Here is a 57,012-nt window from a genome sequence, read left to right on the forward strand (position 1 = left end):
GGTACGCGTGTACGTCGACGAGCACGGCGAGGCCGGATACGTCGACATGGCCCTGTCCCCGCGCCCCTTCGGGGCGCTGTTTTCAGGGGCGCGGGGAACTGCGCGACGCGCCCCCACGCACCCGCAGCCGCCCGACGGCCGGTCGCGGCGCTCCCCCGTGGGCGTCAGCCCCACCGACCCCGACTCTCCGGCCCCCCGAAGGCCACCACCGGCCCCCCGTCCCCCTCCTCACCCAGCAGCACACCCCCGAGCACCACCCCCGCGACCCCGCTTCCATGCGCATGCGAGGCCTCCCCGGCGAACGGATTCCCGTGCGCCCGCACATCCCGTTCCGCCAGCTCCCGCGCCCGCCGGGCCAGCCGGTCGGCGTCCGCGGGCGCGGCCCGCCCCGCAGCCGCCAGGAGCGCCCGCGCCTCCGCCCCCACCGCCGCCCGATGCGTCCCCACGAAGTCGTCCGCCGCCCCCACCGCACTGCGCGCCACCAGCTCCGCCCCCGCCGCGATCACCCCGGACCGCCCGCCCCCCGTGCCCTCCACCGCCCGCACGACCCGGCGCAGGGCGTCCACGGCGTCGTACGGCCCGCCGGTCACCTCCCCCCGTACACCGGCCAGCACGGCGTCCGCGTGCGCCAGCCGCGGCGGCAACGCCGTCCCCCGCAGCGCGGCCAGCTCCGCCTCGGCGCCCGTGAGGGCGGCCGGTACCAGTCCCGCCGCCGTCCGCAGTTCCTCCGTCAGCCGTTCCACCCCGCCCAGCAGCACCCCGGCCTGCGCCACGGCTCCCTCGGCGGCCCGCACCCCCCGCCGGAACCCGTCGCCGTCGCCCGAATCGGCGGCCTGGCGGGCCTGGTTGAGCCGTGCGGTCGCGAACACCAGCCGGTCCTTGGCCTGTTCGACGTAGCCGACGACGGAGGCGACCGCGGCCGTGCCGTACCGCCCACCCGCCCCGGCCAGCGCCGCCGCCACCCCGCCGGTCCGCCCGGCCAGCTGCCGGAACCGCCCCTCGGCCGCGGCCAGCGCGTCCCCCGCGTCCCACTCGGCGTCGAACCCCGGCGCCGCCGCGTCCAGTTGCCGTCCCGCCTCCGAGCACCGCCCGACCACGCCCACCAGCGCCTGACGCCGGCCGGCGTCGCCCTCCGGCACCCCTTCCTCGTACCGCCGCCATATCGCGAACGCGGCCGTCAGCTCGGTCTCGGCCGCCCGCAGGGCCCGCTCGGCGGAGGCGGCGCCGTCGACGTACCCGAGGGCCTCCCGGCTGGTGCGGACGCAGTCGTCGGCGAGGACCAGCGAGGCACGGGCCTGCCGCTCGGCGTCGGCGGGCCCCGCCGGCGCCGGCGGGGCGGGGGAGAGGAGTCCCGGTGTGGTGCGCGAGCGGGCCCGCCGGGTCCGGCGTACGTAGCCGTAGCCGCCCAGCGCGCCGGCCGCGACCACGGCGACGAGCGGCAGGACGTAGTCGGTCGCGGACGCCCCGTCCGCCGCCTGGGCCGCGGAGACCGTTCGGCCGCCCGTCGCGGGAACCGGATCTTGAGTGACGCTCGTCATCACCGGCAACACCAGCCAGACCGCCCCGGCCATCCCGCCCAGCACCGCATGCCCCACCCGCACGGCTATGTGCCCCGTGGCATGCCTCGGCCGACCCCGGATCAAGGATGACGTCACATTTCGGAGCGTATGGGCACCCAGTCGGCTCCGCGACCGGGACGGAGACAGCCGGGGGACGACGACAAAGGGGAAGCAGACCATGAAACGGAGCCAGAACCAGGAGAACACCCCGAACCCCACCCCCACCCCCACCCCCACCCCCACCCCGAACCCCGCACCCCCACCCACCACCGCTCCGAACTCCCCGTCGACATCCCCCGCCCCCACCGACGCCCAGGCCTCCGCACCGGTCTCACCCGCCCCACCCGGCGCCCCGGCCTCCGCGCCGGTCTCACCCGCCCCCACCGACGCCCCGGCCCCCGTGCCGGCCCCACCCGCCCCCGCCCCCGCTGACGGCCCCGCCCCCGCCTCGGTGCCAGCCGCACCCGCCGGCGCGCCCGCACCCCCACAGGGGCCACCCGCACCCGGCGACGAGAGCCGCACGGGTCGGGCGGGTGGGAAAAGGAAAGTCGGCAGATGGACGCTACGCGTCCTCCTCGTGCTGCTGCTCCCCCTCCTCATCGCCGAGACCGCCCTCCGCATCAACTACGCCGGCGACCCGAAGGCCGGTACCCACAGCCGGAACCGGGACGCCCTCTGGCTCGGCCACGCATGGGTCGACGGTCGTAGGACCGACGCCGACGTCACCGCCCTGGCCGCCCGCCTCGCGGACACCGGCATTCGCGACCTCTACGTCCATGCCGGACCACTGGAACACAACGGCACGCTGCCCAAATCGGCCTATCCCAAGGCCCGTTGGCTGATAACAGCCGTGCATCGAAAAATCCCCGGCGTCCGGGTGCAGGCCTGGCTCGGGGACGAGGTCGCGCCCGAGAAGCCGTACGCCATGCACCTGGAGAAGAAGGCGACGCGGGCCGCCGTCGTCGAGTCGACGCGGGAGATCGTCGCCGCCGGGTTCGACGGGGTCCACTTCGACCTGGAGCCCCTGCACTCCGGGGACCGGAACTACCTCGCCCTGCTCGACGCCCTGCGCCCCGCGACCCCGCTGCTCTCGGTCGCCGCACACCAGATCGATCCGCTCCCGGCCTTTCACTCCTTCTGGGGTACTGTCACCGGTCATCCCAAATGGTGGTCGCAGGACTATTTCGGGCAGGTCGCCCGCAGGGTGGACCAGATCGCGGTGATGTCGTACGACACCATGCAGCCGTTGCAGAGCCTGTACGGCGGGTACGTCGCGCAGCAGACCAGCCTCGCGCTGGAGGTCACACCGGCGGGCACCGATCTCCTCATGGGGCTGCCCTTCTACCACGAGAACCGGTTCGGGCACTGGGCGCACGCCGAGACCGTGCCGGCGGCCGTGCGCGGGGTTCGGCTGGGACTGTCACGGACGGACCCGGATCGCGCTACCTTCGGCGTCGCCCTGTACGTCGACTTCGCCGCCACCGAGGATGACTGGACCTCTTATCGGAAGGACTGGGTTCGTACGTCATGACAACCGCTCGTGCCCACCTCACCCGTGACGACCTCGCGTCGCTCTCCCGCGAGGCCCTCGGCCGTGCTCCCGCAGCCGTCACCCGGTTGCGCGGAGGGAGCAAGAAAGGCGTCTACCGGCTCGCCCTCGACAACGGCCGGAGCGCGATCGCGTACGTCTGGTCCCCGGAGGAGGACTACTGGGGGCCCGTCGACGCCGACATCCGCGACCCCTTCGCGCACGCCTCGGGCCTCGGCCTGTTCCTGTCCGCCCACGACCTGCTGACCGAACTCGGCGTGCGCACCCCGCGCCTGCTCTTCGCCGACGAGGAAGCCGAACACCTGCCCGCCTACGCCGCGGTCGTCGAGGACGTCCGTGGCGGCAGCCTGGAGGTGCTGCTGCGCAGCGACCCGGGCGCCGCCCGGGTGCCGCTGGCCCGGCTGGCGGGGACCCTCGGCGTGCTCCGCGAGCACGTCTCCGCCGGGTACGGGAAGGCCGCCCTGGTGGAGGAGGGAGGCAAACCGCTCGGCAGCTCCTGCGAACAGGTCGTCGCGGACCGCGCGATGCGCGACATCGCGGAGGTGGCCGAGCGGGACCCCCGGCTGCGCGAGGTGCGGCAGGCGCTGACCGAGCGCGTGCACGGTCTCTACGACGCGGTCGAACCGCGCGACCACGCCTCCCTCGTGCACGGCGAACTCGGCCCGGACCACGTCCTGGTGACCGAGGAGGGCGATCCCGCGCTCATCGACATCGAAGGCCTGATGTACTTCGACGCCGAATGGGAGCACGTCTTCCTGCAACTCCGCTTCGGGCCCGCCTACGACGTGCTGCGCACCGCCGACCTCGACGAGGACCGGATGGCCCTGTACCGGCTCGCGATGCACCTGAACCTCGTGGCCGGGCCGCTCAGGCTGCTGGACGGCGACTTCCCGGAGCGCGAAACGATGCGGGAGATCGCCGAGTCCAACCTGCGGCGGGTGCTCAGCCTCCTGCGGGGCGCCTCCTGATCTTCGAGCCGAGCCACACCAGCGGGTCGTACTTGCGGTCCACGGCCCGCTCCTTCAGGGGGATCAGCGCGTTGTCGGTGATGTGGATGCCCTCCGGGCAGACCTCCGTGCAGCACTTGGTGATGTTGCAGTAGCCGAGGCCGTGTTCGTCCTGGGCCGTGCGCTTGCGGTCCAGGCCGGAGGCGTCCGCCGCGTCCAGCGGGTGCATGTCCAGTTCGGCGACCCGCATGAGGAAACGCGGCCCGGCGAAGGCCGTCTTGTTCTCCTCGTGGTCGCGTACGACGTGACAGGTGTCCTGGCACAGGAAGCACTCGATGCACTTGCGGAACTCCTGCGAGCGGTCCACGTCCTCCTGGAACATCCGGTACTCGCCGGGGGCGACCCCGGCGGGCGGCACGAAGGACGGGACCTCCCTGGCCTTCTGGTAGTTGAAGCCGACATCGGTGACCAGGTCGCGGATGACCGGGAAGGCGCGCAGCGGGGTGACCGTGATGGTCTCGTCCGGCTCGAAGACGGACATGCGGGTCATGCACATCAGGCGCGGGCGGCCGTTGATCTCCGCCGAGCACGAACCGCACTTGCCCGCCTTGCAGTTCCAGCGGACGGCCAGGTCGGCGGCCTGGGTGGCCTGGATGCGGTGGATGATGTCGAGGACCACCTCGCCGTCGTTCACCTCGACCTTGAAGTCCTCCAGGCCGCCGCCCTCGACGTCGCCCCGCCACACCCGGAAGTGGGCCGTGTAGCCGCTCATTCGTACAGCTCCTCTTCGGCGAGGTACTTGACCAGCTCCTCCTTCTCGAAGAGGGCGAGCAGGTCGGCTCGGATGGGGTCGGTGTTCTCACGGGTGAGGTCGATCTGGCCGCGCTCCGGGTCGGTGGCGGCGAGCCCGCCGGTGGGGTCCGCGAGCCGGCAGAGCAGGTTGACGGGGCGCCAGCGGCGGTCCATCGTCGGGTGGTCCTCGCGGGTGTGCCCGCCGCGCGACTCGGTGCGCTCGAGCGCCGCCCGGGCCACGCACTCGCTGACCAGCAGCATGTTCCTGAGGTCCAGGGCGAGGTGCCAGCCGGGATTGAACTGGCGGTGCCCCTCCACCCCGGCCCGGCGCGCCCGCACCCGCAGCTCGGCGAGCCTCTCCAGGGCCTGCTCCATCTCGCCCTCCCGGCGGATGATGCCGACCAGGTCGTTCATGGACTGCTGGAGCGCCTGGTGGAGGGTGTACGGGTTCTCCGGCGGGCCGGAGTCGGGTTCCTGGCCCTCGGCGGAGAAGGGCCGCAGCGCCTCGGCCGCCGCCGCGTCGATCTGCTCGTCGTCCACCGCCGGCCGCTCGGCGAGGTCCGCCGCGTGGTCGGCCGCGTGCCAGCCCGCCCGGCGCCCGAACACCAGCAGGTCGGAGAGCGAGTTGCCGCCGAGCCGGTTGGAGCCGTGCATGCCGCCGGCCACCTCGCCGGCCGCGAACAGCCCCGGTACGCCGCGGGCGGCGGCGGTGTCGGAGTCGACCGCGACCCCGCCCATCACGTAGTGGCAGGTCGGTCCGACCTCCATCGCCTCCGCGGTGATGTCGACGTCCGCCAGCTCCTTGAACTGGTGGTACATGGACGGCAGGCGGCGCCGGATCACCTCGGCCGGCATCCGCGTCGACACGTCCAGGAAGACCCCGCCGTGCGGGGAGCCGCGGCCCGCCTTGACCTCGGAGTTGATGGCGCGGGCGACCTCGTCGCGGGGGAGCAGTTCCGGGGGACGCCGGTTGTGGTCCGGGTCCTCGTACCAGCGGTCGCCCTCCTCCTCGGACTCGGCGTACTTCTCCTTGAAGACGTCCGGGACGTAGTCGAACATGAACCGCTTGCCCTCGGAGTTGCGCAGCACCCCGCCGTCGCCGCGCACCGACTCGGTGACCAGGATCCCCTTCACCGACGGCGGCCAGACCATGCCGGTCGGGTGGAACTGCACGAACTCCATGTTGAGCAGCGGCGCCCCGGCCAGCAGGGCGAGCGCGTGCCCGTCGCCGGTGTACTCCCAGGAGTTCGACGTCACCTTGAAGGACTTGCCGATGCCCCCGGTCGCGACGACCACGGAGGGCGCTTCGAGGACGAAGAAACGCCCGGTCTCCCGCTCGTACGCGAAGACCCCGGAGACCCGTGTGCCGTCCTTCAGGATCCGGGTGACCGTGCACTCCTGGAAGACCTTGAGCCGGGACTCGTAGTCACCGGTCTCCTTCTTGTCCTCCTGCTGGAGCGAGACGATCTTCTGCTGGAGGGTCCGGATCAGCTCGAGGCCGGTGCGGTCGCCGACGTGGGCGAGGCGCGGGTACTCGTGGCCGCCGAAGTTGCGCTGGGAGATCTTCCCGTCCTTCGTGCGGTCGAAGAGGGCGCCCCAGGTCTCCAGCTCCCAGACCCGGTCCGGGGCCTCCTTGGCGTGCAGTTCGGCCATCCGCCACTGGTTGAGGAACTTGCCGCCGCGCAGGGTGTCGCGGAAGTGCACCTGCCAGTTGTCGTGCTCGTTGACGTTGGCCATGGCCGCCGCGATGCCGCCCTCGGCCATCACCGTGTGCGCCTTGCCGAACAGCGACTTGCAGATCACCGCCGTACGGGCGCCCCGCTCGCGCGCCTCGATCGCGGCGCGCAGTCCGGCCCCGCCGGCGCCGACGACCACGACGTCCCACTGCTGCCGCTCCACCGCTGCCATCAGAAGCCCCAGTCCCTAAAAGAATCGCGGATCGTCGAAGACACCGGACGCGAGCAGGTAGACGTAGAAGTCGGCGAGCGCCACGCTCACCAACGACGCCCAGGCGAGCTGCATGTGCCGGTTGTTGAGCCGGCCGACGAACTGCCACGCCTTGTAGCGCACGGGGTGTTTGGAGAAGTGCTTGAGCTTGCCGCCGACGATGTGCCGGCAGGAGTGGCAGGACAGCGTGTAGGCCCAGATCAGCACGATGTTGACCAGGAAGACCAGGGTGCCGAGGCCCATGTGGCCCCAGTGCTCGTCCGTGTCCCGGAACGAGAGCACCGTGTCGTAGGTCAGCACGCAGGCGACCAGCAGGGCGAAGTAGAAGAAGTACCGGTGGACGTTCTGCAGGATCAGCGGGAAGCGGGTCTCACCGGTGTACTTCGCGTGCGGCTCGGCCACCGCGCAGGCGGGCGGGGACGCCCAGAAGCTGCGGTAGTACGCCTTGCGGTAGTAGTAGCAGGTCAGGCGGAAGCCCAGCGGGAAGATCAGGATGATGATCGCCGGGGAGATCGCCCACCAGCTGCCGAAGAGGTCGGCGTTCGGGCCGGACGGCATGGTCTTGCAGTTCTCCGCCAGGCAGGGCGAGTAGAACGGCGAGACGTACGGCGCCGAGTAGTAGTGCGCGTTCGAGAAGGCCCGCCACGTCGAGTAGACGACGAACGCGAACAGACCGGCCGCGGTGACGGCGGGCGCCAGCCACCAGCGGTCGGTCCGCAGGTGCGGGGCGGAGATCGCGGCGCGCGTACCGGTGCGTACGCCGCCGCTGTTCGGATGTGGTTCCGTACCAGTGGCCAAGGGGATGACTCCGGTCGGTTCGGGTGTCGGGACCTGCGGGCGGGCGCTCCTAGGGGGCGCGCCGGTCGCGGGCGCCGAGACCCTCGTCGTCCGTGTCCGTCCACAGGTTGATGTCGTACGGGTCGTCGGAGATGGTGACGAGCTCGGGGCGCTTGCTCGGGACGCCGGAGTTGGCCGTCTCCCGCAGCAGTGCCACGCTCTCGCGCAGGTGATCGGCGTCGGCGCGGACGCGGCGCATCTCCAGTCCGCCGCTCCCGAGCTGCTGCTCCAGGCGGCCGACGGACCGGTTCAGGTCCTCTAGGCAACGCTGGACTGACGTCAGGTCGTCGTGCACGGACATGACGTGACCTCACTTCCGCGGACTTCGTGGTCCAAGGCGGCAACGTTCATGCGCCTGCGAGTGTTGCGCGTCACACCTGCCGATGTGAAGCCATGTGCAGCGATTGGCGGATTGCGTGCCTCCGTCGCACGCCCGCACGCGCTCTGTTCACGCCGGGATTGCGCCGCACGGGTGGGGTTTGACGGCCCCCGCCGCCGTGTCGTCCCCGGCCGACGGACCCCGTCCATTTCAGTGGGGTCCGTACTTCTGAGTACATGTGATCAACTCCAAAATACCCCCAAATGTGAACAGACCGCACCCGAGTCACGGGGCCTCCGGAGGTAACGCAGAGATGTCTCACCACGGCGTCGGCCATAGCGCCCCTTCAGGGGCGCGGGGCTCCGTTGAATCTGCGGCTGCCGCCGCGTGGGCGCGATCAGCCACAACGGCGCCGCAGCCGAACGACGGCGGCACCTCCCGGCGCCACCAGCGGACCGCCACCCATGCCGTCGCCCTTCTCGCCGCAGGCGCGCTGGCCGTGCCCCTCCTGGCCGGCTGCGGCTCCGACGACGAGGCCAGCAAGCCACTGGCCGGCCAGGACATCGTGCCGGTCGCCAGGGACGCGGTCGCCGAGGGCGGCACCCTGAAGATGGCCGTGGACGCCGTACCGGAGACCTTCAACACCTTCCAGGCCGACGCCGACGCCGGCACCACCCGGGTCGCCCAGGCCGTCCTGCCGTCGATGTTCACCATCGACGCCACCGGGAAGCCGGTCCGCAACCCGGACTACCTGGAGTCCGCGAAGGTCATCGAGACCGAGCCCCGCCAGGTCGTCCTCTACAAGCTCGACCAGCAGGCCGTCTGGAGCGACGGCCGAGAGATCGGCGCCGCCGACTTCGCCGCCCAGTGGCGCGCCCTGTCCGGCAAGGACTCCGCCTACTGGACCGCCCGCAACGCCGGCTACGACCGCATCGCCCAGATCGAGCGCGGCGCCAACGACCTGGAGGTCCGGGTCACCTTCGACCGGCCGTACGCCGACTGGCGCTCGCTGTTCTCGCCGCTGTACCCGAAGGACGTCATGGGCACCCCGGACGCCTTCAACGACGGCGCCCGCCGCAAGCTCACGGTCACCGCCGGCCCCTTCCGGGTCGACAAGGTCGACACCGCCAAGAAGGACGTGGTCCTCACCCGCAACCCGCGCTGGTGGGGACGTCCGGCCAAGCTCGACGAGATCGACCTGCACGCCGTGGACCGCACGAAGCGGGCCGCCGCCCTCGCCGACGGCACCGTCGACGTCGCCGACATCGACGCCGCCGACGCCGACCGGATCACCGTCGCCGGCCGCGAGAAGGGCACCGGCCTGCCGTTGCAGGGCGCCGGGAAGACCTCCGCCAAGAAGCTGCGGTCCTGGGCGCTGACCCTCGGCATGAACGAGGAGAAGCTGCCGAAGGGGCCGAAGAAGCTCCGCAGGAGCATCGCCAAGTGGCTGGAGCAGCAGCACGAGCTGCGCGACTTCGGCGTCCGCAAGTCGCTGGAGCCCGCCTACACCCAGCTCGCCCTCAACGGCTCCGAGGGCCCGCTCGCCGACGAGCGGGTCCGCCGCGCCGTCGCCCGCGCCCTCGACCGCCAGGCGCTCGCCAAGGTGGTCCTCACCCCGCTGGGGCTGCCCGCGGTGCCGGTCGGCAGCCATGTCGCCCTGTCCGGGCAGGCCGCCTACACCGACGGCAGCGGGGCGCTCGGCGGCCTCGACACCCACGAGGCGCAGGCGCTGCTCGCCGACGCGGGCTGGGTGGCCGGCGGACCGGTCAAGGCCGGCGGCAAGGCGGCCGGCGCCGAGGACGAGAAGAAGGGCGACAAGCAGAAGGACGGCGGCGAGCAGGGCGACGAGTCGGACGGCGGGCACGACGGGCAGTACATCGTCGGCGAGGACGACAAGGCCTACGACAAGGACACCCGCGACCACCAGAAGGACCACGCCCACGGCGCGCCGGGGGCGTACGCGCCGAAGGGCACGGCGGCACCCAGGGGCGGGGCGCCGGCCGGGCCGCTGGCCAAGGACGGCAAGGCGCTCTCCCTGCGGTTCGTGCTGCCCTCGGGGCCGGGCTCGGAGACCCTCCAGGCGGTCGCCGCCCAGATCTCCCAGATGCTGGACAGGGTGGGCATCGCGACCGAGATCCAGAAGGTGTCGGACGACAGCTACTTCAAGGACCACATCGCGGCCGGGCAGTACGACCTCGCGCTGTACTCGTGGCCGTCGTCCGCGTTCCCGGCGACCGACGCCCGGCCGATCTACGCGAAGCCGGTGGTGGCGGCCGACGGCTCGCTGAACGTCGAGCAGAACTACACGCGCGTCGGCACCGACCAGGTGGACCAGCTCTTCGACCAGGCGCTGGGCACGCTGGACGAGGACGAGGCGGACGGGCTGCTGCGCAAGGCGGACTCCAGGATCTGGGCGGCGGCGGGGTCCCTGCCGCTGTACCAGCGCCCCCAGCTGGTGGGCGCGCGGAAGGACCTGGTCAACGTGGGCGCCTTCGGCTTCCAGACGCCGGTGTACCAGGACATGGGGTTCCTGAAGAAGGGCGCGAAGACGTCGCCGAGCCCCAGCAAGGGGTAGGGGGCACGGTTTCGTGGTCGGGCGCGGGTGGATCGTGGCTGGTCGCGCCGCGTGGCGGAGCCGCACATCGATACCGCCCGCGCCCCTTCGGGTCGGCCCGGCGAGCCTCAGTTACAAAGGCCACGTAACATGGGGTGAGGCCGTGGCGTGTCAAGCCCGGCAGGCCCGCGTCACACGGACGTACGCACAGGGCCTTCTCAATACCCCGGGAGTACGCCGCACCATGGCCGTGTCTGCAACACGTCACGACATCCGCAACGTCGCCATCGTCGCCCACGTCGACCACGGCAAGACGACCCTCGTCGACGCCATGCTGAAGCAGGCCGGTGCCTTCGCGGCGCACGCCGCCGAGTCGCTCGACGACCGCATGATGGACTCGAACGACCTGGAGCGTGAGAAGGGCATCACGATCCTGGCCAAGAACACGGCCGTGAAGTACCACCCGAAGGATGGCGGCGACGTCATCACCATCAACATCATCGACACCCCGGGCCACGCCGACTTCGGTGGCGAGGTCGAGCGCGGTCTGTCGATGGTGGACGCGGTGGTCCTGCTGGTCGACGCCTCCGAGGGCCCGCTGCCGCAGACCCGCTTCGTGCTGCGCAAGGCCCTCCAGCAGCGCCTGCCCGTCATCCTGTGCATCAACAAGACGGACCGCCCGGACTCCCGGATCGACGAGGTCGTCAACGAGACCTACGACCTCTTCCTCGACCTGGACGCCGACGAGGACCAGATCGAGTTCCCGATCGTCTACGCGTGTGCGCGTGACGGCGTGGCCTCGCTGACCAAGCCGGAGGACGGCACCGTCCCGGCCGACAGCGACAGCCTGGAGCCGTTCTTCTCCACGATCCTGGCCCACGTCCCGGCTCCGGAGTACGACGCGGAGGCCCCCCTCCAGGCGCACGTCACCAACCTGGACGCCGACAACTTCCTCGGCCGTATCGCCCTGCTCCGTGTCGAGCAGGGCGAGCTGCGCAAGGGCCAGACCGTCACGTGGATCAAGCGCGACGGCACGATGTCCAACGTGCGCATCACCGAGCTGCTGATGACCGAGGCGCTCACCCGCAAGCCCGCCGAGATGGCGGGACCGGGTGACATCTGCGCCGTCGCCGGTATCGCGGACATCATGATCGGCGAGACCCTCGCCGACACCGAGAACCCGATCCCGCTGCCGCTGATCACGGTCGACGAGCCGGCGATCTCGATGACCATCGGCACCAACACCTCGCCGCTGGTCGGCCGCGGTGGCACCGGCAAGGGCGCCGACAACAAGGCGGCGGTCAAGGACCGCAAGGTCACCGCCCGCCAGGTCAAGGACCGCCTGGACCGCGAGCTGATCGGTAACGTCTCCCTCCGCGTGCTCGACACCGAGCGCCCGGACGCCTGGGAGGTCCAGGGCCGTGGTGAGCTGGCGCTCGCCATCCTGGTCGAGCAGATGCGCCGCGAGGGCTTCGAGCTGACCATCGGCAAGCCGCAGGTCGTCACCAAGCAGGTCGACGGCAAGACCTACGAGCCGGTCGAGCGCATGACGATCGACGTGCCCGAGGAGCACATGGGCGCGGTCACGCAGCTCATGGGCGTCCGCAAGGGCCGGATGGACAACATGTCCAACCACGGTTCCGGCTGGGTCCGCATGGAGTTCGTGGTGCCGTCCCGCGGTCTCATCGGCTTCCGTACCGAGTTCCTGACGCAGACCCGCGGCACGGGTATCGGGCACTCCATCCACGAGGGCCACGAGCCCTGGTTCGGCACCCTGCAGACCCGTAACAACGGCTCGCTCGTCGCCGACCGCTCCGGTGCCGTCACCGCGTTCGCGATGACGAACCTCCAGGAGCGCGGTGTGCTGTTCACCGACCCGGGCACCGAGGTGTACGAGGGCATGATCGTCGGCGAGAACTCGCGCTCCGACGACATGGACGTCAACATCACCAAGGAGAAGAAGCTCACGAACATGCGGTCGTCCTCGGCCGACTCGTTCGAGGCGATCGTCCCGCCGCGCAAGCTGTCGCTGGAGCAGTCGCTGGAGTTCTGCCGTGACGACGAGTGCGTCGAGGTGACCCCGGAGGCCGTCCGCATCCGCAAGGTGAACCTGGACGCCCGCGAGCGGGCCCGCGCCGCGAGCCGCGCCAAGCACGGCTGATCGCGCCTGATCGACGGACACCTGAGCCCGGGTCCCTCCCAGCAGGAGGGAGCCCGGGCTCTCCGCGATCCGCGCCGCAGGGGAAGGGTCAGGCAGGCCGGGCGACCGTGATGATCTCGGGACTGCCGGCGGTGACCGGCCCCCGGGCCCAGTCGCCGTACTGCTCGACCACGGTGAGACCGGCGTCGGTGAGGAAGCCGGCGAGGCGCTCGGGCCCGAGGAAGCGCAGGGTCGCCCTGCTGACCCGGGGCAGGTCCCAGGAGGGACCCTCGAAGGTCTCCGTGAAGGTGACCCGGTCGCCGGCGGGAGGGCCGAGCACCTCGCACCGGACGCGTACCGCCGAGCCGTCGACGCCGGGCACCTCGTGCGTCCGGTCGGGGGTCCAGCCCTCCCAGGCCCGGGCGGCGGGGTTCCGGGTCTCGAACACGAACCGGCCGGTGGCCCGCAGAGCGGCGCGTACGGCGGTCAGTGCCGCCCGCAACTCCTCGTCCCCGAGAAGGACTTGGAAGGTGTGACCGGTCATCAGGACGAGGTCGAAGTCGTTGCCGTGCCAGAGGCGGCTGCGCAGATCGCCGAGCACCCACTCGACGCCGGGGCCGCCCCGCCGGGCCTGCACCAGCATCGCGGCGGCCGGATCGAGCCCCATGAGGCGCCCGCCGTGGCCGTCCCCGCGGGCCCGCCGGAGCAACTGCCCCGTACCGCAGCCGACATCCAGCACCGATCCGGCGGACATCACCAGGTCCAGGTAGAAGTCGTCACCCGGCCCCCACGGGTTGAGGCTGTCGTAGAGCGCGGCGAGTGAGAGATCCGCGTACGAATGATCGACCACCGCGGCAGTGTGTCACACGATCTTGAACGGACGGTCAGGAACGGCCCACTTCATGAACTCCTTTCAACTTCGCGGGGATTGGCGGGCCCGTACGGACAACCCGGTTGGTCCGGGGCGGCCGGCCTGTGACCATCCCTACATGCTCATGCTCAACGATGACCTCGGACACCTTTCCTACGACATCGCCGGCGACGGCCCGCCCGTCGTGCTCGTGCACGCGGGTGTCGCCGATCACCACATGTGGGACGCGGTCGTGCCGGCTCTCGCCGAACGGCACACCGTGATCCGGTACGACCTGCGCGGTTTCGGCGAGTCCGCACCGCCGACCGGCGCCTTCCGGGAGACCGACGACCTCCGTGGCCTCCTGGACCACCTCGGCCGCGAACGGGTCCGGCTCGTCGGTTCCTCCTGGGGCGGGCGGGTGGCTCTGGACTTCACGCTCACCCACCCGGACCGGGTGCACTCCCTCGCGATGTTCTCCGCACCCTGGCCGCGATACCCCTGGTCCGCGGAGATGATCGCCTACGACGAGGCCGAGACGGCGGCCCTGGAGGCGGGCGACCTGGACGACGCCGTACGCATCAACCTGGACATGTGGCTGCGCGGGCCGGCGCGCGGCTGGGACGACGTGGCCGACGGGCTGGCCGAGCGGCTCCGCGGTCCGATGCGTACAGCTCTCGCAAATCAGGCGATCACAGGGCAATATTCCCAAGGGCCCGCGGCCGGCGCCCTCGCCGCCGTCTCCGTCCCCACCCTGGTGGGCGTCGGTGCGCTCGACGTCGCCGACTTCCGGGACATCGCCCGCCGGTACGCCGCGGAGATCCCGGACGCCGCCTTCGTGGAGTTCGCCACCGCGGCCCACCTCGTCCCCGTGGACGCATCCGCCGCACTCGCGGCGGCGCTCCATCCGTTCCTCGCCCGCTAGGGCGTATACCGGGGCGGGTACCGGGACGCGTGCCGGCCGGGATCGTAGGGGCGGGGTAGGGAAAACCCTACGTCTCGTCGTGGATCCGTGAAGGCGGGCCGTCCGGCACTACGCTGCTGGTCATGTAGGTCCCGTCTGTCCCCGTGTGCACTCGCCGGGATTTCGCAAGTGGATTTTCATCCGACGCGCGTTCGGTATACGGACATGCAAGCCCGATAGGTGTGTAACAAGTCCGTTTCGCAGGGATCTTTCTGCTAACCCTTTGTCCGGATTTTGGAAGATGTTCGCGCGATGTGTGATCGAACCGAGACCTTATGAGTGTGGTTCGGTCATGGCGCATGGCAGATAGTTAGGCGCGTAGAGCTCGGATCTACGGGTCATGCGCTGGGTGGCGCTGACCTGCGGGCACGGGAAGTACACCTCACGGTTTCAGGCGCCGGTGACGGCGAAGTGTCGTGTGCTTCCCTCTGCGGTGAATCAATGGACTCATGAGGAGGAGCCCCATGCGTGGTGCCAAGAGCGCCAAGTGGGTTGCGATAGCCGCCGTTGTGGCGCTGGGTGCGACGGCCTGTGGTGGCGGGGGGAGCGACGACACCTCGGGCAAGGGCAAGGGCAATGGCGTCGTGTCGGTGGAGATCGGCGAACCGCAGAACAGCCTGGTTCCCACCAACACGTACGAGACCGAGGGTGGCCAGGTCATCAACGCCCTCTTCACGGGTCTGACCAAGCTGGACGCCGACAACAAGGTCGTCGACGCCATGGCGGAGTCGATCGAGTCCAAGGACAACAAGGTCTGGACGATCAAGCTCAAGTCGGGCTACACGTTCCACAACGGCGAGAAGGTCACGGCTCAGTCCTTCGCCGACGCCTGGAACTACGGCGCCAACCAGACCAACGCGCAGCAGACCAACCCGCTGTTCAGCCACATCGAGGGCTACAGCGACCTGAACCCGGGTGAGGGCAAGACGCCCAAGACCGACAAGCTGTCCGGTCTGAAGGTGGTCGACGACAGCACCCTCCAGGTCACCCTGAACGGCGCGTTCTCGGCGTTCCCGTCGCAGCTGTCCTTCACCGCGTTCGTGCCGCTTCCCAAGGCGTTCTTCAAGGACCCGAAGGGCTTCGGCGAGGCTCCGATCGGCAACGGCCCCTTCGAGATGAAGGGCAAGTTCAAGCACAACGAAGAGATCGACGTCACGAAGTACGCCAAGTACCCGGACGCTTCGAAGATCGAGGTCAAGGGCGTCAACTTCAAGATCTACTCGAACCTTGACACCGCCTACAAGGACCTCGTCGCCGGCAACCTCGACAGCCTGCTGACGATCCCCACCTCGGGTCTGCCGACGTACCACAAGGACCTGCCGGGCCGCTACATCGACGAGGCCGACTCGGCCGTCGGTTACATCGGGTTCCCGATCAAGTACAACAAGGCCTTCCAGAACGCGGACCTGCGCAAGGCCATCTCCATGTCGATCGACCGCAAGACGATCGCGGACAAGATCTTCCTCGGTGCCCGTACGCCCGCGGACGACTACATCAGCCCGATCATCGACGGCTACCGCAAGGGCGCCTGCGGCGAGGCCTGCACGTACAACCCGAGCGGGGCCAAGGCGCTCTACAAGAAGAGCGGCGGCCTGCCCGGCAACACGCTGGAGATCGGCTACAACGCGGACGGCGGCCACAAGGAGTGGGTCGAGGCCGTGGCCAACCAGATCCAGCAGGCCCTCGGCATCAAGGTGACGGCCAAGCCGTTCGAGCAGTTCCAGACCATCCTGAACGACCTGGACGCCAAGAAGTACCAGGGCGCGTTCCGCATGGGCTGGAGCATGGACTACCCGGACATGGAGGACTACCTCCGTCCGATCTTCTCGAAGGACGCCATCACCAACGGCTCCAACTACGCCGGTTACGTCAACGAGGACTTCGAGAAGCTCCTCGTCGAGGGCGACCAGGCCGCGACGCACGAGGACGCGGTGAAGAAGTACCAGGAGGCGGACGACGTCCTGCTCAAGGACATGCCGTACATCCCGGTGTACTTCTACACGATGAACGCCGGCTTCAGCGACAAGATCAAGTCGATGAAGGTCGCCGGTCACCAGATCCTCTGGGACACGGTCAAGCTGAGCTGACCGGGTTCTGAGCAGTTCTGAAACAGAGCGGTACGGGGTGAGCAGGGGGAGGAGGGCCTTCCCCTGCTCACTCCTGCTGCCGTCTCCCGTCCGACCGTGCCGATCCCCTCCGGTCATGGTCGGGATGAAAACCCCCCTCTGGAGTACCCATGGGCCGATACGTCGTGCGCCGCCTCCTGCAGGTGATCCCTGTGGTGATAGGCGTCACGTTCATCATCTTCTGCCTGGTCTTCGCTCTGCCCGGCGACCCGATCCAGGCACTGGCCGGCGACAAGCGGGCCGACCCCAACATCGCCGCGATCCTTCGCGCGCACTACCACCTCAACGAGCCGCTGTACCAGCAGTACTGGCACTACATCAGCGGCGTCTTCACCGGTGACCTCGGCGAGACGTACAACGGACGTGCCATCTCGGACATCGTCTCCGAGCGGTTCCCCGTGACCCTGAAGCTGGGACTGACGGCGTTCGCCATCGAGGCCGTCATCGGCATCGTCGCGGGCATCTTCTCCGCCCTGAAAAAGGGCAAGTTCATCGACAACCTGGTGCTGATCTCGACGCTCGTCCTGATCTCCATCCCGGTCTTCGTGCTCGGTAGCGTGCTGCAGCTCGAGTTCGGTGTGAAGCTCAAGATCACCCCGGTCGCCGGCATCGAGCGGGGCTGGCCGCAGAGCTACATCCTGCCGGCCATCGTGCTCGCCTCGACCTCGATGGCCTACATCGCCCGCTTGGTGCGGACGAGCATGACGGAGTCGGTCCGCGCGGACTACGTCCGTACGGCGATCGCCAAGGGTCTGCCGACGCGGCGGGTCATCGGTGTGCACGCGCTGCGCAACTCCCTGATTCCGGTGGTGACCTTCCTGGGCTTCGACCTCGGCGCTCTCATGGGTGGTGCGATCATCACCGAGCGCGTGTTCAACATGCCCGGCATCGGCGGCCAGCTCGCCCAGTCCGTCTACCTGCGTGAGCGGCCGGTCGTCGTCGGTCTGGTGACCCTGCTGGTGCTGATCTACCTGGTCGCCAACCTCGTCGTAGACCTGTTGTACGCCGTGCTCGACCCGAGGATCCGTTATGAGTGAGAAGACGATAGAGAGGCCCACCACCGACGAGGCCGCCATCGCCAAGGAGATCGAGGCCGAGGAGAAGGCCGCGGCCCGTCAGGCGAGCCTCCTCAAGGACGGCTGGGCGGATCTTCGCAAGCGGCCCATGTTCATCGTGACGGCCCTCACCATCGTGTGCCTGCTTGCCCTGGCGATCGCGCCCAGCCTGTTCACGGGCCGCTCGCCGTTCTCGGACGGCTTCTGCCAGCTGCAGAACTCCATGAACGGCCCGTCGTCCGGGCACCTGTTCGGCTATGACGTCCAGGGTTGCGACATCTACACGCGGACCGTGTACGGCACCCGCAACTCGATCGTCGTCGGTGTGGTGACGACCGTGGTCACCACTCTGATCGGCGGCCTGCTGGGCATGCTGGCCGGCCTGGTCGGCGGCTGGATCGACGCGCTCCTGTCCCGCATCACCGAGGTCTTCTCGGCACTGCCGCTCATCATCGGCGGTTTGCTGATCATGTCGATCTGGGGCGGCGGCGACGTCTGGTCGGTGTCGTTCATCATGGCGATCCTCGGCTGGCCGCAGGTCTTCCGGATCATGCGCGGCGAGGTCATCGGCAACAAGTACAACGACTACGTGATGGCCGCCCGGGCGCTGGGCGCCGACTCGTGGCGCATCGCGTTCCGGCACATCCTGCCGAACACGCTCGCTCCGGTCATCGTCATCACCACGATGAACCTGGGCGTCTACATCGCTGCCGAGGCCGCCCTGTCCTACCTGGGCATCGGCATCCAGTACCCGAACATCTCCTGGGGTGTCATGATCAGCGACGCCCAGGACCGGTTCCTGACCAACCCGCACGCGCTGCTGTTCCCGGCAGGTGCGCTCAGCATCACCGTGCTGGCGTTCATCGTGCTCGGCGACGTGGTCCGCGACGCCTTCGACCCCAAGATGCGCTGAGGGAGGCGTACGTGACCATCATCGACCCGACGGACGCCGTCCCGGCTCCGCGCCCCGGCGACCCCGAGCGAACCGGTCCGCTGCTCGAAGTGCGTGACCTGCACGTCGAGTTCCAGACCCGCGAGGGGATCGTCCGCGCCGTCAACGGCGTGAACTACTCCGTGAACTCCGGAGAGACCCTCGCCGTCCTCGGCGAATCGGGCTCCGGCAAGTCCGTGACCGCGCAGGCGATCATGGGCATCCTCGACATGCCGCCCGCCCGCATTCCCAAGGGCGAGATCCGCTTCTACGGCCAGGACATGCTCACCATGTCCGCCGAGGAGCGGCGCAAGCTGCGCGGCGCCCGGATCGCGATGATCTTCCAGGACGCGCTCTCCGCGCTCAACCCCGTGCTCAGCGTGGGGTACCAGCTCGGCGAGATGTTCCGCGTCCACCAGGGCATGTCCCGCAAGGACGCCAAGGCCAAGGCCGTCGAGCTGATGGACCGGGTGAAGATCCCGGCCGCCGCGGCCCGGGTGAACGACTACCCGCACCAGTTCTCCGGCGGTATGCGCCAGCGCATCATGATCGCCATGGCGCTCGCCCTGGAGCCCGACCTGATCATCGCCGACGAGCCGACCACGGCCCTCGACGTGACCGTCCAGGCCCAGGTGATGGACCTGCTCGCGGAACTGCAGCGCGAGTACCAGATGGGCCTGATCCTCATCACCCACGACCTCGGTGTCGTGGCGGACGTCGCCGACAAGATCGCCGTGATGTACGCGGGCCGGATCGTGGAGACCGCGCCGGTGCACGAGTTGTACAAGCGGCCCGCGCACCCCTACACCCGTGGCCTGCTCGACTCCATCCCGCGCCTGGACCAGAAGGGCCAGGAGCTCTACGCGATCAAGGGCCTGCCGCCCAACCTGCTGAAGGTGCCGAACGGCTGTGCCTTCAACCCGCGGTGCGAGAAGGCGCAGGACATCTGCCGTACCGACCGTCCGCTGCTGGTCCCGGTGACCGAGTCCGACGGCACGGAACTGCCGGGCCGCGCCAGCGCGTGCCACTTCTGGAAGGAGACGATCCATGGCTGAGCCGACCAAGACCGACGGGCCGGCGGACGCGACGCCGAACGTCTCCGACGTGGAAGTCGCTGACGTGCACACCGAGGACGAGGCGGTCGCCGTCCTGGAGAAGCCGGTGGACCGGGGCGAACCCATCCTGCAGGTGCGCAACCTCGTCAAGCACTTCCCGCTGACGCAGGGCATCGTCTTCAAGCGGCAGATCGGCGCGGTGAAGGCCGTCGACGGCGTCTCCTTCGACCTGTACCAGGGCGAGACGCTCGGCGTCGTGGGCGAGTCCGGCTGCGGCAAGTCGACGGTGGCCAAGCTCCTGATGAACCTGGAGCGGGCCACGGCCGGCGAGATCTTCTACAAGGGCCAGGACATCACCAGGCTCTCCGGCAAGGCCCTCAAGGCCGTCCGCCGGAACATCCAGATGATCTTCCAGGACCCGTACACCTCGCTCAACCCCCGGATGACGGTCGGCGACATCATCGGCGAGCCCTTCGACATCCACCCCGAGGTGGCTCCCAAGGGCGACCGTCGCAAGCGGGTCCAGGAACTGCTGGACGTCGTGGGTCTCAACCCCGAGTACATCAACCGGTACCCGCACCAGTTCTCCGGCGGCCAGCGCCAGCGCATCGGCATCGCGCGCGGCCTGGCGCTCAACCCGGAGGTCATCATCTGCGACGAGCCGGTCTCGGCCCTGGACGTCTCCGTCCAGGCCCAGGTCATCAACCTGATGGAGGGCCTGCAGGACGAGTTCAACCTCTCCTACATCTTCATCGCCCACGACCTGTCGATCGTCCGGCACATCTCGGACCGGGTCGGGGTCATGTACCTCGGCAGGCTCGCCGAGATCGGCACCGACGAGCAGATCTACGAGCACCCGACGCACCCCTACACCCAGGCGCTGCTGTCCGCTGTGCCGGTGCCCGACCCGCAGGACCGCGAGCGGCGCGAGCGGATCATCCTGACCGGCGACGTGCCCTCCCCGGCCAACCCGCCGTCCGGCTGCCGGTTCCGCACCCGCTGCTGGAAAGCCGAGGAGAGGTGCTCCCAGGAGGAGCCGCTGCTTGCGATCCCCGAGCGGTTCAAGGGCGCGGACACCCCGGCGGCCCACGAGTCGGCCTGTCACTTCGCCGAGGAGAAGGACATCGTCCACGCGGCGTGACCCCCTGACCGACAGGACCATGGTTCCCGGCACTTCCGACAGGGTGCCGGGAACCGGTGTGCCGGGCCGCCGTCTCACGCCGTGATGCGGGCGTGCGCCCAGTGGCAGGCCACCTGCCGTCCGCCGGCCCCGCCCAGTACCTCCAGGTCCTGGCCGCGGCACCGGTCCGCCACCCCCGCCCGCTCCGCCGACCCGTCCGCCAGCACCTGGCAGCGGGCGTGGAAGCGGCAGCCGGCCGGGATGCGGGAGGGGTCGGGGGGCTCGCCGGCCAGCACCACGGGCTCGCCCGGTGCCTCGGGCAGCACCGACAGCAGCGCCCGGGTGTACGGGTGCCGGGGAGCCGTCAGGACCTGCTCGACCTCACCCGTCTCCACGATCCGGCCCAGGTACATCACCGCGACCCGGTCGGCGATGTTCCACGCCAGGCCCAGATCGTGCGTGACCACCAGGGCGGAAAGGCCCAGTTCGGCGCGCAGGCGCAGCAGCAGCGCGAGGATCTCGCCGCGCACGGAGGCGTCGAGGGAGGCCACCGGCTCGTCGGCGACGAGGAGTTCGGGCTCCAGCACCAACGCGCCCGCGATGACGACCCGTTGCCGCTGGCCCCCGGACAACTCGTGCGGATAGCGCAGGAAGAACCGCTCCGCCGGCCGCAGCCCCGCATGCGTGAGCGCCTCGGCGACCGCCGCCCGTTCGTCCCGGGTACCGCCGTGGATCCGCAGCCCCTCGGCCACCGCGTCGTAGACCGTGTGCCGCGGATTGAGCGAGCCCGTCGGATCCTGCAGTACCAACTGGACCCGCCTGCGATACGCCTTCAGCGCCCGGGAGGAGTACTCCAACGGCCGTCCCGCGAAGGAGACCCGGCCCGCGCTCGGGGTGACCAGACCGAGCAGGGAGCGGGCCAGCGTCGTCTTGCCGCACCCCGACTCGCCGACCAGTGCCACGATCTCGCCGGCCAGGATGTCGAGATCGACACCGTCCACGGCACGGGCCACGGGCGCGCCGTGCCGGCCGGGGAAGGTCACCTGGAGGCCCTGGGCGCTGAGCAGCGGAGCCCCGGTCGTCGTCATGTCGTGCTCCTCACGTCCCGCTCCGGACCGGCCGGCGGCGGCACCGCGGCCCCCACGTGCACGCAGGCCGCCCGTCGCCCCGGCCCCGCCGCCCGCAACGGCTGGTCCTCGACCGCGCACACGTCCAGGGCGACCGGGCAGCGCGGGTGGAAGGCGCAGCCGGCGGGCAGCGCGGCCGGGTCGGGCGGGTCGCCGGCCAGGCCGCGCGGGGCGAACCGGGAGGCCGGGTCGCCGATGCGCGGGAACGCCGCCGACAGCGCCTGCGCGTACGGGTGCAGCGCGCCCTCGTAGACCTCCCGGGCGGCCCCCTCCTCGACCACCCGCCCCGCGTACATCACCGCGAGCCGGTCGCAGGTGTCGGCGAGGACCGCGAGGTCGTGACTGATCATGATCAGGGCCAGGTCCTGCTCGCTGACGAGTTGCCCGATCAACCGGAGGATCTGCGCCTGGATCATCACGTCCAGGGCGGTGGTCGGCTCGTCGGCGATGACGAGCCGGGGGGCGCAGGCCAACGCCATGGCGATCATGACGCGCTGGCGCTGGCCGCCGGACAGCTCGTGCGGATACGCCCGGGCCCGCGCGGCCGGCAGCCCCACCTGCTCCAGCAGTTCGCCGGTGCGTCTCCTCGCGGCAGCCGCCGTCGCCCGGCCGTGCAGCAGGACCGGCTCGGCGATCTGGTCGCCGACGCGGTGCACGGGGTTGAGGGAGTGCATGGCTCCCTGGAAGACGATCGAGGCACCCGCCCAGCGCACCGCGCGCACCCGCCCCCAGCGCATGGTGAGCACGTCCTCCCCGTCGAGCAGAATCTCCCCGCCGACCCGGGTGCCGGCCGGCAGCAGCCGCAGCAGTGACAGCGCCAGTGTCGACTTGCCGCAGCCGGACTCGCCCGCGACACCGAGCTTGCGGCCGGCCTCCAGCGACAGGTCCACACCGCGTACCGCCGCGACCCCGCCCGGATACGTCACCGTCAGGCCCCGGACCTCCAGCAGCGTCAACGATCCACCCCCAGTCTGGGATCGAGCACGGACTCGACGGCTCGTCCGCACAGCGTGAACGCGAGCGCCACCAGGGCGATCGCGATGCCCGGCGGCGCCAGATACCACCAGTCCCCGGCGCTGACCGCGCCCGCCTCACGCGCGTCCTGCAGCAGACCGCCCCACGAGATCACCGTCGGATCGCCGAGGCCGAGAAAGGCCAGCGTCGCCTCGGCCAGCACCGAGGAGGAGATCATCAGGGTGGTCTGGGCGAGGACCAGCGGCAGCACGTTGGGCAGCACGTGCCGGGTCATGACGTGCCAGTGCCCGCCACCGAGCGCCCTGGCCCGCTCGATGTACGGCCGTGACTCCACCGCCAGCGTCTGGGCGCGCACCAGCCGGGCCGTGGTCGGCCAGGAGGTGACGCCGATGGCGAGGATCACCGTGCCCAGGGAGCGGGACATCACGGTGGCCAGCGCGATCGCCAGCACCAGCGTGGGCATCACGAGGAACCAGTCCGTGATCCGCATCAGCACGGTCGCGTACGCGCCCTTGAAGTGCCCGGCGGTGATGCCCACGACCGCGCCGATCGCCACCGACAGCACGGCGGCGAGCAGCCCGACGAGCAGCGAGACGCGTGAGCCCCACACCACCAGGCCCAGCAGATCGCGCCCGAAGCGGTCGGTGCCCAGCGGGAACTCACCGCTCGGCGCCGCCAGCGGACTGCCCGGGGCGTCGGTCACGCCGGTCACCCCGGAGCCGACGGTCAGCGGTGCGGTGAGCGCGGCCAGGGCGAACAGGACGAGCGCGGCCAGGCCGACCAGTCCGGCGCGCCGGGTGCGGTAGTGCTGCCAGAACCGCAGGGCGGAGCGGCGGCGGCGCTGCCAGGCCAGCGCGCGCGGGCCGGGGGCGGGCGGACCGGGGGCGGGCGCGGGCGGACCGGGCGTGGGCGCGGTGCCGGCGGTCATCGGCTCACCCGGGGGTCCAGCAGCGGATACAGCAGGTCCGCCAGGGTGTTCATGACGATCACCGCCGAGGCGAAGAAGAGGAACAGCCCCTGCACCAGGGGCAGGTCGGGCACGCTCAGGGCCTGGTAGAAGAGTCCGCCGAGGCCCGGCCAGGAGAAGACCGTCTCGACCAGGATGACGCCCGCGACGGTCCGGCCGAGGTTGACGAAGACGAGGGTGACCGTGGGCAGCAGCGCGTTGGGCACCGCGTGCCGTCGGCGGACCAGGTCGTCCCTGAGGCCCTTGGCACGGGCGGTCGTCAGATAGTCGCTGCCCATCTCGGCGAGCAGCGCCGAGCGGGTGACCAGCAGTGTCTGGCCGTATTCGACCGCGACCAGGGTGATCACCGGCAGCACGAGATGGTGGGCCACGTCGACGGCGTACGCGAGGCCCTCCTTGCCGCCCGACTCCATGCCGCCCGTCGGGAACAGCCCCGGGACCGGGCCGAGGCCCACGCCGAAGACGATGATGAGCAGCAGGCCGAGCCAGAACGACGGTACGGAGTACAGGGTCAGCGCCAGACCGGTGTTCAGCCGGTCGCCGAGCCGGCCGTGGCGCCAGGCCGAGCGGGTGCCGAGGAACATGCCGAGCGCGGTGTAGAGCACGAAGGCGGTGCCCGTCAGCAGCAGGGTGTTCGGCAGCGCCTCGGTGATCTTGTCGATGACCGGGGTGCGGAACTGGTACGAGGTGCCCAGGTCACCGGTGAGCGCCTTGCCGCAGTAGTCGGTGAACTGTTCCCACATCGGCAGGTCGAGCCCGAACTCCCTGCGGTACTCGGCAAGCTGGGCGGCCGAGACCTGGCGACCGCCCGTCATGGTCTTGACCGGGTCGCCCGGGATCAGCCGGAACAGGAAGAACCCGGTGACGAGGACGGCCAGCAGCGAGACCAGGGCACCGCCCACCTTGCCGGCCACGTAGCGCAGGTAGGCGGTGTCGGTGCCGGGCCGTCTCGTCCTGGCGACCGGTGCGGACACGGCGTCGGAGACCATCGGCGGACCGCCTACTCGCGGTCGTCGGCGCCGGCGCGCCGGCGGACGGCGACGAACACGGCGGCCCCGGCGAGGACCACGACACCCGCGACGATCCCGGCGACCACCCCGGTCGAGGAGCCCCCCGAGGAGCCGCCCCCGTCGGCCGGGACCGCCGACCACCAGCTCCAGTAGCCGTCCTGACCGTAGATGTTGCCGGCGGCCCTGGGCATCGTCTCGATCGACTTGATCTGGTCGGTGCGGTACGCCTCGACGGCGTTCGGGTACGCCATGACGTTCATGTACCCCAGGTCGTACAGGCGTGACTCCAGCTGTTTGACGAGCGTCGCCCGTCTGGCCGAGTCGTACTCGGTGAGCTGCTGGGCGTACAGGTCGTCGTACGTCCTGTCGCAGACGAAGTTGTCGGTCGCGCCGGTGTCCTTCGGGGTGGCGGGCAGGGCCGCACAGGTGTGGATGGACAGGACGAAGTCCGGGTCGGGGTTGACCGACCAGCCGTCGAAGGCAAGGTCGTACTTGCCGGCCAGCCAGGGGTCGGTGACGTTGTCCAGGCAGTCCAGCGTCATGCCGATGCCGAGCTTGCCCCACCATTCCTTGAGGTACTGGCCGACGGCCTTGTCGTTCGGGTCGGTGGCGTGGCACAGGACGCGGTAGTTCAGCGGCCTGCCGTCCTTGCCGGTCCGCTTGCCGTCGCCGTTCTTCCGGTAGCCGGCCTGGTCGAGGAGCTGGGCGGCCTTGGCGGGGTCGTAGGCGAGCTCCTGGCTCGCGGACGGCTTCCAGAAGTACGTCGAGAAGCGCGGCGGGATGTAGCCCTGGCCCTCGACGGCCTGGCCCTGGAAGACCTTGTCGACGAGGGTCTTGCGGTCCACGGCCATGAACAGCGCGTGCCGCACCCGCTCGTCGAGCAGGGAGGGGTCGCCGTCGCCGAACTTCTGGCCGTTCCTCGCCCTGGCGCCCGGGTTGGTGGCGAGGGCGTAGAAGCGGCGGCCGGGGCCTTCGTTGACGTGGATGTCCTTCTCGCCCTTGAGGGAGGCGGCCTGGGCCGGTGTCAGGGCCGGCTGGCCGGCGACGAAGGAGACCTCGCCCTTGCGCAGGGCGGCCACGGCGGCGTCCTGGTCCTTGTAGTACTTGAAGACCAGCTCGTCGAACTTGGGCGCCCCGCGCCAGAAGCCCTTGTTGGCCTTCAGCCGCACATAGCTGTCCGCCTTGTAGTCGGTGAGGACGAACGGTCCGTCGCCGACGATGGGGAAGGTCCTGTCGTTGGTGAACTTCGAGAAGTCCGTGACGTTCTTCCAGATGTGCTCGGGCACGATCGGTACGTCCAGGGCGGTCATCGTCGCCTGCGGCTTCTTCAGCCGGATGACCAGCCGGGTGGCGCTCGGGGCCGTGACCTCGCGGAAGTTGGTGACGAAGCTGCCGTTCGCGGTGGCGGCCTCCTGGTCGGTCATCAGCTTGCGGAAGGTCCAGGCCGCGTCCTGGGCGGTCACCTGCTGCCCGTCCGACCACTTCGCGTCGGACCGGATCGTGTACGTCCAGGTGAGCTTGTCGGCGGAGGGCTTCCAGCTGGTGGCGAGGCCCGGGACCGGGTGCGCGTCCGCGGGGTCGTAGTCGGTGAGGTACTCGTACGTCAGCCGCAGGATGCTGGTGCTGACCAGCCGCACCGCCAGGAAGGGGCTCAGCGAGTCGACGCTCTGGGCGACCGCGACGGTGAGGGTCTTCTCCCCCTGGGCCGCCTCGGCCTGTCGCGGCGCCGGGTCGAGCGGGGTCGCGAGGCCGGCCGAGAGGAGCAGAGCGGCGGCGCCGGCGGTCGCCACGAGCCGGGGTGCGCGGGATCGCGGGGTTCTCGGAGGTAAACGCCTGGTGCCGTGCTGGCCTTCAGTGCTCATGGTGGTGACCTCGCGTCATCGCTCGCACAGGGACGGCTTGTCAGGGCTTCGGGGCCGGGTCCTGCCTGGCGAAGCCGGCGGGGTGATGAGTGTGTCTATCAGCGGTTCTCCCCGCCCGTCAACGGCGCGTGAATCAAGCGTGGCCTGCGGAAACGGCGCGTTGACGAGCTTGCGGCAGCCATTGGTCGAGACCTCTGAAGCGCTCCTGGTAGAGCCCTGAAGCGGTGGGCTGCCCCGCAAACGGATGTACCGAATGAGCGCTATGTCGTATATATCCGGATAGTGTGCGGTGACGGACGGGCATTCCTGAGGAGGCACTCCATGCGCGGAGCCACGCACGCCGGACAGGCCGCTTGCGCGGTTGCCGTAGCACTCGCCGCCACGGCCTGCGGGGGCGGTGGCGGCAGCGGGGGCGGCGGGGGCGAGAGCGGTGTGCTCAGCTCATCCTGGGGTGACCCGCAGAACCCCCTGGAGCCGGCCAACACCAACGAGGTCCAGGGCGGCAAGGTCCTGGACATGATCTTCCGGGGTCTGAAGAAGTACGACCCGAAGACCGGCAAGGCCGAGGACATGCTCGCCCAGAAGATCGACACGAGCGACTCGCAGAACTTCACGGTCACGCTGAAGGACGGCTGGACGTTCAGCAACGGCGAGAAGGTCACCGCCAAGTCGTTCGTCGACGCGTGGAACTACGGGGCGAGCCTCAAGAACAACCAGAAGAACGCCTACTTCTTCGGCTACATCCAGGGTTACGACAAGGTCCACCCGGACACCGGCTCCCAGACCGCCGACACCTTGAGCGGACTCAAGGTCGTCGACGACAAGACCTTCACCGTCGCGCTCAACCAGAAGTTCTCCAGCTTCCCCGACACCCTCGGCTACGCGGCCTTCGCGCCGCTGCCGCAGTCCTTCTTCACCGACCACGCCGGCTGGCTGGCGCAGCCGGTCGGCGACGGGCCGTACCGCATCGGGTCCTACACCAAGGGCTCGCAGATGTCCCTGAAGAAGTGGGACGGCTATCCCGGCGCCGACAAGGCGCAGAACGACGGAGTGGTCCTCAAGGTCTACACGGACAGCGACACCGCCTACACCGACCTCATCGCCGGCAACCTCGACCTCGTCGACGACGTTCCCGCGTCGCAGCTGAAGAACGTCAAGAACGATCTCGGCAGCCGCTACATCAACACCCCGGCCGGCATCATCCAGACGCTCGCCTTCCCCTACTACGACAGCGCCTGGAGCAGGAGCGGAGCGGAGAAGGTCCGCACCGGCCTGTCCATGGCGATCAACCGGAAGCAGATCACCGACACCATCTTCCAGAACACGCGCACCCCGGCCACCGACTGGACCTCGCCGGTGCTCGGTGCGGAGGGCGGCTTCAAGGAAGGGCTGTGCGGGAGCGCCTGCGACTACGACCCCGCCCAGGCCAAGAAGCTCGTCCAGGAGGGCGGGGGGCTGCCCGGCGGCCAGCTCAAGATCACGTACAACGCCGACACCGGCTCGCACAGGATGTGGGTGGACGCCGTGTGCAACTCCATCAACAACGCACTCGGCAACGACAAGGCGTGCGTCGGGAATCCGGTGGGCACTTTCGCCGACTTCCGCAACCAGATCGGGCAGCACAAGATGACCGGGCCGTTCCGCGCGGGCTGGCAGATGGACTACCCGCTCATCCAGAACTTCCTCCAGCCGCTCTACTACACCAACGCCTCCTCCAACGACGGCAAGTGGTCCAACAAGGACTTCGACAAGCTCGTCGACCAGGCCAACGCCGAGACCGACACCGCCAAGGCCGTGTCCACCTTCCAGCAGGCCGAGGGGGTCGTCCGCGACAACATGGCCGCCATTCCGCTCTGGTACCAGAACGGCAGCGCCGGCTACTCCGAGCGGCTGTCGAACGTCGCCCTCAACCCGTTCAGCGTCCCCGTCTACAACGAGATCAAGGTCAGCTGAACCGGCATGGGGCGCTATGTCGTCCGGCGGCTGCTCCAGATGATCCCGGTGTTCGTCGGGGCCACGCTGCTGATCTTCCTCATGGTCAACGTGATGGGCGATCCGATCGCCGGGCTGTGCGGTGAGCGCGCCTGCGACCCGGCGACCGCCGCCCAGCTGAAGAAGGAGTTCGGACTCGACAAGCCGGTGTGGCAGCAATACCTCACCTACATGGGGAACGTCTTCACCGGCGACTTCGGTACGGCGTTCAACGGGCAGCCGGTCACCGAGCTGATGTCCACCGCGTTCCCCGTCACCATCCGGCTGACGATCGTGGCGATCGTCCTCGAAATCGTCATCGGCATCACGCTGGGTGTGGTGACCGGACTGCGGCGCGGACGCCCCGTCGACACCGGAGTGCTGCTGGCCACCCTGGTCGTCATCTCCGTACCGACCTTCGTCACCGGTCTGCTGCTCCAGCTGCTGCTGGGCGTGGAGTGGGGATGGATCAAACCCTCCGTCTCCCCGGAGGCCACCTTCGGCGAGCTGATCGTGCCGGGACTGGTGCTCGCCTCGGTGTCGCTCGCCTATGTCACCCGGCTGACCCGGACCTCCATCGCCGAGAACAAGCGGAGCGACTACGTCCGTACGGCTGTCGCCAAGGGCCTGCCCCGCCGCCGGGTCGTCACCAGGCACCTGCTGCGCAACTCGCTCATCCCCGTCGTCACCTTCATCGGCACCGACATCGGCGCGCTGATGGGCGGCGCGATCGTCACCGAGCGGATCTTCAACATCCACGGCGTCGGCTACCAGCTCTACCAGGGCATCCTGCGGCAGAACACCCAGACGGTCGTGGGGTTCGTGACCGTGCTGGTCCTGGTGTTCCTGGTGGCCAACCTCCTGGTGGACCTGCTCTACGCCGTACTCGACCCGAGGATCCGCTATGCCTGAGCAGCCGTTCGATCAGGACCGGGCCATCGCGGGGACCGGTGCGGGCGGGGCGATGGACCTGGCGGCGAGCGAGGCGCAGACGCTGGAACGGACGCCGGGGGGACCGCTCGGCACCGGCCCGGCGGGCAGGCCGCGCTCCCTGTGGTCCGACGCCTGGCGGGACCTGCGGCGCAACCCGGTCTTCCTCGTCTCCGCCCTCGTCATCGTCTTCCTCGTCGTCATCTCCCTGTGGCCGTCCCTGATCGCCTCCGGCTCCCCCCTCAAGTGCGACCTCGCCAAGGCCCAGGAGGGCTCCCAGCCGGGCGCCCCCTTCGGCTACGACGGGCAGGGCTGCAACGTCTACACGCGGACCGTCTACGGCGCCCGTACGTCCGTCACGGTGGGCGTCTGCGCCACGCTCGGGGTCGCGCTGCTCGGGTCGGTGCTCGGCGGGCTCGCCGGGTTCTTCGGCGGGGTCTGGGACTCGGTGCTGTCCCGGATCACCGACGTCTTCTTCGCGATCCCGGTCGTCCTCGGCGGTCTCGTCCTCCTCTCGGTGGTGACCAGCAACACGGTCTGGCCGGTCATCGGGTTCATGGTGCTGCTCGGCTGGCCCCAGATCTCCCGGATCGCCCGCGGCTCGGTGATCACCGCCAAACAGAACGACTACGTCCAGGCCGCCCGCGCCCTCGGCGCCTCCAACTCCCGGATCCTGCTGCGGCACATCGCACCCAACGCGGTGGCCCCCGTGATCGTCGTCGCGACCATCGCCCTCGGCACCTACATCGCCCTGGAGGCGACCCTGTCGTACCTCGGCGTCGGTCTGAAGCCGCCCAGCGTCTCCTGGGGCATCGACATCTCCGCCGCCTCGCCCTACATCCGCAACGCCCCGCACGCGCTGCTGTGGCCCTCCGGGGCCCTCGCGCTCACCGTCCTGGCCTTCATCATGCTCGGCGACGCGGTGCGCGACGCCCTCGACCCGAAGCTGAGGTGAGCGCCGCCGTGCTGCTCGAAGTGCGCGACCTGCACGTGGAGTTCCGGACCAGGGACGGGGTCGCCAAGGCGGTCAACGGCGTCTCCTACGCCGTCGACGAGGGGGAGACGCTGGCCGTGCTGGGCGAGTCGGGGTCCGGGAAGTCGGTGACCGCCCAGGCCGTGATGGGGATCCTGGACACGCCGCCCGGGCGGATCGGCGGCGGCGAGATCCTCTTCCGGGGCCGCGACCTGCTGAAGCTGAAGGAGGAGGAGAGGCGCAGGATCCGGGGCGCCGAGATGGCGATGATCTTCCAGGACGCGTTGTCGGCGCTCAACCCGGTGCTGAGCGTGGGCGACCAGCTCGGCGAGATGTTCGTCGTGCACCGCGGGATGTCCAGGAAGGACGCGCGGGCCAGGGCCGTCGAGCTGATGGACCGGGTGCGGATCCCGGCCGCCGCCCAGCGGGTGCGGGACTATCCGCACCAGTTCTCCGGGGGCATGCGCCAGCGCATCATGATCGCCATGGCGCTGGCCCTGGAACCGGCGCTCATCATCGCCGACGAGCCGACGACGGCATTGGACGTGACCGTCCAGGCCCAGGTCATGGACCTGCTCGCCGAGTTGCAGCGCGAGTACCACATGGGGCTGATCCTCATCACCCACGACCTGGGGGTGGTCGCGGACGTCGCCGACCGGATCGCCGTGATGTACGCGGGACGGATCGTAGAGTCCGCGCCCGTGCACGCCATCTACAAGTCGCCCGCCCACCCCTACACACGCGGGCTCCTCGACTCGATCCCGCGCCTGGACCAGAAGGGGCAGGAGCTCTACGCCATCAAGGGCCTGCCGCCCAACCTGATGAACATCCCGCCGGGATGCGCCTTCAACCCGCGCTGCCCGATGGCCCAGGACGTGTGCCGTACCGACGAGCCGCCGCTGTACGAGGTGGATCAGCACCGGGGCAGCGCCTGCCACTTCTGGAGGGAGTGCCTCAATGGTTGAGAGGGTGGTTGAGCCGATCCTGGAAGTGAGTGGACTGGTCAAGTACTACCCCTTGACCCAAGGCATCTTGATCAAGAAACAGATCGGTGCCGTCAAGGCCGTTGACGGTGTTGACTTCACGCTCAACAAAGGAGAGACGCTCGGCATCGTCGGGGAGTCCGGCTGCGGCAAGTCGACGGTCGCCAAGATGCTCGTCAACCTAGAGCGGCCGACGGCGGGGTCGATCAAGTACAAGGGCGACGACATCACCAGGTTGAGCGGGCGGGCGCTCAAAACCGTCCGCCGCAACATCCAGATGGTCTTCCAGGACCCGTACACCTCGCTCAACCCCAGGATGACCGTCGGCGACATCATCGGGGAGCCCTACGAGATCCATCCGGAGGCGGCCCCCAAGGGCGACCGGCGCAGGCGGGTCCAGGAGCTGCTGGACGTCGTGGGTCTCAACCCCGAGTACATCAACCGCTATCCGCACCAGTTCTCCGGAGGCCAGCGGCAGCGCATCGGCATCGCGCGCGGGCTGGCGCTGCGGCCCGAGGTGATCGTCGCCGACGAACCGGTGTCCGCGCTCGACGTCTCCGTGCAGGCCCAGGTGATCAACCTGCTCGACCGGCTCCAGAACGACTTCGACCTGTCGTACGTCTTCATCGCCCACGACCTGTCGATCGTGCGGCACATCTCGGACCGGGTCGGGGTGATGTACCTCGGGCGGATCGTGGAGATCGGCAAGGACGAGGAGATCTACGACCACCCGACCCACCCCTACACCCAGGCCCTGCTCTCCGCGGTGCCGGTACCGGACCCCGAGGCGCGGGAGCACCGGGAGCGGATCATCCTGAGCGGGGACGTGCCGTCGCCGACGAACATTCCGTCGGGGTGCCGGTTCCGCACGAGGTGCTGGAAGGCCGAGGAGCGGTGCGCGGTCGAGGTGCCGGAACTCGCGGTGCCCGCGGCTTTCCGGCTGGTGCCGGGGCCGGCTGCGCACGACTCCGCCTGCCACTTCGCGGAGGAGAAGCGGGTGGTGCCGCCGGACGATCTTGGTAATGGGGGTGCATAGCGGGGCATTTGCGGGTCAATCGCGTTAACACGCAGGCAACTTCACTGACCCGGTCTCGATATACGGACGGGTCACTCTAATGAGCGTACGGCCGTGCGGGTGCCGTAAACGGGCCGGGATGCGCCATGTCATCCCGGCCCGTTGCCGTGTGCGGGTGCGTGGGGGCTGGTCGCGCAGTTCCTCCCCCAGCCTTCGGCCGGGGGCACCCCCAGCGCCCCTTTGGGGCGCGTTACGCCAGGCCCAGTGACCTCTTCAGGAAGTCCAGCTGGAGCAGCAGCAGGTTCTCTGCCACCTGTTCCTGGGGGGTCATGTGGGTGACGCCCGACAGGGGCAGGACCTCGTGCGGGCGGCCCGCGGCGAGCAGGGCCGAGGACAGGCGCAGCGAGTGGGCCACGACCACGTTGTCGTCGGCGAGACCGTGGATGATCATCATGGGCCGGTGCGGTTCGGCCGCCTCGGTCAGACCCTCGTCGTCGATGACCGAGTTGCGGCGGTAGACCTCCGGCTGCTCGCCGGGGTGGCCGAGGTAGCGCTCCTGGTAGTGGGTGTCGTACAGGCGCAGGTCGGTCACCGGGGCGCCGACCACCGCCGCGTGGAAGACGTCGGGACGGCGCAGGGCCGCGAGGGCGGCGAGGTAGCCGCCGAAGGACCAGCCGCGGATCGCCACCCTGGTCAGGTCGAGGGGGAAGTCGGCGGCGAGCGCCTGGAGGGCGTCGACCTGGTCCTGGAGGACGATCGCCGCGACGTCGTCCCTGAGGGACTTCTCCCAGGCGGGGGAGCGGCCCGGGGTGCCCCGGCCGTCGGCGACGATCACCGCGAAGCCCTGGTCGGCGAACCACTGCGAGGTGAGGTGGGCGTTGTGCGCGGCGACCACGCGCTGGCCGTGCGGACCCCCGTAGGGGTCGAGCAAAACCGGAAGGGGAGTGTTCCCGTCGTAGTCCTGTGGCATAAGCACGGCGCACGGAATTCGACGTGCGCCCCCCTCGGTGAGCGTCACGCGCGGGGACAAACCGGGGTCTTCGGCGTATGACGTGACAGTGGCCAGGAGCTTGCCGTCATGCAGTACCTGGGCGCGGCTCCCCGGGCGGTCCAGAGTGGCGGAGACCAGTACGGTCACGCCCCCGGCGCGCACCGCCGTATGCACGCCGGGCTCCTGCGACACGCGCTCCACGCCGAGCTCGTTCACGCGGTAGACGTGGATCTCGCCGATCTCGGGGGACTCGGCCTCCTCGCCGGCGGACGCGGAGACCAGCACGTCGTCGGCGGTCACGTCGAGAACCGCACGGACGTGCAACTGGGGTCCTGTGAGCGGCCGTTCACCCACCGCGAGCACCCGGGCGCCGCCCTCGTCGGCGATCCGGACCAGCTGTCCGGAGGGGCTCCAGCAGGGCACTCCACCGAAAAGTTCAAGCCATGTTGGATCTTCGTCGGCGTGCACCATCCGGGTCGCCCCCGACCCCGGGTCGACGGCCAGGAACAGCTGGCTGCGCTGGTCGCGCGCCTGTACGAGCAGCAGCGGTGCACCCGCCTCTGACCAGTGCACATGCGCCACATACGGATAGCGTGCCCGGTCCCAGGAGACCTCCGTGCGCTCCCCGTCGAGGCCCTGGACGAAGAGGCGTACGTCCGCGTTCGGGGTGCCCGCCGCCGGGTAGGCGACATGATGTGGCTCACGCCCCGGGTGGGCGGGGTCGGCGATCCACCACCGCTGTACCGGCGTGTCGTCCACGCGCGCCACGAGCAGCCGGTCGGACTCCGGCGCCCACCAGAAGCCGCGCGAACGCCCCATCTCCTCGGCCGCGATGAACTCGGCCAATCCGTAGGTGACCTGTTCCGACTCCGGCTCCGCGAGCGCCCGGTCGCCCTCGCCCTCGGCGCCCACCACGCGCAGGGCGCCCGCCGCGACGTACGCGACATGGCGGCCGTCGGGGGAGGGGCGCGGGTCGATCACCGGACCGGGGACGGTGAGTTCGCGTGCCGTGCCGGCCCTGAGCTCGGCCGTGAAAAGCCGTCCTGACAAGGCGAAAGACGCCAACTCCACAGCGGCGTCGGTGGCGTAGCCGACGATGCCGGCACCGCCCTCCCGGCTGCGTTCGCGACGGGCCCGCTCCTGGGGCGAGAGGTGCTCCTCGGCACCGCCGAGCAGGGTGCGCGGGTCCGCCGCGAGGCGCTCCTCGCCGCTCGGTACGTCAAGGAGCCAGAGGGAGTTGGCGCGGTCGGTGCCGGAACCGGAGCGCAGAAACGCCACGCGGGAGCCGTCGGGGGCCACGGTGAACGCGCGCGGCGCGCCGAGCGTGAAACGCTGGGTGCGGGCGTGCCGGCGGGGGAATGAGACAGCCTCGGTCGTCATCCCCCGACCATATTGGCCATGCGCCCCCTTGTGCGGCCGTGCGCCGAGCGATGCGCGAGCACGCATAGTTATGATCACTACCGCTGAGTGGGTATGAACCTGCTGGCATGCGCATGGATTTGCTGTACCGAGCTACAACCTGATCTACAACCCCCATAGTCCGAACCCCCCGCGTCCCTGGGATCTTTGGAGGTGAGCCGCCGTGGCACTCTCGATTTCGGCGGTGGTGCTGCTGGCGATCATCGTCTTCTTGTTGATCAAGAAGTCAGGTCTGAAAGGCGGTCATGCGGTCGTCTGCATGCTGCTCGGTTTCTATCTCGCCTCCTCGACCATCGCGCCGACGATCAGCGATCTGACGACGAACGTCGCCAGCATGATCGGCAGCATCAAGTTCTGACCCCGACCACTTTCCGCACCGGTCGACCGGGGCTGCGCGGCACTGTCGGTGTCGTTTCGTAGGGTGGGCACATGACGGAACTGCCCTCCCGGCGTCTGTTGCTCGTGCACGCGCACCCGGACGACGAGTCGATCAACAACGGCGCCACCATGGCTCGCTACGCGGCCCACGGTGCCCATGTGACGCTGGTCACCTGCACCCTCGGCGAGGGCGGCGAGGTCATCCCGCCCGAGCTGCGGCATCTCACCGGCCCCGCCCTGGGCGAGTACCGGCTGGGCGAGCTCGGCGCCGCCATGCGCGAGCTCGGCGTCGGCGACTTCCGGCTGCTCGGCGGCCCCGGCCGCTACCGCGACTCCGGCATGATGGGCGTGCCCGACAACGACGCGCCCGACTGCTTCTGGCGGGCGGACGTCGACGAGGCCGCCGGACACCTGGCCGAGGTGATCCTGGAGATCCGCCCCCAGGTCCTCGTCACCTACGACGACAACGGCGGGTACGGCCATCCGGACCACATCCAGGCCCACCGCGTCGCCATGAGAGCCGTCGAGCTCGCGGCCGAGGCCGGCCACCGCATCCCCAAGGTCTACTGGAACCGCGTCCCGCGCACCGTCGCCGAGGCCGCCTTCGCCGGGCTCCGGGACGACCTGCCGGAGCTGCCCTTCGCCAAGTCCGCCGCCGTCGACGACGTGCCGGGCGTGGTCGACGACCGCCGGGTCACCACCGAGGTCGACGGCACCCCGTACGCCGCCGCGAAGGCCGCCGCGATGGCCGCCCACGCCACCCAGGTCGAGGTGGCACCGCACGGCGCCCGCTACTTCGCGCTCTCCAACGAGCTGGCCCAGCCCCTGTTCACCACGGAGTTCTACGAGTTGGCGGGCGGCGAGCCGGGCGCGGCGCGCGAGACCGATCTCTTCGCCGGCCTCGGGGAGGCGTCATGAGTTCCGGTGGACGCGGGTCGATGCTCGCGCAGCCCTTGCAGGCGCCCTCCGCGGGGCGGGTCGCGGCCCTCGTCGGGCTGGTCCTGCTCGGGGCCGTGGTCGGTGCCGCGGGCGCCCTCGTGCAGGCCGGCTGGTTCCCGGGCGGGCTGCTGCTCGCCCTGGCCGGCGCCGCCGGGGTCTTCCTCGGTGGTGCCCGGGCCGTGGCGAGCCGCTCGGGGGCCGTCGCGCCCGCGTTCGGCTGGGTCGTCGCCGTCATCTTCCTCACCGCCAGCAGACCGGAGGGCGACTTCCTGTTCGGCGCGGGCGGCGGCTCGTACCTTTTCCTGCTCGGCGGCATGGCGTTGGCTGTGATCTGCGCCACAATAGGTTTGGGGCGGCAACCTGAAGCGGGCGGCGCCCGACTTGGCAAGTGACGTACCACTTCGCCGTGGGGCGCCCGTGCGAGTCCGGTGTGGGTTTCCCCAGCGGTCATGGGATAAGCGTCAGAAGTGGCCAGTATGGTGGTGCGCGCCGCCGAGCCGCCCCAGCAAGGTCGTCACGGGCGGTGGAGCCAACCGGGAGAACCTGCCTTGAGTCGTGAAACTGACACTCCGTCCTCCGGGCCCGACGGGCGCGGCGGATCCGCATACCCCTCGGGCACGCCGCCGTACGGGACCCCCATGGCTTCCGACGACGGTACGGACGCGGCCCGTTCGGCCGCGCGGCCGGAGGAACGCAAGACCGAGACCACGCTGACGACCCGGATCCGGATCAACATCCCCGGTTCCCGGCCGATTCCGCCCGTGGTCGTCCGCACCCCGGTCGCGGACGTCGAGGGCGGCACGGCCGCCCCGGGCATGAGCGGTACGGCCGAGGAGACGGGCACGCACGCGCGGCCGGCGGGCGCCGCCATGCCCAGCGGCAACGCCGAGCCGCCCGCCGCCGAACCGGCGCCCGCGCCCACCACCGACTGGTTCGCGCCACGCAAGTCCGGCCCCGCCAAGGGCGGACAGCGCGCCGGCGCCGCCAACGCGGCGGGTGCACCCGGCGGTTCGCCCGCTGCCTCACCGAACGCTTCGGGTGCGGCGCGTCCGAACGGCGGCGGCGCCCCCCGCTCCGGCGCCGCGAACGGCGGCCGTCCCGGCGGTGTCGTCGGCTCCATGAGCGCGCCGGGCGCGTCCCGGCCCGGCGGGACCAACGGGGCGGGGCTGCCCACGGGTGCGACCGGCGGCCCGGTGGCCCCCGGCCACGGCGGTGGCACCGGCTCCTTCGACGTGACCGAGGCGCTCGCCGCGGGCCCGCTCGGCGGCTCCCGCGGCGGCGCGGCGAACGGCGGCCCGGTGAACGGCGGCTCGGCGAACGGCGGCGACGCCCGCCGCGACGACCTGCCCTACTTCTCCGACAACGGCGGCCAGGGCGGCCCCGGCCTGCCCGGCGGCGGCCCGGCCGGTCCCGGCGGCCCCAGCGGCTTCAGCGGACCTGGCGGTCCCGGCGGCCTCGGCGGCCCGCAGGGCCCGGCGGGCCCCACCGGCGGCCCGGTCACCGGCGACGGCCCGTTCGTCCCGCCGGCCAACGGCGGCGCGCCCTTCGCCGGCCAGACCGGCCCGGGTGGTCCGGGTGGCCCCGGTGGTCCGAACGGCGCGGCAGGCGGAGCCTTCAGCGGCGGTGAGTCCTTCGGCGGCCAGAGCGTCCCGAGCGGTCAGAGCGGCCCCGCGGGCCCCGGCGGTCCCCGCGCCCGTGGCGCCGGCGCCCAGGCCAGGCCCGGAGCCCGCACCGCGCCCGGCGGCCCCGGCCTGCCCGGCGGCGGTCTGAGCGACGACACCGCGATCCTCACCCCGCAGAAGCCCGCCCCCGAACCGGGCATGCCCGGCTACGGCTTCCCGGCGGGCTCCCCGGCCGACAACGTCTCCGGGCACACCGTCACCAGCGGCATCCCGGTCGTACCGCCGGGCGCGGGCTCCCCGTTCGCACCGGGCGCGCCCACCGACGGGCCGCAGCCGCACACGCCCCCGAAGCTGCCCGAGCCGGTCTCGCCGCCCCCGGCCGAGGCCAAGGGCAAGGGCAAGGCGAAGGCCAAGAAGAAGCGCGGCAAGCTGCCGCTGCTCGGCGGCGTCGTGGTGGTCGCGGGCGTCGGCGTCTACGGCGCCGGGCTGCTCATGAACCACTCCGACGTGCCCAAGGGCACCACCGTGCTCGGCGTCGACATCGGCGGCGGCACCCGCGACGACGCCGTCAAGAAGCTCGACGACGCGTTCGGCAAGAATGTGAACAAGCCGCTGAAGCTGTCCGTCGCCGGCAAAACGGTCTCGCTGCCGCCGGACCAGGCGGGCCTCCAGTTCGACTTGCAGAACACCGTCGAGGCGGCGGCCAAGAGCGACTACAACCCGGTCTCCGTGATCGGTTCCCTGTTCGGCCAGAAGCGGGTCGTCGCCCCCGTCATGCCGGTCGACGAGGAGAAGCTCCAGGCCGCCCTCAAGGACCTCGGCGGCAGCTCCGGCTCGGTCACCGAGGGCACGATCAAGTTCACCTCCGGCAAGGCCGTCGCGGTCTACGGCAAGGCGGGCAAGGGCATCGACGCGGCCGGCTCCACGACGGAGATCGAGCAGGCGTACAAGACGATGGTCGAGACCGGCACCGCCTCCGCGGTGAGCGTACCGACGACCACCCAGCAGCCGACGGTCACCAACGCCGAGGTCGACCGCGAGATGAAGGCGTTCGCGGAGCCGGCGATGTCGGCCCTGGTCACGGTCAAGGCCGACACGGGCACCCCGGTGTCGTTCAGCCCGCAGAACTCCCTGTGGAAGTTCCTCCGGGTGAAGGCCGTCAACGGCAAGCTCGTCGACAGCCCCGACCTGAACGCGCTCAAGGAGCTCTACGGCGGCGCCTTCGACGGGGTCAAGATCACCCGCGCCACCGGCGGTAAGACGGCCGTCACCCCGCAGGACGTCTACGTCGCCCTGCGCCAGGCCCTGCTGAGCAAGACCAACCGGGTCGGCATCATCGAGACGAACCCCAGCTGACGCCCGACGAAGGGGCGCCCGGTGCTCACCGGGCGCCCCTTCGCGCATGTCAGGCGCTGCGCATGACATCTGTCATGCGGCTCTCCGGACGGTCGGCACTGCCCCCGGACAGGGGCTCGCGGTCAGCATGGAGGCATGACAACGACAGCGGCGACGACGGCCACCGGGACCCCGGTGGTGGTCGGGTTCGACCAAGTGAGCAAGACCTACGGGAACGTGCGGGCCGTCGACGGGCTCTCGCTGCGGCTGCACCCGGGGGAGACCGTGGCCCTGCTCGGGCCGAACGGCGCCGGCAAGTCCACCACGCTCGACCTGCTGCTCGGCCTCAAGCAGGCCGACGCCGGCACGGTGAGCGTGTTCGGCCTGAGCCCGCGCGAGGCCATCGTCGCCGGACGCGTGGGCGCGATGCTGCAGAGCGGCGGCCTGATGGACGAGGTCACGGTCGCCGAACTCGTCACGCTCGCCTGCCGGCTGCACCCCAAGCCCTACAAGGTCACCGACGTCCTCGCCCGCGCGGGCATCTCGCAGATCGCCGACCGCAAGGTCAACAAGCTTTCCGGCGGCCAGTCCCAGCGTGTCCGCTTCGCCCTCGCCACCGCAGGCGACAGCGACCTGATCGTCCTGGACGAGCCGACCACCGGCATGGACGTCTCCGCCCGCCAGGCGTTCTGGGCCACCATGCGCGAACAGGCCGACCAGGGGCGGACCGTCCTGTTCGCCACCCACTACCTCGAAGAGGCCGACGCCATCGCCGACCGGGTGCTGGTGCTGCACCGGGGACGGCTGCTCGCCGACGGCACGGCCGCCGAGATCAAGGCGAAGGCCGGCGCCCGGCGGATCTCCTTCGACCTGGAGGGCGAGATCGACGAGGCCCCGCTGCGGGCGCTGCCCTTCCTCACCGCCGTCACTGTGTCGAAGAGCGGCTCCGCCGCGGGGAGCGGCCAGACCGTCCGCATGCAGTCGTCCGACGCCGACGCCACCGTCCACGCCCTGTACGGCCTCGGTGTCTACCCCCGCAACCTCGAAGTCGCCGGGCTCGGCCTGGAACAGGCTTTCGTCGCCATCACGGAGGCCGAAGAGGCCAAGGAGGCCCCGCAGTCGTGAACGCCCTGATCAAGCTGGAACTCGCCCGCGCCCTGCGCAACCGCAAGTTCCTGTTCTTCTCGGTGATCTACCCCTCGATCATCTTCCTGCTGGTCGCCAGCCAGGGCGGCACCGGCGCGACCGTCGACAACTCCGGCCTGTCCGTCGCCGCCTACGTCATGGTGTCGATGGCCTCCTTCGGCGCCCTCACCGCCGTCCTGATGGGCAACAGCGAACGCATCGCCAAGGAGCGCGAGAGCGGCTGGGTACGGCAGCTGCGCCTGACCACGCTGCCCGGCCGCGGCTACGTCCTCGCCAAGACCGCCAGCGCGGCCGTGGTGAGCCTGCCGTCCATCGTGGTCGTCTTCCTGGTCGCCGCCTCCGTGAAGCACGTACGCCTCGACGCCTGGCAGTGGTTCGCGCTCACCGGCGCGATCTGGGCCGGCAGCCTGGTCTTCGCCGCGCTCGGCGTCGCCATCGGGTATCTGGCGAGCGGCGACGCGGTCCGCCCGATCACGATGATCACCTACTTCGGCCTGTCGATCCTCGGCGGCCTGTGGTGGCCCTCCTCGTCCTTCCCGACCTGGCTCCAGGACATCGCGAAGTGGCTGCCCACGCACGCGTACGCTGCCCTGGGACGGGCCATCGAACAGAGCCAGGCCCCGAAAGCCCAGGACATCGCCATCCTCGTCGTCTTCTTCGCCCTGTTCGTCGGCGGCGCGGCCTGGCTGTACCGGAAGGACACGCTGAAGGCGTGAGCACGATGACGGAAGACCTGCGGTCCGGAGACGAAGCCCGGGCGGACCGGCTGGTGCGGATCGGCCGGCCGCCGCGCAACCGGCCCGAGGCGCTGCGCAAGCTGGTGTGGGTCCTGCCGTGGCTGGTCTTCCTCGCCTCCCCGGTGGACGACCTGTCCTCCGGCCACCACGGCACCGGCGCCACGGTGGCCGGCTGGGTGGGGCTGACGGCCTTCGTCGGCATCTACCTGGCCATCGTCTTCCGCCAGATGGGCCGGCCCTTCCGCGGCGGGATCGTCACCGTCGCGGTCGCTGTGCAGTGGACGCTCGCGGTCGTCCTGGCCTTCAGCCTCGGCAGCTCCTGGCTCGGCCTGTTCGTGTACGTCTCCGTGATGTGCGGGGTCACCTTCCCGCTCCGCGTCGCCTACTGGACGATCCCGCTGACCACCACCGCGATGATGCTGGCCGGCTGGCACGCCCACAACCTGGACGAGGCCTGGGGCCTGTTCCTGGTGGTGCTCCTGGTCGGCTACTCCATGACCGGCATCCGGCAACTCGTCGCCACCACCATCGAGTTGCGCAAGGCCCGTGCCACCGTCGCGCAACTGGCCGCCAACGAGGAGCGGTTGCGCCTCGCCCGCGACCTGCACGACCTGCTGGGCCACTCGCTCTCCCTGATCACCCTGAAGAGCGAGCTGGCCGGCCGGATGCTCCCCGACCACCCCGACAAGGCGGCCCAGCAGGTCTCCGACATCGAACAGGTCAGCCGCCAGGCCCTGGTGGACGTCCGCGAGGCGGTCACCGGCTACCGGCGGCCCCGGCTCGCGGCCGAACTCGCCGGTGCCCAGGTCGCCCTGACCGCCGCCGCGGTCACCGCCGAGGTCCCCGCCGAACCCGACCTCGCCGGGGTGTCCGACGACGGCGAGGCGGCCCTCGCCTGGGCGCTGCGCGAGGCGATCACCAACGTCGTACGGCACAGCGGCGCGAGCGCCTGCGCGGTGGAGCTGCTGCGCCGCCAGACCCTGGACGGCCCGGTCCTCGAACTCGCCGTGGAGGACAACGGGTCGGGCGGCTCCGGCAAGGGTCCCGGCAACGGGCTCACCGGACTCACCGAGCGGCTGGAGAAGGCGGGCGGCACCCTGGAGGCGGGCCGCCTGAAGCACGGTTTCCGGCTGGTCGCCCGGGTCCCGCTGAGCTCCGGAAGGGCCGTAGGATCCGGGGCATGAGCAGTACGATCAAGGTCCTCCTCGCCGAGGACCAGTCGATGGTCCGTGAGGCGCTCGCCGCCCTGCTGGGCCTGGAGGACGACATCGAGGTCGTCGCCCAAGTGGCCCGCGGCGACGAGGTGCTGGCCGCGGCGCAGGCGAACGACATCGACGTGGCCCTGCTCGACATCGAGATGCCGGGCTGCACGGGCATCGAGGCGGCGGCCCAGCTGCACAAGGCGCTGCCGACGGTGCGACTGGTCGTCCTCACCACCTTCGGCCGCCCCGGCTACCTCCGCAGCGCGATGGAGGCGGGCGCCGACGCGTTCCTCGTCAAGGACGCCCCCGCCGCCCAGCTCGCCGAGGCCGTCCGCAAGGTCCTCGCCGGCGAACGCGTCATCGACCCCACCCTCGCGGCGGCGGCCCTCGCCGAGGGCGCCAACCCCCTGACCGACCGCGAACGCGAGGTCCTGCGGGCGGCGGCCGACGGCTCCACCAACGCCGAACTGGCAGCGGCGCTGCACCTCTCCCAGGGGACGGTACGCAACTACCTCTCGACGGCCATCCAGAAGCTCGCGGTACGGAACAGGGCCGAAGCGGTCCGCATCGCACGGGAGAAGGGCTGGCTGTAGGGGAGCGTCCCCCCCAGAGACCTCACCGGAAGCCTCCAAGCCCCCCGGAAGCCCGCTCAGTTCAGCCGGGCCCGTGCCGCCCGTGCCTCCCCCCGTACCTTCTCCGCCGCCGCCTCGTCGACCACGTCGATCAGCCCCGCGTACTTCTCCAACTCCTCGGCGCCGTCGGTGAACTCGCCCCGTTCCACCAGCAACCGCGCCCGCTCGTACCGCAGTCGCGCCGGATGCGACGGCAGCAGCAGGGACAGGTCGACCGCCCACAGCCCCACGTCCGACCGCTCGGGGCGGGCCGCCGCCCACGCCCGTACGTTGTTCAGGATCCGCCGTACGACGTCGAGGGGGTCGGCCGGCTCCAGCATCGCCGGTTCCAGCGGCACCCCCGCCGCCCCGACCACCAGCAGCTCCGCGTCCGACCCGGTCAGCACCCGCCCCCCGTCGAACGGATCGGCCAGCACCTGCTCCTCGGCCGCCCCGAACCCGACCACGAAGTGCCCCGGCAGCGCGACCCCGTACACCGGCGCCCCCGCCCGCCGCGTGACCTCCAGCCACACCACGGAGAGCAGGATCGGCAGCCCGCGCCGCCGCCGCAGCACCTCGTGCAGCAGCGAGGACTCCAGCCGCTGGTAGTCCCCGGCGGTGCCCCGGAAACCGAACCGTTCGCCCAGCACCCGGTGCGCCGCCGCGGCCCACGCGTGCGGCCCGCCCGGCCGGTACGGCAGCTGCCCGGCCAGCCGGTCCAGCTCCATCTGCGCCGCGTCGATCCCCGCCTCGTCCAGGGAGCCGTCGCCCGCCGCGCCCAGCAGCAGGCAGAGCGTGGCCGGATCGGGCCGCTCGGACCGCGCCTCCGCGGCGAACCGCCGCCGTACCTCGGCGGCCCGCTCCGACGACGGCGGACGTGGACGGTGATGTGGATGCGGTTGACCGGAAGCCATAGCTGTCTCGTGCCCCTTCGGAATGATCGGTACCGCCCCGGCGGCCGGATTCAGGAGCCGTCCGCCTCCGGTGCCCGGTAGTGGTGGTACGCGTGGTGCACCGCGAAGCCCAGCCGCCCGTACAGCGCCAGCGCCCCCGCGTTGTCCGTCTCCACCTGCAACCAGGCCGCCGACGCGCCCTCCGCCAGCGCCCGGCGGGCGAGCGCGGCCATCACCTCGGTGGCCAGCCCCTGCCGCCGCAGCCCCGGATCCACCTCGACGGCGGCGAACCCGGCCCACCGGCCGTCCACCACCAGCCGCCCGATCGCCGCCGGGGCACCCCCCTCGGCCCCCGGCACGGTGGCGAACCACACCGAAGGACCGCCCCCCAGTACCTTCAGCGCAACCTCGCTCACCCCCTTGCGCTGGTACCGCGCCAGCCAGTCATCGCCGGCCTTCCGGGAGAGCAGCACCCCGGCCCCCTCCGCCCGGTCCGCCACGGGCGCCAGCCCCCCGACCCACAGCTCGGCACTCACCTCACGCAGCCACCCGCGCCGCTCCAGCTCCGCGCAGAGCAGCTCCTGGGTGCCCTCGGCGCCGGTCGCGGTCTGCACGTACGCGGGCAGCCCCCGTGCGCCGTACCACTGCCGTACGGCCGCCAGCGCCGCGTCCAGCGGCAGCCCGGGATCACCGAGCGGCAGCACGCTGTTCGCCCGCCGGGTGAACCCTGCGGCGGCCCGCAGCTCCCACGCGCCGAGCCGCTCGCTCTCCACCGGCCGCCAGCCGCGGGCGGCGACACGCGCGAGCTCCTGATAGGTCGCGGCGGGTCCCCGGCGGCGCGCCGGAGCGGCCGGTACCACCTTCGCCGCCACCAGCGCGGACTCCGGTATCCGGACGGTTCCGCCGTCCCGCCGTGTGATCGTCAGCATGCCGTCGTCGTCCCATGATGTGAGAACACCCACCGTGTCGGTGAACTTCTCCCCGGTGACACCATTTCCGGCCAAACGGCGCACTGACACCCGTTTGCCCACGTCAGCAGCGGTGATACGGACCTCGAAGCGTCCTGCGGCAGAGATTTCCACTGGTCAGTTCACCCCTCCTGTTCGGATCATGCCCAGGAACGGAGATACTAGGGGCGGGCATCGACGACGCCGCGCTCCCGCGCGCCAGGCGGCGGAGCCTACGGAGGCCCGCCGGCGCCCATTCGAGGAGGAACGACAGCGTGACCTACGTCATCGCGCAGCCTTGTGTCGACGTGAAGGACAAGGCGTGCATCGAGGAGTGCCCGGTCGACTGCATCTACGAGGGCCAGCGGTCCTTGTACATCCACCCGGACGAATGCGTCGACTGTGGTGCCTGTGAGCCGGTCTGCCCGGTCGAGGCGATCTTCTACGAGGACGACACTCCGGAGGAGTGGAAGGACTACTACAAGGCCAACGTCGAGTTCTTCGACGACCTCGGCTCCCCGGGCGGCGCCAGCAAGCTGGGCCTGATCGAGCGCGACCACCCGTTCGTCGCCGCGCTGCCCCCGCAGGCCGAGTAGTCCCCACCGGCGGCCCGCCGCAACACCGTGCCGCCTCGGTCCCGTACGGCCTGATCACGTCCGATCGGCGCCCTACGGGACCGAGGCGTTTGCCGTACCGGCCGCCGTCGGCCGTACCGGTCGTACCGAAGAAAGTGAGCCAGTCACCGTGTCCGCAGTCTCCGACCGTCTGCCCGCCTTCCCCTGGGACAAGCTGGAACCGTACAAGAAGACGGCAGCGGCACACCCGGACGGCATCGTCGACCTGTCGGTCGGCACCCCGGTGGACCCGGTCCCCGACCTGATCCAGAAGGCCCTGATCGACGCGGCCGACTCGCCCGGCTACCCCACGGTCTGGGGCACCCCGGCGCTGCGCGACGCGATCACCGGCTGGGTCGAGCGCCGCCTCGGCGCCCGTGACGTCACCCACCGCCACGTCCTGCCGATCGTCGGCTCCAAGGAACTGGTCGCCTGGCTCCCCACTCAGCTCGGCCTCGGCCCCGGCGACCGGGTGGCCTACCCGCGCCTCGCGTACCCCACCTACGAGGTCGGCGCCCGCCTCGCCCGCGCCGGCCACGAGGTCTACGACGACCCGCGCGACCTGGACCCGGCCGGTCTGAAGCTCCTCTGGCTGAACTCCCCGTCCAACCCGACCGGCAAGGTCCTGTCGAAGCGGGAACTCACGGAGATCGTCGCCTGGGCCCGCGCCCACGGCGTCCTGCTCTTCTCCGACGAGTGCTACCTCGAACTGGGCTGGGAGGCCGACCCGGTCTCGGTCCTGCACCCGGACGTCAACGGCGGCTCGTACGACGGCATCGTGGCCGTCCACTCCCTCTCCAAGCGCTCCAACCTCGCCGGCTACCGCGCGGCCTTCCTGGCCGGCGACCCCGCGGTCCTCGGCCCGCTCCTGGAGATCCGCAAGCACGGCGGCATGATGACGTCGGCCCCGACGCAGGCGGCGGTGGTGGCGGCCCTCTCCGACGACACCCACGTCCAGGAACAGCGGGAGCGCTACGCCGCCCGCCGCACGGCCCTGCGCGAGGCGCTCCTGTCCCACGGCTTCCGCATCGAGCACAGCGAGGCGAGCCTCTACCTGTGGGCGACCCGCGACGAGTCCTGCTGGCAGACCGTGTCCCACCTGGCCGACCTGGGCATCCTCGTCGCACCGGGCGACTTCTACGGCGAGGCAGGCGACACGTTCGTCCGCGTGGCCCTGACGGCAACGGACGAACGCATCCGGGCAGCGGTGGCACGCCTGGCCTGACGGGGCTGCCTGGAGCGCCCGTCAGGGGCGCGGGGAACTGCGCGACCAGCCCCCCACCGGCCCGCAGCCGAGGCACAACGGGAAGGGGCCCGGGGAAACCCCCGGACCCCTTCCCGGCAAGCGGCTGAGCCACTCACCCGATCGGCAGCCCCTTCACCGGCAGCCCACCCGTCGGCAGCCCACCCTTCGTCGCGGTGGCCGCCGTCTGACCCAGCAGCCCCCCTGCGGAGCCCGCCGCGTCGCCCGCGGTGTGCTGCACCACCGGCGCCGCCTTCTTGACGGCCTTGCCGCCGGTCTGGCCCGCGGCGGGCACCGCCGACTCGATGGCCGCGCCGCCGGTGCGGCCGACGGTCCCGGTGACGGTCTGCGTCGCCGCGTCGGCGGTGTTGCCGACGCTCGCCCCGTCCAGGGCGGTCAGGCCGCCGAGGTTCGGGGTGGTGGCCGGCAGGCTCGGGGCCGCGCCGGCGGAGCCGGCCGCACCGACCCCGGCTGCCGCCCCCGCTGCGACGAGCAGCGCGGCACGGGCGATCCGGCGGGTCAGGGGGAGGGACATGGTGCTCCATTCGACGGGAGGGAACGTGATCGCCGTGACTACCGACGCGAAGCCCGCGAAGGTTGCGGAAGCCCAAGGTAAAGAGTTGATAACGCATCGCATTATCGGGTGTGGGGAAAAGCGGGCAAACGGCGCACTGTCGGCGCTCCCGCAGAATCCTTACCGCCCAACGCTCCCAAGGGATTTCACGCGTGCGCGAGTGACCGTGCGAAAACGTGCGCACACCACGCGTCCGGCGTGTCCCGGCTGACCCGCCGGAGGGACCCCCCGAACTACTGCCCGGTCACGATCCGCACCGAGCCCGCGGACTTCTCCGCTCCGCCCGTGCTCTGCGTACCGGAGGCCGCCTGCCACTGGCTGTCCGTGCTCCCCGCGGTCCACTCCCGGCCCGCGTACGACACCCGCTCGATGTGCAGCGCCGACGAATTGGCCACCGCCCAGTGCGCCAGCTGCCAGCCCCGCTCGCTCTCGGTGCGCCCCGACTTGTCGGTCTTCTTCCCCTCCGGCACCGGCACGGTCACGGTCCGCCCGTGCGCCGTGGCGGTCACGCTGGGCGTGGGTGTCGGCGTGGCCGACCCGCTCACCTCGGCGCCGGCCTCCTCGACCGCGTCCCGTCCGAAGTCCCGCACGAGCGCGGTCCGCACCGCGTCCGGGCCGGTCGCCGTGGCCGCCGTCGCGGTCCTGGCCGGCGGACGCCCGTCGCAGGTCAGAGTGGCCGCGGCCTGCCCGGTCAGGGCCGCCGCGAGCAGCGTGGCGTCGGTCTCGTGCTTGGCGTACGCCTCCGGGTAACCGCTGCGCTGCACGCGCTGCGCGGCCACCGTCAGCGGCAGGGTCTCGTAGTCGCGGACCTTGGCCAGGTGGGCGTAGAACATGCCCGCCGCGTACGCCGGGTCCAGGATCTGCTTCTCGGTGCCCCAGCCCTGCGAGGGCCGCTGCTGGAACAGGCCGAGGGAATCCCGGTCGCCGTGCTCGATGTTGAGCAGCCCCGACTCCTGGATCGCGGTCGCCAGGGCGATGGCCACGGCCCGCTCGGGCATGCCGCGGCCGGTGCCCACGGCGGCGATCGTCGCCGCGTTCACCGCCTGCTCGGGCGTGAACTGGTACGTCTCGTCGTCGCTTCGGCCCGAGACGACCTTGCAGCCCTCGGCGCCACCGCCGCCGGTGACGTACTGGACGACCAGGTAGGCCGCGACGGCGGACAGGATGAGCAGGCCCGACACGAAACGCAGGACACGGCCGCGACGCTTGGGGCGGATGGGGGACGGCTCTGGCACGCGTACAACATACTGGAGGGTACGAGGTGCTCACCCCCGGGTCCGGAAGCCTGTGAACCCGCCCACGGAATCGCGCGCGCTAGGGTCGAGGCCATGGCCGACACCTCCCTTGACCTCACGCTGGACGCCGCCGCGCTCACCGCACGGCTCGTCGACCTCCCCTCCGAGAGCGGCACCGAGAAGCCGCTCGCGGACGCGATCGAGAGCGCGCTGCGCGCCCTGCCGCACCTGACGGTCGACAGGTTCGGCAACAACGTGATCGCGCGGACGAACCTCGGCCGCCCCGAGCGCGTGATCCTGGCCGGCCACATCGACACCGTCCCCATCGCCGAGAACGTGCCCTCCCGCCTCGACGAGGACGGCGTGCTGTGGGGCTGCGGCACCTGCGACATGAAGTCGGGCGTCGCGGTCCAGCTGCGCATCGCGGCCACCGTCCCGGCCCCCAACCGCGACCTGACGTTCGTCTTCTACGACAACGAGGAGGTCGCCGCCGACCTCAACGGGCTCAAGCACGTCGCCGAGGCCCACCCCGAGTGGCTGGCGGGCGACTTCGCGGTGCTCCTCGAACCCTCGGACGGCGAGGTCGAGGGCGGCTGCCAGGGCACCCTGCGCGTCCTGCTGAAGACCTCGGGCGAGCGGGCCCACTCGGCGCGCTCCTGGATGGGCTCCAACGCGATCCACGCCGCCGCCCCGATCCTGGCCCGCCTCGCCGCCTACGAGCCGCGCTACCCGGTCATCGACGGCCTGGAGTACCGCGAGGGCCTCAACGCGGTCGGCATCTCCGGCGGGGTCGCCGGCAACGTCATCCCGGACGCCTGCGTGGTCACCGTCAACTTCCGGTACGCCCCCGACCGTTCCGAGGCCGAGGCGATCGCCCACGTCCGGGAGGTCTTCGCCGACTGCGGGGTCGAGGAGTTCGTGGTCGACGACCACAGCCCCGGCGCCCTGCCCGGCCTCTCCCACCCGGCCGCCGCCGCCTTCATCGAGGCGGTCGGCGGCACGCCGATGCCCAAGTACGGCTGGACCGACGTCTCCCGCTTCTCGTCCCTCGGCGTCCCCGCGGTCAACTACGGCCCCGGCAACCCGCACTTGGCTCATAAAAGGGATGAAAGGGTGGAAACGGCAAAGATCCTGGCGGGTGAGGAACGGCTGCGTGCGTGGCTGACCAGCTGAGTCACACGGTGCCGCTGCGCACCGGACACGCCGACGTCCCGCGCCTGTAACCCGCGCGGATCTACGCTGAGGTGGAAACACCTGCAAGCGGAGGGAGCGCGCATATGCCTACCGGGAACCCCGAGGGGAAAAAGGTGCCGCCGGACGAGCAGCGCCTGGGACCGGTCCTCCGACGGCGCGGTCAGGTGACCGCGAGTACGACGGACCAGCGGCTGCTGGACGCGGGCGGTCCCTCCGACTGGGTCCACACGGACCCCTGGCGGGTGCTGCGCATCCAGTCGGAGTTCATCGAGGGCTTCGGCACGCTCGCCGAACTCCCGCCCGCGATCAGCGTGTTCGGCTCGGCGCGGACGCCGGTGGACTCGCCCGAGTACGAGGCGGGCGTGCAGCTGGGCCGCGGCCTGGTCGAGGCGGGCTGGGCCGTCATCACGGGCGGCGGGCCCGGTGCCATGGAGGCGGCGAACAAGGGTGCCCTCGAAGCGAGCGGCGTTTCGGTCGGCCTCGGCATCGAGCTCCCCTTCGAACAGGGCCTCAACCCGTACGTCGACATCGGCCTCAACTTCCGCTACTTCTTCGTGCGGAAGATGATGTTCGTCAAGTACGCACAGGGCTTCGTGGTCCTGCCCGGCGGCCTCGGCACCCTCGACGAGCTCTTCGAGGCCCTCACCCTCGTCCAGACCCAGAAGGTCACCCGCTTCCCGATCGTCCTGTTCGGCAGCGCGTACTGGGGCGGCCTCGTCGACTGGCTCCAGAACACGCTGGTGGCCCAGGGCAAGGCGGCCGAGAAGGACCTCCTGCTCTTCCACGTCACGGACGACGTGGACGAGGCAGTCGGCCTCGTCTCGAAGGAAGCGGCCCGCTAGAACCTTCTCGCCCACCCACCCGACTCGCTCCGCTGAGAAACCGAGGCCGAGAGGCCCTGCCGCCCCACCGTCCGCCAGAGCCCCTTGGCACACCTCTCGATCCGCCGAGTCGGGTGGGGCGGTGTGCCTCTTGGCCGACCGGGTCGGGTGGGGTGGTTTACCTCTCGGCCGACCGAGTCGGGTGGTGGGTGGGCGAAGGGGGTGGGGGTCTGGGGGCGGAGCCCCCAGGGGCGGTGGCTAGGCCAGGCCTCGTCGGGCCACCGCCGGGGGCCGGTGGCCGGCGATCGACGCCACCATGTCCAGCACCTGGCGCGTCTCGGCCACCTCGTGCACCCGGTACACCTGCGCCCCCAGCCACGCCGACACCGCCGTCGTCGCCAGCGTCCCGATCACCCGCTCCTTCAGCGGCCGGTCCAGGGTCTCGCCCACGAAGTCCTTGTTGGACAGGGACACCAGCACCGGCCACCCCGTCTCCACCATCTCGCCCAGCCGCCGCGTCGCCTCCAGGCTGTGCCGGGTGTTCTTCCCGAAGTCGTGCCCGGGATCGATCAGCACCGACTCCCGCGGCACCCCCAGCGCGACGGCCCGCTCGGCCAGCCCCAGGGTCACCCGCAGGATGTCGGCCACGACGTCGTCGTACGTCACCCGGTGCGGTCGCGTCCGCGGTTCGGCCCCGCCCGCGTGCGTGCACACCAGCCCCACCCGGTGCCGCGCCGCGACCTCGGCCAGCCCCGGGTCGACCCCGCCCCACGCGTCGTTCAGCAGATCCGCCCCGGCCGCGCAGACGGCCTCGCCGACCGACGCCCGCCAGGTGTCCACGCTGATCACGACGTCCGGGAAGCTGCCGCGCACCTCCGCGACGAACCCGACGATGCGCCGTTCCTCCTCCTCGGCGGTGACCTCCTCGCCCGGCCCGGCCTTCACCCCGCCGATGTCGATGATCGCGGCCCCCTCGGCGACCGCCTGCTCCACGCGCGCGAGGGCCGGCTCGTCGCGGAACGTCGCCCCCTGGTCGTAGAAGGAGTCAGGCGTCCGGTTCACGATGGCCATGACCACCGGTTCGTTCGGCCCGAATTCCCGCCTGCCCAGCCTGAGCATCGCCTGTGACCTCCCGTAGTAATTCCCTCGGTACGACCGCCTGCGACCCTAACTGTCAGACTCGCATGGCACGATCGGACACAGACACATTCGTCATCGAGCACGCTGAGCACACTGAGCACACGAGTGCTGCTGCACCGAGCTCCACCGAGCCTGGGGGCCCACCGCGATGGTTATGTTCCTGTTCCTCGTCGTCGCGCTGGCGGTCGTGGTCGCCGCGGTCACCCTCTCCGTGGTGAGCGGCGGGGAGAGCGGACCGCTGCCCGAGGTGGCGCCCGAGCGCTTCGAGGACCCGCTGCCCCCGGACCGCCCGGTGAACCGCGCGGACGTGGAGAGCATCCGCTTCCCGCTCGTCCCGCGCGGCTACCGCATGGCGGACGTCGACGACGCGCTCAGCCGCCTCGGCGCCGAGCTCGCGGAGCGCGACGCCCGGATCGCCGACCTGGAGTCCGCGCTGGCCGGCGCCCAGGCCGGGCCGCGCGGGCCGCACGGCCCGCACATGTCGCTGGACAAGCCCGAGCCGGAGGACCGGCCGTGAGCGAGACGCCCGGCGTGGTCGAAGGAGCGGCGGTTCCCGGGCCGGACGGCAGACTGCGCTGCCCCTGGGCGCTGTCCACCGAGGACTACGTGGCGTACCACGACGAGGAGTGGGGCCGCCCGGTCCACGGCGACGGCGCCCTCTACGAACGCCTCAGCCTGGAGGCCTTCCAGTCCGGCCTCTCCTGGATCACGATCCTGCGCCGCCGCCCGGGCTTCCGGGCCGCCTTCGCCGACTTCCACATCGACAAGGTGGCCGCGTTCACCGACGAGGACCGCGAGCGCCTGCTGGCCGACCCCGGCATCATCCGCAACCGGGCGAAGATCGACGCGACCATGGCCAACGCGAAGGTCCTGGCGGAGTGGCGGCAGGGCGAGCTGGACGAGCTGATCTGGTCGCACGCCCCGGAGCCGGGCACCTACCCGGCTCCGAGGACCATCGCCGACGTCCTCCCTGTGACCCCGGAGTCGACGGCCCTGTCCAAGGCCCTCAAGAAGCGCGGCCTGCGCTTCATCGGCCCGACGACGGCGTACGCCCTGATGCAGGCGTGCGGCCTGGTCAACGACCATCTCGAAACCTGCGTGGCCCGAAAAACCCCGTGAGGGACAGCGCCCCGCAAGGGGCGCGGGGAACTGCGCGACGAGCCCCCACGCAGCCGCAGTCCCCCACAACCGTCACCGCCCCAAGTACTTCGGCTTCTCCTTGTTCACAAAAGCCTGCACGGCGATCCCGTGATCCTCGGACGCCCCGGCCCGAGCCTGCAGCTCGTCCTCCTTGTCGAGCGTCTCGTCGAAGGAGTGCGTGAGCCCGTAGGCGACGGCCTCCTTCAGCGCCGCGTACGCCACAGTCGGCCCTTCGGCCAGTTTCCGGGCCACCTTCTCGCCCTCGGCCCGGAGCTCGGCCGAAGGCACCACCTTGTTCGCGATGCCCAGCTCGTACGCGTCCTGCGCACTGATGCTCCGGGGAAAGAGCAGCAGGTCGGCGGCGCGGCCCGGTCCCACGACCCGCGGCAGCGTCCACGAGACGCCGGAGTCCGCGGTCAGCGCCACCCCCGCGAACGACGTGTTGAACGCGGCCGTGTCGGCGACCACCCGGTAGTCCGCCGCGAGGGCGAAGCCGAGACCGGCGCCGGCGGCCACCCCGTTCACGGCGGCGACGACCGGCTTCGGCGCCGACACCAACGCCCGGACGATCGGGTTGTAGTGCTCCCGGACCGTCGTCATCGTCTGCCCCGCCCCGGTCTCCCGGTCGGACGCGAGCAGCGTGATGTGTTCCTTGAGGTCCTGGCCCACGCAGAACGCCCGGTCCCCGGCGGCGGTCAGCAGGATCGCCCGGACGGCCGTGTCGGCCGCCGCTTCCTGAGCGGCCTCCCGGAGGGCCACCTTCGTCGCGATGTTCAGCGCGTTCATCGCCTCGGGGCGGTTCAGCGTGATCGTCGCGAGCCCGTCGCCCACCTCGTAGAGCACGGTGTCGGTCATGGAGCGTCCCCTCCGTCGTCGCGGCTGACGTACCGCTCAGTACGTCCCGTCCGAAGGACAGCATGGCGGAGTTCGCCAGCGGGGGACCGGAGCGGCCGTGTGACCTGCGTCAAAGAATTCCGAAGCCGACTCGGTCGGCGTAAGGACACGAGGTGGCGAAGTATCGCAGTCACATCGCCGAATTGGGTGGTTTTGCTCGCGTGCGTTGCCCAAGCGATGCCGACTGATGTTGGTCATCGGGTCCTGAGATGCGGGATAATGGCTTGGAAGCAATGTGTTCGATGCCGGAGTCGCGTGTCCCGCCAGAGACCGCGCGTGCCCTCGGGGGCCGTCGGCAGACGATGAGCTGTTTTCAGGAAGGGGAACCAGCATGGCGGCCATGAAGCCGCGGACGGGTGATGGCCCGCTCGAGGTGACCAAGGAGGGGCGGGGCATCGTCATGCGCGTTCCGCTCGAAGGCGGCGGTCGGCTCGTCGTCGAGCTGACCCCTGACGAGGCCGCGGCGCTTGCCGACGCCCTCAAGAACGTCGTCGTCTGAGGCGTCAGCGACCACACCCTTTCGGCCGCCCCGGCAACCCAAGCGGTGCCGGGGCGTTGCCGTGTTCCCGGGCCGTTTCCGTGCCCGCGAGATCTACCGCGCGAGGTGTAGCGCACGAGGGCTGTCGCGCGAGGCCTACCGCTTGACCGCGCACAGCAGCCCGTCGCCCACCGGCAGCAGCGACGGCACCAGCTCCGGGCTCTCCCGGACCGTGCGCAGCAGCTCGCGCAGCCGCAGTACCTCGGTCGGCTGCGGCCCCGAGTCGACGGTGCGGCCGTTGGCGAAGACGCCCTCGAAGACCACCAGGCCACCCGGCCGCAGCAGACGCAACGATTCAGCGAGGTAGTCGGAGTACTCCTGGCGGTCGCCGTCGCAGAAGACGAGGTCGTAGCCGGCGTCCGCGAGGCGGGGCAGCACGTCGGTGGCCCGGCCGGGGATGAAGCGGGCCCGGTTGCTGGCGAAGCCGCACGCGCGGAAGGCCTGCCGCGCGAACTGCTGGTGCTCCGGCTCCGGATCGACGGTGGTCAGCACGCCGTCCGGACGCATGCCGTGCAGCAGGTACATCCCGGAGACCCCGCACCCCGTGCCGATCTCGGCGACCGCCTTGGCGTCCACGGAGGCGGCGAGCATGCGCAGCGCGGCGCCCGTGCCGGGCGACACCGAGCGCAGCCCTGCCTCGCGGGCCCGGTCACGGGCCCACCGCAGTGCTTCGTCCTCGGCGACAAAGGCGTCGGCGAACGCCCAGCTCGTCTGCCGGTTGCCGGTAATGACCCTCTCCTGTCCCCGTGGTTGCCTGGGCGTGACTGTATCCGTTGGTGTCGGGAACCCGCAGATGGGACCGGGCGTTTAGAGGGGTGGAAGACAAGGCGGGGGGACACGAATGGATCACGGTGACGAGACGGCGGCCGACCACCCGCTGTCGCAGGTGGACGGGCCGTACCAGCACAGATCAAATTCTTGTAAAACCGCTTATCCGGTGCTAACGGGCGAGGTGGCTATGGTAGGGGCTCCACTGGACACCACCAGAGCCGACAGGGGAGGTGCGGCCGCGCCTGGGGATCGGGGAGGAGTGCTGAGGCGCTTTCTCGGATCGGCAGGCAGGCCGAAATCCGTGAACGACACCGCTGCTGACCCCAGCCACGCCGCCGCCCTCGCCATGGGCGAGGACCGGACCGCGACCTTCTCCACCGACGCGGACGGGCAGGCATGGACTCCGCCCACGTGGGAGGAGATCGTCAGCACGCACAGTGGCCGCGTCTACCGCCTGGCCTACCGTCTGACCGGCAACCAGCACGACGCCGAGGACCTCACCCAGGAGGTCTTCGTCCGCGTCTTCCGCTCCCTGTCGACCTACTCCCCGGGCACCTTCGAGGGCTGGCTGCACCGCATCACCACCAACCTGTTCCTCGACATGGTCCGCCGCAAGCAGCGCATCCGCTTCGACGCCCTCGGCGAGGACGCGGCCGAGCGCCTGCCCAGCCGCGAGCCCACCCCCTCGCAGGCGTTCAACGACGCGCACTTCGACGCCGACGTCCAGCAGGCCCTGGACACCCTCGCGCCCGAGTTCCGCGCCGCCGTCGTGCTCTGCGACATCGAGGGGCTGTCGTACGAGGAGATCGCCGCGACCCTCGGCGTCAAGCTCGGCACGGTCCGCTCGCGTATCCACCGCGGCCGTTCCCAGCTGCGCAAGGCCCTCGCGCACCGCTCCCCGGAGGCCCGCAAGGCCGAGCGCCGCTCCTTCGTGCCCCGTGTTCCCGCACTGGGAGGAGGGGGCGCGACCGCGTGAGTGGATCACGACCGAAACCGGCCGAGCGACAGCTCGCCGAACAGCACCTGGGAGACCGACTCTCCGCCCTGGTGGACGGAGAGCTCGGTCACGAGACGCGTGAGCGCGTCCTGGCCCACCTGGCGACCTGCGCCCGGTGCAAGGCCGAGGCGGACGCCCAGCGCGCCCTGAAGAGCGTCTTCGCGGCGACCGCCCCGCCCGCGCCCTCCGAGAGCTTCCTCGCCCGCCTCCAGGGGCTGCCCGCGGGCGGCGACCCGGACGGCGGCGGTTCGCCGTTCGGCGGGGGAGACCCCTCGGGACGCGGATCCGACGGGGGGGTCTTCGGCCTGAGCCGGGACGACCGCTTCGAGTTCGGCTACGTCCCGGCCCGTCCCCACGACCCGGCCGCGGCCGTGGGCCGGGGCTTCCGCATCCACCCCGTCGGCCGCCCGGACGGCGACCGCTCCGCCTCGCGCGGCATGCGGTTCGCGTTCGTCGCCGCCGGCGCGGTCTCGCTCGCCGCCGTCGCCCTCGGCGGCGTCACCGCGGGCCTCCCCGGCACCCCGGCCGCCGACGCCCGCACCGGCGGCGGCAGCGTCGCCCCGGCCGGCACGGCGGGCTCGGGCACCGTGGGTACCGCCGACACACAGCGCCGCCGCCTGCTCACCCCGCTGCTCTCGTCCGGCGCCATGCTCGGCGGCGGCCCCGCCATGCCCACCTCGGTCTCCGCACCGCTGCTGCCCGGAGTGCCCTCCCCGGCCGTCGCACAGCAGAGGCTGCGGGAGCTGACCGCACCGGTGATGGCCGGCGCGGCGGCGGTCTCCCCGCTGATACGGCCGCTGAGCACCAATCCGCCGTTCGCCCTCACCTCGTGGACCACCGTCCCCGAGGCGACCGGCACCAGCCTGCTCGCCGCACCCGTCCCCGACACCGTCTCGGCTCCCTCCGCCCCCTCCGCGTCCCCGTCCCGCTCCTCCCGCGCGGCCCACTGACCGGTCGCGGCCCGTCGGCCGGTCGCTGCCCACCTGCTGAACGCCCCTGCGCGGCGACTCGCGAACCTGGTTGAATCCTGTGAGCCAGCCATGTCCGTCGCACCCGTGCGGGCACGGAGCCGA

Annotated in this window: 51 protein-coding genes; 32 read left to right on the forward strand and 19 right to left on the reverse strand. The window is 71.0% G+C overall.

The features are described 5' to 3' along the window. Positions 1-164 precede the first annotated feature (164 nt). Entirely contained in the window at positions 165-1,655 is a 1,491-nt protein-coding gene (locus AB0D74_RS33930) for a hypothetical protein (protein WP_362595509.1), read from the reverse strand. 355 nt (positions 1,656-2,010) lie between these two features. Between AB0D74_RS33930 and AB0D74_RS33935 the strand changes: the two genes are divergently transcribed. Both AB0D74_RS33935 and AB0D74_RS33940 read left to right on the forward strand, forming a co-directional pair. Further along, on the forward strand, positions 2,011-3,090 hold the full coding sequence (locus tag AB0D74_RS33935) for a glycosyl hydrolase family 18 protein (protein ID WP_362595765.1): 1,080 nt from the start codon (positions 2,011-2,013) through the stop codon (positions 3,088-3,090). Next, on the forward strand, positions 3,087-4,076 hold the full coding sequence (locus tag AB0D74_RS33940) for an aminoglycoside phosphotransferase family protein (protein ID WP_362595511.1): 990 nt from the start codon (positions 3,087-3,089) through the stop codon (positions 4,074-4,076). The genes AB0D74_RS33935 and AB0D74_RS33940 overlap by 4 nt, the downstream gene beginning before the upstream one ends. Here AB0D74_RS33940 and AB0D74_RS33945 read toward each other — a convergent pair. The 4 genes from AB0D74_RS33945 to AB0D74_RS33960 are packed head-to-tail and all read right to left on the reverse strand — an operon-like array spanning position 4,051 to position 7,932. Further along, entirely contained in the window at positions 4,051-4,827 is a 777-nt protein-coding gene (locus AB0D74_RS33945) for a succinate dehydrogenase/fumarate reductase iron-sulfur subunit (RefSeq protein ID WP_359222834.1), read from the reverse strand. The genes AB0D74_RS33940 and AB0D74_RS33945 overlap by 26 nt on opposite strands. Then, positions 4,824-6,755 carry a fumarate reductase/succinate dehydrogenase flavoprotein subunit gene (locus AB0D74_RS33950; protein ID WP_362595513.1) on the reverse strand — a complete coding sequence of 644 codons (1,932 nt, stop codon included), beginning with the start codon at positions 6,753-6,755 and terminating at the stop codon, positions 4,824-4,826. The genes AB0D74_RS33945 and AB0D74_RS33950 overlap by 4 nt, the downstream gene beginning before the upstream one ends. A 15-nt stretch (positions 6,756-6,770) precedes the next feature. Further along, entirely contained in the window at positions 6,771-7,592 is an 822-nt protein-coding gene (locus AB0D74_RS33955; protein WP_362595515.1) for a hypothetical protein, read from the reverse strand. Between the two features lie 49 nt (positions 7,593-7,641). Next, the gene (locus AB0D74_RS33960) at positions 7,642-7,932 is read right to left on the reverse strand and encodes a hypothetical protein (RefSeq protein WP_362595517.1); all 291 of its coding nucleotides are present in this window, start codon (positions 7,930-7,932) and stop codon (positions 7,642-7,644) included. Positions 7,933-8,263: 331 nt separating this feature from the next. Between AB0D74_RS33960 and AB0D74_RS33965 the strand changes: the two genes are divergently transcribed. Both AB0D74_RS33965 and typA read left to right on the forward strand, forming a co-directional pair. After that, entirely contained in the window at positions 8,264-10,525 is a 2,262-nt protein-coding gene (locus tag AB0D74_RS33965) for an ABC transporter family substrate-binding protein (RefSeq protein WP_362595519.1), read from the forward strand. Positions 10,526-10,748: 223 nt separating this feature from the next. Then, positions 10,749-12,665 (forward strand): translational GTPase TypA, encoded by a 1,917-nt coding sequence (gene typA, locus AB0D74_RS33970; protein WP_362595521.1) that lies wholly within the window; start codon positions 10,749-10,751, stop codon positions 12,663-12,665. Positions 12,666-12,753: 88 nt separating this feature from the next. Here typA and AB0D74_RS33975 read toward each other — a convergent pair whose 3' ends face one another. Then, positions 12,754-13,494 (reverse strand): class I SAM-dependent methyltransferase, encoded by a 741-nt coding sequence (locus AB0D74_RS33975; protein ID WP_362595523.1) that lies wholly within the window; start codon positions 13,492-13,494, stop codon positions 12,754-12,756. Positions 13,495-13,633: 139 nt separating this feature from the next. Between AB0D74_RS33975 and AB0D74_RS33980 the strand changes: the two genes are divergently transcribed. The 6 genes from AB0D74_RS33980 to AB0D74_RS34005 all read left to right on the forward strand — a co-directional run bounded on the left by AB0D74_RS33980 (position 13,634) and on the right by AB0D74_RS34005 (position 20,766). After that, the gene (locus AB0D74_RS33980) at positions 13,634-14,419 is read left to right on the forward strand and encodes an alpha/beta hydrolase (RefSeq protein ID WP_362595525.1); all 786 of its coding nucleotides are present in this window, start codon (positions 13,634-13,636) and stop codon (positions 14,417-14,419) included. A 503-nt stretch (positions 14,420-14,922) separates the two neighbouring features. After that, positions 14,923-16,545: an ABC transporter substrate-binding protein gene (locus tag AB0D74_RS33985; protein ID WP_362595527.1), complete on the forward strand. Its 1,623-nt coding sequence runs from the start codon at positions 14,923-14,925 to the stop codon at positions 16,543-16,545. A gap of 149 nt (positions 16,546-16,694) precedes the next feature. After that, entirely contained in the window at positions 16,695-17,621 is a 927-nt protein-coding gene (locus AB0D74_RS33990) for an ABC transporter permease (protein WP_362595529.1), read from the forward strand. Beyond that, entirely contained in the window at positions 17,614-18,552 is a 939-nt protein-coding gene (locus AB0D74_RS33995; protein WP_362595531.1) for an ABC transporter permease, read from the forward strand. The genes AB0D74_RS33990 and AB0D74_RS33995 overlap by 8 nt, the downstream gene beginning before the upstream one ends. Before the next feature lie 11 nt (positions 18,553-18,563). Continuing rightward, positions 18,564-19,625 (forward strand): ABC transporter ATP-binding protein, encoded by a 1,062-nt coding sequence (locus tag AB0D74_RS34000; RefSeq protein WP_362595534.1) that lies wholly within the window; start codon positions 18,564-18,566, stop codon positions 19,623-19,625. Then, complete coding sequence (locus tag AB0D74_RS34005; RefSeq protein ID WP_362595536.1) at positions 19,618-20,766, forward strand: dipeptide ABC transporter ATP-binding protein; 1,149 nt, start codon at positions 19,618-19,620, stop codon at positions 20,764-20,766. The genes AB0D74_RS34000 and AB0D74_RS34005 overlap by 8 nt, the downstream gene beginning before the upstream one ends. 74 nt (positions 20,767-20,840) lie before the next feature. On the opposite strand, the gene AB0D74_RS34010 is transcribed toward AB0D74_RS34005, so the two are convergent. The 5 genes from AB0D74_RS34010 to AB0D74_RS34030 are packed head-to-tail and all read right to left on the reverse strand — an operon-like array spanning position 20,841 to position 26,686. Further along, the gene (locus AB0D74_RS34010; protein ID WP_362595538.1) at positions 20,841-21,833 is read right to left on the reverse strand and encodes an ABC transporter ATP-binding protein; all 993 of its coding nucleotides are present in this window, start codon (positions 21,831-21,833) and stop codon (positions 20,841-20,843) included. Beyond that, a complete protein-coding gene (locus AB0D74_RS34015) occupies positions 21,830-22,828 on the reverse strand; it encodes an ABC transporter ATP-binding protein (RefSeq protein WP_362595540.1) in 999 nt (332 codons plus the stop codon). Before AB0D74_RS34015 ends, AB0D74_RS34010 begins: the two co-directional genes overlap by 4 nt. Beyond that, the gene (locus AB0D74_RS34020; RefSeq protein WP_362595542.1) at positions 22,825-23,775 is read right to left on the reverse strand and encodes an ABC transporter permease; all 951 of its coding nucleotides are present in this window, start codon (positions 23,773-23,775) and stop codon (positions 22,825-22,827) included. The genes AB0D74_RS34015 and AB0D74_RS34020 overlap by 4 nt, the downstream gene beginning before the upstream one ends. Further along, positions 23,772-24,803, reverse strand: coding sequence for an ABC transporter permease (locus AB0D74_RS34025; protein ID WP_362595544.1), 1,032 nt, complete (start codon positions 24,801-24,803; stop codon positions 23,772-23,774). Before AB0D74_RS34025 ends, AB0D74_RS34020 begins: the two co-directional genes overlap by 4 nt. An 11-nt stretch (positions 24,804-24,814) precedes the next feature. Beyond that, positions 24,815-26,686, reverse strand: a complete 1,872-nt coding sequence (locus AB0D74_RS34030; RefSeq protein ID WP_362595546.1) for an ABC transporter substrate-binding protein — start codon at positions 26,684-26,686, stop codon at positions 24,815-24,817. Between the two features lie 321 nt (positions 26,687-27,007). Between AB0D74_RS34030 and AB0D74_RS34035 the strand changes: the two genes are divergently transcribed. From AB0D74_RS34035 to AB0D74_RS34055, 5 genes are read left to right on the forward strand one after another with little or no spacing between them, the layout of a single operon-like run. Then, positions 27,008-28,639: an ABC transporter substrate-binding protein gene (locus tag AB0D74_RS34035; protein ID WP_362595548.1), complete on the forward strand. Its 1,632-nt coding sequence runs from the start codon at positions 27,008-27,010 to the stop codon at positions 28,637-28,639. Positions 28,640-28,645: 6 nt separating this feature from the next. Next, positions 28,646-29,569 carry an ABC transporter permease gene (locus tag AB0D74_RS34040; protein ID WP_362595550.1) on the forward strand — a complete coding sequence of 308 codons (924 nt, stop codon included), beginning with the start codon at positions 28,646-28,648 and terminating at the stop codon, positions 29,567-29,569. Further along, complete coding sequence (locus tag AB0D74_RS34045; RefSeq protein WP_362595552.1) at positions 29,562-30,542, forward strand: ABC transporter permease; 981 nt, start codon at positions 29,562-29,564, stop codon at positions 30,540-30,542. The genes AB0D74_RS34040 and AB0D74_RS34045 overlap by 8 nt, the downstream gene beginning before the upstream one ends. Before the next feature lie 8 nt (positions 30,543-30,550). Next, positions 30,551-31,525, forward strand: coding sequence for an ABC transporter ATP-binding protein (locus tag AB0D74_RS34050; RefSeq protein WP_362595767.1), 975 nt, complete (start codon positions 30,551-30,553; stop codon positions 31,523-31,525). Then, positions 31,518-32,579 (forward strand): dipeptide ABC transporter ATP-binding protein, encoded by a 1,062-nt coding sequence (locus AB0D74_RS34055; RefSeq protein WP_362595554.1) that lies wholly within the window; start codon positions 31,518-31,520, stop codon positions 32,577-32,579. The genes AB0D74_RS34050 and AB0D74_RS34055 overlap by 8 nt, the downstream gene beginning before the upstream one ends. 229 nt (positions 32,580-32,808) lie before the next feature. On the opposite strand, the gene AB0D74_RS34060 is transcribed toward AB0D74_RS34055, so the two are convergent. Beyond that, positions 32,809-34,929: a prolyl oligopeptidase family serine peptidase gene (locus AB0D74_RS34060; RefSeq protein WP_362595556.1), complete on the reverse strand. Its 2,121-nt coding sequence runs from the start codon at positions 34,927-34,929 to the stop codon at positions 32,809-32,811. A gap of 202 nt (positions 34,930-35,131) precedes the next feature. Here AB0D74_RS34060 and AB0D74_RS34065 point away from each other — a divergent pair, with 202 nt between their 5' ends. The 8 genes from AB0D74_RS34065 (at position 35,132) to AB0D74_RS34100 (ending at position 42,920) form a co-directional block, all read left to right on the forward strand. Then, a complete protein-coding gene (locus AB0D74_RS34065) occupies positions 35,132-35,326 on the forward strand; it encodes a hypothetical protein (RefSeq protein ID WP_089098958.1) in 195 nt (64 codons plus the stop codon). A gap of 71 nt (positions 35,327-35,397) precedes the next feature. Further along, complete coding sequence (mshB, locus tag AB0D74_RS34070; protein WP_362595558.1) at positions 35,398-36,264, forward strand: N-acetyl-1-D-myo-inositol-2-amino-2-deoxy-alpha-D-glucopyranoside deacetylase; 867 nt, start codon at positions 35,398-35,400, stop codon at positions 36,262-36,264. Further along, positions 36,261-36,677, forward strand: a complete 417-nt coding sequence (locus tag AB0D74_RS34075; RefSeq protein WP_362595560.1) for a DUF6113 family protein — start codon at positions 36,261-36,263, stop codon at positions 36,675-36,677. Before mshB ends, AB0D74_RS34075 begins: the two co-directional genes overlap by 4 nt. A 156-nt stretch (positions 36,678-36,833) precedes the next feature. After that, positions 36,834-39,263 carry a hypothetical protein gene (locus AB0D74_RS34080; protein WP_362595562.1) on the forward strand — a complete coding sequence of 810 codons (2,430 nt, stop codon included), beginning with the start codon at positions 36,834-36,836 and terminating at the stop codon, positions 39,261-39,263. A gap of 135 nt (positions 39,264-39,398) precedes the next feature. Continuing rightward, on the forward strand, positions 39,399-40,367 hold the full coding sequence (locus AB0D74_RS34085; RefSeq protein WP_362595564.1) for an ABC transporter ATP-binding protein: 969 nt from the start codon (positions 39,399-39,401) through the stop codon (positions 40,365-40,367). Further along, positions 40,364-41,104, forward strand: coding sequence for an ABC transporter permease (locus tag AB0D74_RS34090; protein ID WP_089098953.1), 741 nt, complete (start codon positions 40,364-40,366; stop codon positions 41,102-41,104). The genes AB0D74_RS34085 and AB0D74_RS34090 overlap by 4 nt, the downstream gene beginning before the upstream one ends. A 5-nt stretch (positions 41,105-41,109) precedes the next feature. Next, entirely contained in the window at positions 41,110-42,309 is a 1,200-nt protein-coding gene (locus AB0D74_RS34095) for a histidine kinase (RefSeq protein ID WP_362595769.1), read from the forward strand. Next, positions 42,306-42,920, forward strand: a complete 615-nt coding sequence (locus AB0D74_RS34100; RefSeq protein WP_362595567.1) for a response regulator transcription factor — start codon at positions 42,306-42,308, stop codon at positions 42,918-42,920. The genes AB0D74_RS34095 and AB0D74_RS34100 overlap by 4 nt, the downstream gene beginning before the upstream one ends. A 56-nt stretch (positions 42,921-42,976) precedes the next feature. On the opposite strand, the gene AB0D74_RS34105 is transcribed toward AB0D74_RS34100, so the two are convergent. Continuing rightward, positions 42,977-43,852, reverse strand: coding sequence for a transglutaminase-like domain-containing protein (locus tag AB0D74_RS34105; protein WP_362595569.1), 876 nt, complete (start codon positions 43,850-43,852; stop codon positions 42,977-42,979). 50 nt (positions 43,853-43,902) lie between these two features. Further along, the gene (locus AB0D74_RS34110) at positions 43,903-44,913 is read right to left on the reverse strand and encodes a GNAT family N-acetyltransferase (protein ID WP_362595571.1); all 1,011 of its coding nucleotides are present in this window, start codon (positions 44,911-44,913) and stop codon (positions 43,903-43,905) included. Positions 44,914-45,053: 140 nt separating this feature from the next. On the opposite strand from AB0D74_RS34110, the gene fdxA reads away from it, so the two are divergent. Both fdxA and AB0D74_RS34120 read left to right on the forward strand, forming a co-directional pair. After that, positions 45,054-45,374 (forward strand): ferredoxin, encoded by a 321-nt coding sequence (fdxA, locus tag AB0D74_RS34115; RefSeq protein WP_079659886.1) that lies wholly within the window; start codon positions 45,054-45,056, stop codon positions 45,372-45,374. A 148-nt stretch (positions 45,375-45,522) separates the two neighbouring features. Beyond that, a complete protein-coding gene (locus tag AB0D74_RS34120; protein ID WP_362595574.1) occupies positions 45,523-46,617 on the forward strand; it encodes a bifunctional succinyldiaminopimelate transaminase/glutamate-prephenate aminotransferase in 1,095 nt (364 codons plus the stop codon). A 133-nt stretch (positions 46,618-46,750) separates the two neighbouring features. On the opposite strand, the gene AB0D74_RS34125 is transcribed toward AB0D74_RS34120, so the two are convergent. After that, the gene (locus AB0D74_RS34125) at positions 46,751-47,170 is read right to left on the reverse strand and encodes an ATP-binding protein (protein ID WP_362595576.1); all 420 of its coding nucleotides are present in this window, start codon (positions 47,168-47,170) and stop codon (positions 46,751-46,753) included. 272 nt (positions 47,171-47,442) lie between these two features. Continuing rightward, on the reverse strand, positions 47,443-48,444 hold the full coding sequence (locus AB0D74_RS34130) for a heavy metal transporter (protein ID WP_362595578.1): 1,002 nt from the start codon (positions 48,442-48,444) through the stop codon (positions 47,443-47,445). Positions 48,445-48,537: 93 nt separating this feature from the next. Here AB0D74_RS34130 and dapE point away from each other — a divergent pair, with 93 nt between their 5' ends. Both dapE and AB0D74_RS34140 read left to right on the forward strand, forming a co-directional pair. Continuing rightward, positions 48,538-49,617 (forward strand): succinyl-diaminopimelate desuccinylase, encoded by a 1,080-nt coding sequence (gene dapE / locus AB0D74_RS34135; RefSeq protein ID WP_362595580.1) that lies wholly within the window; start codon positions 48,538-48,540, stop codon positions 49,615-49,617. A 104-nt stretch (positions 49,618-49,721) separates the two neighbouring features. After that, the gene (locus AB0D74_RS34140) at positions 49,722-50,480 is read left to right on the forward strand and encodes a TIGR00730 family Rossman fold protein (protein WP_362595582.1); all 759 of its coding nucleotides are present in this window, start codon (positions 49,722-49,724) and stop codon (positions 50,478-50,480) included. A gap of 237 nt (positions 50,481-50,717) precedes the next feature. Here AB0D74_RS34140 and folP read toward each other — a convergent pair whose 3' ends face one another. After that, entirely contained in the window at positions 50,718-51,578 is an 861-nt protein-coding gene (gene folP / locus AB0D74_RS34145) for a dihydropteroate synthase (protein WP_362595584.1), read from the reverse strand. Positions 51,579-51,747: 169 nt separating this feature from the next. Between folP and AB0D74_RS34150 the strand changes: the two genes are divergently transcribed. Beyond that, complete coding sequence (locus AB0D74_RS34150; RefSeq protein WP_362595586.1) at positions 51,748-52,116, forward strand: DivIVA domain-containing protein; 369 nt, start codon at positions 51,748-51,750, stop codon at positions 52,114-52,116. Positions 52,117-52,130: 14 nt separating this feature from the next. After that, positions 52,131-52,718 (forward strand): DNA-3-methyladenine glycosylase I, encoded by a 588-nt coding sequence (locus AB0D74_RS34155; RefSeq protein ID WP_362595771.1) that lies wholly within the window; start codon positions 52,131-52,133, stop codon positions 52,716-52,718. A gap of 72 nt (positions 52,719-52,790) precedes the next feature. Here the strand turns inward: AB0D74_RS34155 and AB0D74_RS34160 are convergent, their stop codons facing one another. Beyond that, positions 52,791-53,594: an enoyl-CoA hydratase-related protein gene (locus tag AB0D74_RS34160; RefSeq protein WP_362595588.1), complete on the reverse strand. Its 804-nt coding sequence runs from the start codon at positions 53,592-53,594 to the stop codon at positions 52,791-52,793. Positions 53,595-53,964: 370 nt separating this feature from the next. Here AB0D74_RS34160 and AB0D74_RS34165 point away from each other — a divergent pair, with 370 nt between their 5' ends. Beyond that, complete coding sequence (locus tag AB0D74_RS34165; protein WP_004950282.1) at positions 53,965-54,132, forward strand: DUF3117 domain-containing protein; 168 nt, start codon at positions 53,965-53,967, stop codon at positions 54,130-54,132. Positions 54,133-54,267: 135 nt separating this feature from the next. Here the strand turns inward: AB0D74_RS34165 and AB0D74_RS34170 are convergent, their stop codons facing one another. Continuing rightward, a complete protein-coding gene (locus AB0D74_RS34170) occupies positions 54,268-54,966 on the reverse strand; it encodes an O-methyltransferase (RefSeq protein ID WP_362595773.1) in 699 nt (232 codons plus the stop codon). A gap of 235 nt (positions 54,967-55,201) precedes the next feature. Here AB0D74_RS34170 and sigE point away from each other — a divergent pair, with 235 nt between their 5' ends. Continuing rightward, a complete protein-coding gene (gene sigE, locus AB0D74_RS34175) occupies positions 55,202-55,918 on the forward strand; it encodes an RNA polymerase sigma factor SigE (RefSeq protein ID WP_089098938.1) in 717 nt (238 codons plus the stop codon). After that, on the forward strand, positions 55,915-56,889 hold the full coding sequence (locus AB0D74_RS34180; protein WP_362595590.1) for an anti-sigma factor: 975 nt from the start codon (positions 55,915-55,917) through the stop codon (positions 56,887-56,889). The genes sigE and AB0D74_RS34180 overlap by 4 nt, the downstream gene beginning before the upstream one ends. Positions 56,890-57,012: the final 123 nt, after the last annotated feature.

Origin of the sequence: Streptomyces sp. NPDC048278 (genome assembly GCF_040652195.1) — a bacterium.
GTDB lineage: Bacteria > Actinomycetota > Actinomycetes > Streptomycetales > Streptomycetaceae > Streptomyces.

Coding starts and splice junctions, on each gene's coding strand:
- AB0D74_RS33940 (WP_362595511.1), top strand. CDS start 3,087: ATGACAACCGCTCGTGCCCACCTCACCCGTGACGACCTCGCGTCGCTC.
- AB0D74_RS33945 (WP_359222834.1), bottom strand. CDS start 4,827: ATGAGCGGCTACACGGCCCACTTCCGGGTGTGGCGGGGCGACGTCGAG.
- AB0D74_RS33950 (WP_362595513.1), bottom strand. CDS start 6,755: ATGGCAGCGGTGGAGCGGCAGCAGTGGGACGTCGTGGTCGTCGGCGCC.
- AB0D74_RS33960 (WP_362595517.1), bottom strand. CDS start 7,932: ATGTCCGTGCACGACGACCTGACGTCAGTCCAGCGTTGCCTAGAGGAC.
- AB0D74_RS33965 (WP_362595519.1), top strand. CDS start 8,264: ATGTCTCACCACGGCGTCGGCCATAGCGCCCCTTCAGGGGCGCGGGGC.
- typA (WP_362595521.1), top strand. CDS start 10,749: ATGGCCGTGTCTGCAACACGTCACGACATCCGCAACGTCGCCATCGTC.
- AB0D74_RS33980 (WP_362595525.1), top strand. CDS start 13,634: ATGCTCATGCTCAACGATGACCTCGGACACCTTTCCTACGACATCGCC.
- AB0D74_RS33985 (WP_362595527.1), top strand. CDS start 14,923: ATGCGTGGTGCCAAGAGCGCCAAGTGGGTTGCGATAGCCGCCGTTGTG.
- AB0D74_RS33990 (WP_362595529.1), top strand. CDS start 16,695: ATGGGCCGATACGTCGTGCGCCGCCTCCTGCAGGTGATCCCTGTGGTG.
- AB0D74_RS33995 (WP_362595531.1), top strand. CDS start 17,614: ATGAGTGAGAAGACGATAGAGAGGCCCACCACCGACGAGGCCGCCATC.
- AB0D74_RS34005 (WP_362595536.1), top strand. CDS start 19,618: ATGGCTGAGCCGACCAAGACCGACGGGCCGGCGGACGCGACGCCGAAC.
- AB0D74_RS34010 (WP_362595538.1), bottom strand. CDS start 21,833: ATGACGACGACCGGGGCTCCGCTGCTCAGCGCCCAGGGCCTCCAGGTG.
- AB0D74_RS34020 (WP_362595542.1), bottom strand. CDS start 23,775: ATGACCGCCGGCACCGCGCCCACGCCCGGTCCGCCCGCGCCCGCCCCC.
- AB0D74_RS34025 (WP_362595544.1), bottom strand. CDS start 24,803: ATGGTCTCCGACGCCGTGTCCGCACCGGTCGCCAGGACGAGACGGCCC.
- AB0D74_RS34030 (WP_362595546.1), bottom strand. CDS start 26,686: ATGAGCACTGAAGGCCAGCACGGCACCAGGCGTTTACCTCCGAGAACC.
- AB0D74_RS34035 (WP_362595548.1), top strand. CDS start 27,008: ATGCGCGGAGCCACGCACGCCGGACAGGCCGCTTGCGCGGTTGCCGTA.
- AB0D74_RS34040 (WP_362595550.1), top strand. CDS start 28,646: ATGGGGCGCTATGTCGTCCGGCGGCTGCTCCAGATGATCCCGGTGTTC.
- AB0D74_RS34045 (WP_362595552.1), top strand. CDS start 29,562: ATGCCTGAGCAGCCGTTCGATCAGGACCGGGCCATCGCGGGGACCGGT.
- AB0D74_RS34055 (WP_362595554.1), top strand. CDS start 31,518: ATGGTTGAGAGGGTGGTTGAGCCGATCCTGGAAGTGAGTGGACTGGTC.
- AB0D74_RS34060 (WP_362595556.1), bottom strand. CDS start 34,929: ATGACGACCGAGGCTGTCTCATTCCCCCGCCGGCACGCCCGCACCCAG.
- mshB (WP_362595558.1), top strand. CDS start 35,398: ATGACGGAACTGCCCTCCCGGCGTCTGTTGCTCGTGCACGCGCACCCG.
- AB0D74_RS34075 (WP_362595560.1), top strand. CDS start 36,261: ATGAGTTCCGGTGGACGCGGGTCGATGCTCGCGCAGCCCTTGCAGGCG.
- AB0D74_RS34085 (WP_362595564.1), top strand. CDS start 39,399: ATGACAACGACAGCGGCGACGACGGCCACCGGGACCCCGGTGGTGGTC.
- AB0D74_RS34095 (WP_362595769.1), top strand. CDS start 41,110: ATGACGGAAGACCTGCGGTCCGGAGACGAAGCCCGGGCGGACCGGCTG.
- AB0D74_RS34100 (WP_362595567.1), top strand. CDS start 42,306: ATGAGCAGTACGATCAAGGTCCTCCTCGCCGAGGACCAGTCGATGGTC.
- AB0D74_RS34105 (WP_362595569.1), bottom strand. CDS start 43,852: ATGGCTTCCGGTCAACCGCATCCACATCACCGTCCACGTCCGCCGTCG.
- AB0D74_RS34125 (WP_362595576.1), bottom strand. CDS start 47,170: ATGTCCCTCCCCCTGACCCGCCGGATCGCCCGTGCCGCGCTGCTCGTC.
- dapE (WP_362595580.1), top strand. CDS start 48,538: ATGGCCGACACCTCCCTTGACCTCACGCTGGACGCCGCCGCGCTCACC.
- AB0D74_RS34140 (WP_362595582.1), top strand. CDS start 49,722: ATGCCTACCGGGAACCCCGAGGGGAAAAAGGTGCCGCCGGACGAGCAG.
- folP (WP_362595584.1), bottom strand. CDS start 51,578: ATGCTCAGGCTGGGCAGGCGGGAATTCGGGCCGAACGAACCGGTGGTC.
- AB0D74_RS34150 (WP_362595586.1), top strand. CDS start 51,748: ATGGTTATGTTCCTGTTCCTCGTCGTCGCGCTGGCGGTCGTGGTCGCC.
- AB0D74_RS34160 (WP_362595588.1), bottom strand. CDS start 53,594: ATGACCGACACCGTGCTCTACGAGGTGGGCGACGGGCTCGCGACGATC.
- AB0D74_RS34165 (WP_004950282.1), top strand. CDS start 53,965: ATGGCGGCCATGAAGCCGCGGACGGGTGATGGCCCGCTCGAGGTGACC.